This window comes from Acinetobacter sp. B-6, from assembly GCF_056930735.1.
In genome coordinates, this window is the sequence record NZ_JBXPBY010000003.1 from 115,343 (window position 1) to 173,013 (window position 57,671).

Consider the following 57,671-nt stretch of genomic DNA (forward strand, 5'->3'; position numbering starts at 1 on the left):
CCGTGCATGTGCCTGTGTTGAAGCGGGTGCTGACGCAATATTTGCTGAAGCCATGACGGACATCACTATGTATAAAACCGTATGTGATGCAGTAGGTGTACCTGTACTTGCCAATATTACCGAATTTGGTGATACCCCGTATTACACCACTGAAGAGTTAGGTGAGCAGGGCATTAGCATGGTGCTATATCCATTATCTGCAACACGTGCAATGCAAAAAGCTGCACTCGAAGTTTTTCGATCTATTCGTGAAAATGGTACTCAAGTCAATGTATTGGATACCATGCAACAACGTAAAGAGCTTTACGAATTCCTTGATTATCACACTTTTGAAAATACTCTAGACAAGCTGTTCACGCAGGAGAAATAATAAAATGGCTGAAGGAAAAGTACTCACAGGCGCAGGATTGCGCGGTCAAGTTGCTGGTAAAACAGCACTTTCTACTGTAGGTAAAAGTGGCGCAGGTTTAACCTATCGTGGTTACGATGTGCAAGACCTTGCAGAAAATTGCCAATTTGAAGAAGTTGCTTATCTGATTTTCTTTGGTGAATTACCGACTGCAGAACAATTGGCTGCATATAAGGCAAAATTAAAATCTTTGCGTCAATTACCACAAGCGTTAAAAGAAGTCTTGGAACGTATTCCTGCTGATTCACACCCAATGGATGTGATGCGCACAGGCGTTTCAATGTTAGGTAATCTTGAAACAGAAAAGTCATTTGAACAACAGCAAGATGTTGCAGATCGTATTCTAGCGACTTTGCCTGCAATCATTTGTTATTGGTATCGTTTTAGCCATGATGGCGTGCGTATTGAAGAAAATACCGATGATGATTCAATTGGCGCTCAATTCCTGCATTTACTTCGTGGTGAGAAACCGAATGAATTGCATGAACAAGTGATGAATGTTTCGTTAATTCTTTATGCTGAGCATGAGTTTAATGCATCTACATTCACTGCGCGTGTTTGTGCATCAACCTTGTCTGATATGCATTCATGTATTACAGGTGCAATTGGTTCACTTCGTGGTCCATTGCATGGTGGTGCAAATGAAGCGGCTATGGAAATGATTGAAAACTGGACCTCTCCTGAACAAGCTGAGCGTGAAATGCTGGGCAAGCTTGAGCGTAAAGAAAAAATCATGGGCTTTGGTCATGCGATCTATAAAGACAACGATCCTCGTAACGGCATTATCAAAATTTGGTCTGAGCGTTTAGCAAAAGATGTAGGTGATACAGTACTTTATCCAGTATCTGTTCGTTGTGAAGAAGTGATGTGGCGTGAGAAGAAATTGTTCTGTAATGCAGACTTCTTCCATGCATCTGCTTATCACTTTATGGATATTGCGACTAAATTGTTTACCCCAATTTTTGTGATGTCTCGTGTTACTGGTTGGGCTGCACATGTCATGGAACAACGTGCAGACAATCGTATTATTCGTCCAAGTGCGGATTATACAGGACCAGAACTTCGTAAAGTTGTTCCAATCGCTGAACGTTCAGCTACCTAATTTTCAATTATTAGCATGTTTATAGATAAAGCCTGAATTCAGGCTTTATCTATGTATTGTTCAACGAAAAAACGATAATCTTTTTATCACCTCATGTGTTGATGAAATTTCTGCAACACAGAGTGAAAGGCTTGTTAAAGTCGCTTTTTGAACCGCTTGTGCACTCATTGCTCCAGCACCTAGATCGGGATGATCCATAGTGGCTGTACCATCAGATACAAAAATCACTTTATAATTTCTAAAATGTGCATCACGGGCAGTCGATTCACAACACATATTTGTTACTGTTCCTGTAATAATAAGCGTCTCAATTCCTAATTTTTTTAGATACTGATCTAAATCGGTGTTGTAGAAAGCACTGTAACGATTTTTTTTAATAACAAGCTCATCTTTTTGCGGTGCAAGATCAGGGTAAATTTCAACACCTTCGGTGTCATCTACCAAAGCTGATTGTTGATCTATCGGAGACCAAAAATCTGACATCAGCCCCATATCGCTTCGGTCTTTTTGATGTACATGAGTTGTATAGATTATTGTTAACCCTTTTTCTCTGCTTATCGTAACTAAACTTTTTATATTGGGAACAATTTCTGTTGCCATTGGGACCCACATGGATGCATCAGGTTTAACAAAATCGTTTTCCATGTCTATGATCAACAGTGCAGTTTTTTTAGGATTGTCGATTTCAAATTTCATTACTTTTCCTTAATTTATAAAGTGATTACGTTTTTACATCATTGGATCGAGAACAAATAAAAAGCATATAAAACGTTTATTTTTTATTTAAACTTAATTATTAGATCATGATTTTTAGAGGTAAATGATACTTTGTTAGTATAATTTTATACTTGATAACGTCCATCTGGGGGGAGATGTAATGAGTTTTAAATATGAATTTTAGAAAATTAAAAGCATATTCCTTGAGGAATCATGAGGATTCAATCCTTAACAACTTACAGGAAAGTAAGATGGATATGGATTTATTGTATGTTAAGAATGTTTTAATGACGCCAAATAAAATTGATGGATGATGATATGTTTATTTTATAGTAGTGCCTCCTAGGAGGCTTTACTTATTGAGGAAGCTGACCATTAGGGAAAAGAATCACAACTTCTTCACGTGTATACCCCTCATCAAACGGTAAGCTGAGAGATTCAAAAGTAATCAGAGCACCTTTATTTTTTGGTAATTCAAATGCTTGTTTAAGTTTAATGTTCGGGCTGTAACTGGTTAAGTTCATTGCTTTACTTTGATTTTGGGTATTCTGTACTGTGAATACTGAACTATATACGCTACTCAATGGTATCGAATCTTGAGACGTTGATGCATTTTGTTCGAGTAGATTTAGCTTAAAATCATCTACACCCAATGTTTTAAGTGGTTTAAGTTGTGTTTGAATCTTGGCAAGCGTTTGATTAAATATGGCTTGATCTTTAATCGCCATGAATCTTTCGTCATATTTGGGTAAATCGTAATGTTTTTCGTTCAGTGAATAACGGTAAACTTTAGGAACGGAATAGCTTGTTGAATTTTCAGCAACAAGAAGATTATTGGTCTTAGAATCATAACCGAGAACTTGCACAGTAATATTGCCGTAATCATTGGCTAAAGCAACAGAACTGAACACCAATAAAATGCTCGATGTGATTATTTTTAACATTTTTGCCTCATCATTTTTTAGGTAATAATAAAACAGGATCTTCAATATCATAACCTGTTTCTTCAGGAATACCGTAATATTTGACAATAACTAACATCTTATTCTGATTGGGTATGACATAATTTTGTGTGATTTTTATTGTTTTAGCATAGTGAACAGCCTGTTGATTGTTGCTTTTTAAAACAGGGGTGTTAACGCTGTATATGCTTTTGTATTCAGGAATCTTTTCTGATTGATCATGCCAAGCAGGAACGTATTGTGTTTGACTTTTCATGATCTGAATCTTTGCCGTATTGGCATTGCCAGTGAGCAGAGGTATCAATCGCTTTTTTATTTTCGCGAGGTCTTTTTCAAATTGAGTACCATCTTGATCATAATCAATTTGGTGAGTTTTAGGATGAACATAGAGGGATTTAACTTCAATCAAACGATCTGGTGATTTGCTATTTAACTGGTAATAATATAATTGTGCTAGGCGTCCACTTTCATCTTCAAAATGTCTGAGCAAATAAAGTTTTTGTTCTTTTGTTTCATAGCCGAGTACTTCAATATGTTGACCACCTCCCACAGTAGCATAACAATGTAATGACATTGTAAGAGTCATGCCGATGAATAAGTATTTTAAAAAGTGCATGAGTTGATATTCTTTTGATACGTGATTGTTATTTTGCATAATTTTTATCCAATTAAACGTAGTCTTTAAGTAATTCATGTGTTGTATAACTACAGACTTTATTTGTTCACTTTTTTCAACACCTGATTAAATTTAAAATTCGTTCTTTCTCTGCTTTTTTATAGAGTGAGGAATATGTAAAAATGTCGATATTTTTTAACCATTTATCCTCCTGTTTGGATGATGGAATGTGATAGGTGAGCATTTACTTGTAGATGTAAAATGACCAGGTACTGATGTTTTAAACTTAAATGTAATATGTAGAAAAATGATGATTTAAAACTTTATTTTGTTATCAGTATCCATCAATATTTGGGTTATAATCAATTGCTGTTTTTAATATGAAAAAGATATGGTTAAACAATATCTTTAGATAGAATTTAAGCTTATAAGAAATGATGCATATAGATAATCTTGCTGAAGAAAGTGGAAATATTAGTTTTGTAGAATATACAGCAACAGGGATATTCATCTTAAAAATTGAAAAAAGAAAATATCGTGGGACGAAAATACAATCACAAGTTTTTGAATTACACGATGATGTCCAAGTAATTTTTAATTCTTTGGATAAGGATATATATGCGGTATTCAATAAAACCAAGCAAATACTTTATTTGAATGACCAGATTCAATCAGTTGATCACTTTGATGCAGTATTGAATTTGCGTAAATCATTCAGTTTTAGCATGGCTGTTTTGTTGTTTACTCTCGTTGTATATCCTTTTTATCAATATTTTATGGATGGAACTATTTATTATTTTGATACGTTTATGCATTTGGCAATACTGACTTTGGTCAGTTGCTTTGTTTACTTTATTTTTGAATGTCTAAAATTAAATCGACAAAAAACCAGCAATATTGAAGCTTTGTTTCATATGTTAAAGCTACCTGTCTTGAGTAAAAGAACTTTAGACAGTTTAAAACTCACGAATTCATATTTCTATGAGTTCGATCAATTGTATGATTTAAGCTTAATCAATCAGTTGAGGCATGGTCGAAATGATAGAGAATTAAAAACTCAATTAGAGCAGCACACTCAAAAATTGGTCAAGTTTGGTTTAACTCAACATGAACTTGCCAAATTTAAAGTGGAATCCATTTCTGGAAGATTGGATCAATATATAATAGAAAAGAGGGAATCAACCACTGCATATCCTGATGCATTAACTGAAGTGAGATTTAATCTACAAGGAACAAATTTCTATAGTTATTTAGATGATTTCCACTTTGTTCAAGATACTGATGTAAAGATGATCATTTCACAACAAGGTGATTCAATAGGTCAATATGCTTGGTTGATTTATGATTATCATCAGTATTTAACCATAGATGAGGAGTTGCTACAGGTATTACAAAGACCGCGATTCCCACAAAGTGACCACGAAAAATATATAGAAACTTTAAGATTAATATTAGGTTTTATTGTTTTAGTTAGCTTTATCTTATTTGATATTTTTGCAGCCTGTGTTGCATTTATTATCAGTATAGCAGGCTATTATTATTTTCAATTTTGTTATGCTGTTTTCTTAAAATTTTCATTCAGCAAAGATATTTATGCTTATTTGGGATATCAATGCGTTGAATTATTTCAAACGGCAAATCTTAAGCAATTGAGGCAGGGCAATTTTAAACCTGTTCGTCTAACTTCAATTGCACGACCAAGTCGTACAGGATTTAACATCGAAAAAAGGAGATCATGATGATCTCCTTAATCAGATGGTTAGTTCTAGTTGTTTAAAAGCGTTCAGCGCTTGCTAAATTCCACATTCTAAAATAGAAATTTTCTTCATCTTTGTCTTCACAACACAATAACTCACCATCTTTCATCCAAAAGTGCAATTGAGCATAATTCTTGATTTCACGGTCATTAATACGTTGCGCAAGATGATGTGCTTTGATTTCAGCTGGGTGTTGTAAGCCTGCTGCAGCAATCATTTCAGCCAGTGCTTTTAAGGTGTTTTTTTGAAAGTTGAATACACGATCTGCTTTTGATGGAACATCAAGTGCTTTTTGGCGTTCTTTATTTTGTGTTGCGACACCTACTGGGCATTGGTTGGTATGGCAGCTTTGAGCTTGGATACAGCCAACCGCAAACATAAAGCCTCGTGCTGAATTGACCCAATCTGCACCCATTGCCATCGTGCTTGCAATATCAAAGGCGCTGATAATCTTACCACTTGCCCCGATTTTAACTTGGGAGCGTAAACCTGCGCCGACGAGGGTATTGTGAACAAACAGTAGACCTTCACGCAAAGGTGTTCCCATATGATCAATTAATTCAATTGGAGCTGCACCTGTACCACCTTCTGAACCATCCACAACGATAAAGTCAGGTACAATTTTGGTTTGTAACATTGCTTTGACAATACTCATAAACTGCCAAGGCTGACCAATACATAGTTTAAATCCGACAGGCTTACCATTCGATAATTCACGTAATTGCTGAATAAAGTACATCATTTCAATCGGTGTACTAAATGCTGAATGCGACGCTGGTGAAACACAGTCAACATCCATTGAAACACCACGTATTTCAGCGATTTCTTTAGTAATTTTATCTTTTGGCAGGATTCCACCGTGACCAGGTTTTGCGCCTTGTGAAAGTTTAATTTCAATCATTTTGATTTGGGGCAAAGCAGCTTGTTGCTTAAATTTTTCAGGATCAAATTTACCATCAAGAGTACGGCAGCCAAAGTAACCACTGGCAATTTCCCAAACAATATCACCACCTGGTTTGAGGTGATAAGGGCTTAGACTTCCTTCACCAGTATCATGATAAAAGTTGCCTTTTTTTGCGCCTGTATTCAAAGCCAAAATAGCGTTAGCACTTAAACTACCAAAGCTCATTGCAGAGATATTCATGATCGATGCGCTATAGGGTTGAGTGCATTGATCATTGCCGATACTGATTCTGAATGTATTAAAGTCAGCGGGAGTTTTAGGTGTCATCGAGTGAGTTAAGAAACGATAATCTTCTTGATATACATCAATAATTGAGCCAAAGGGTTTGTCTGCATTTTCATTTTTGGCACGTTGATAAACAAGACTTCGTTGTGCACGTGAAAAGGGTAAAGCATCATTATCAGATTCAATAAAATATTGACGGATTTCAGGGCGTATATCTTCAAAGAAAAAGCGAAAATGTCCCATCAAAGGGTAATTTCTTAGAATAGAATGTTGTGTTTGAATAATGTCGGCAAAACCTATCGCAGCAAGGATCGAGAAAACAACCCATGCTAAATTCAGAACGGTGTCTGAAAAGAAATAATAGATATAATGACCTTCATTAAAAAAAATAATCCAAGTTAAAAATAACGAGAGAAAAATACAAATAAACCAAACGGAATAACGGGAGAAAAATGTATTTAAAAGTTGATGTCGAATTGCTTGCGCAGGGCTTGCCATGTTGGAATATCTCTTTCATTATCTGGTGTTAAGTTGCCTAAATTTACAAAAGAGCTCAAGTAACGATTTGTTAGGCTTGAGAATGGTTCTAGATTAATACAGGAATGATTTCTTTTTTTGAAGATTTGAGGTACTTTGCCTATATTGTGTGTCGAATAATGTATCGAAAATAAAAAGGAATCGAAAATGTTTGAAGAGTTTCTGACAAAATTGTTAAACCCTAGTATCAGTTTTTTAGCCATTTATGTTTCTGTGATTGTTGTTATTGCTTATATCGGGCTATTGTTCCAGTTTTTTAAAATAAAGAACCTAAAGCAGGAAAACGAGACATTAAAGCATCAGTTAAGTTCCCAAGCTCACTCAAAAATCAGCTTAAGCAAACATGAGGGAATTATTTCTTAAAATTATGTTGAAAGTAAATTGATAGAAATAAAGCCTGAATTTTCAGGCTTTATCTAAGCGTTGCATTGTTAGAGCTAGATTGCGAATTTTATTCGTCAGTGGGAACAAGCATCAAGATAGATTCATTTAATAAACCTGCAATATCTTCTAAAATTTCTTGTTCAGATAAATGCTGGTCTAAAGGTATAGCGAGTCCATCTGCAATCTGTTTTAAAAATGGTGTAAATACAGTAGAAATACAGATAGATTCACCATTTGCCCAGAACAATAGTTGATTGTTTTGTTCAAGATAGATCAATCTTGATGCAGGTTCGATTTGGAGTAAGTAACCTTGCTCAAGTACTTCTTCCAAATCACCCGTCCCAATTGCTTCCGCATCTGGAATATTTTCAGGATATTTAGGTTCAGCCATTAAACTCATAATCGCGTCTTCTAATACATCAGATTGATTTAATTGAGCCAATAATTCTGTTTTTAAATACTCGAGTTCAGCTTGAGTCACTTGCCCAATTGGGTTTTGCTTATGTCGTAATACATCTAGTAAGGGATTACGTAAGCGTTGGTCTTCTACAAACTTATCACTTACACGATCCATCATGTCGGCAATATTTGGCATACGGAAACCAAAAGAGTAGGTGAGGCATTCGTCCTCTGCAACACCATAATGTGCTAAGCCTGGAGGTACGTAAAGCAAATCTCCGGGTGCTAAAACTTCATCAAAATTGATCTCTATATTGGGTAGCAACTTTAAAGGTTGTCCTTCGACAAACTCAGACTCGGCATCACACATTTGCCCCAACTGCCAACGTCGATGTCCAAAGCCTTGTACGAGAAAAACATCATAAAAGTCAAAATGCTGACCGACTGAACCACCTTTAGGTGCGTAAGAGACCATGATGTCATCACGGCGCCATTGAGGAATAAAAGGAAATTTCTTCCAAAGTTCTGCCAAGTCGAAAGAGTAGTGATCAACTGCTTGAACCAATAAGGTCCAAAGTTTAGGCATTTTTTGAAAATCACCTTTGATGAGAGGGGAGATTTTTACTGACCATTGATTTGGGTCTTTGTCTTTTTGTTTGATTAGGCGTGCAGTGATGTTTTTATCAAGTGCAAGCTCCATCACGTCATCAGGTACTAAAATCTCAGCAATTTCAGGAAGTGCGTTGCGGACCAATAATGGTTTTTTTTGCCAATATTCTGTGAGAAATTGTTCAGCAGTAATTCCACCAAGAACATCTAAAGGAAGTGACATGAAAATAGCCTAAGCAAATTTGAATCTATAATGTGCTATTGTCTTATGAGATGAAAGTCGGTGCAAGTATTTGTAATTTTATTCAAAATATATTGATATAAAATGAGAGTTATCCATACTTTCCTAAAGTAAAAAGTCTGTTATCAGCTATGATTAAAAAAACTACAATATCTTTGAAAAGTCTTTCGATTTAAAAGAAAGTTTTCAATTGGATTGATGGATATGGATTTGTTCTGATTTCTTATTATTTTGATCCCAAAAAGTAATAGCGCACAAAACGCTTCCAGTATTATGCGCATATCGGCAACTTATTATCAAAGGCAAGCATGTGTCTTTGCCAGCTTGAGTAGTCGATGAAACACAAGTGAATGACCTAAGCGAAGCTGAATTAAATCAAAAGATAGTAATAATTTCATCACAGCATTAATTAAGGTAATGCTAGTCCCAACTTTCTTAAAATTCTACATAGCTGAATCATGGGCATACCCATCAAGGTTGTTTGGTCTTGCCCAATCATTTGTTCAAACAAACTGATGCCTAGACTTTCACATTTAAAACTACCAGCACAATGTAAAGGTTGGTCGATTTCAATATACCGCTCAATTTCTGCAAGCGTTAAATCACGAAATTTCACATGATAATGTTCGACCAAAGTATGTTCAAAGCCTGTAGCTAAGTGCTGAACACTTAAAGCAGTACTAAAAAAGACATTTTTACCAGAATTTGCTTTAAGTTGTTGAATTGCCTTATCTATGGCTAAGGGTTTTCCAATAAATTCTTGAGGGGCATTTTCACGCCATGCGACTTGATCTGACCCGATCACAATTGCATTGGGATGTGCCTTTGCAATGATTCTAGCTTTTTCAAAAGCCAAGCGTTTCGCCAGATCATCTGCATGAGATTCATTTTTTGGAGACTCGTCAATATCAGGTGAAATACAACGATACTCCAAGCCTAAACGATTCATTAAATCTTTACGGGTTTGACTGGAAGATGCCAAAATAATTTCAGAATGAGTCATGTTTCGTCTTATCAGCCCAGTTATACTGCGTATTCCATTAAAAGATCTAAAGGCACATACGCCAGAACAGCTTGATGGCATGCTTGTAGTTTCACTCGAGGCGCCATGTCATTTTGGTAAGCTTCAACCCAACGAGTCACACATAAGCACCAGAAATCTCCAGGCTGAAGTCCAGGAAAGCCGTGTTCAGGAAGAGGTGTAATTAAATCATTACCCACTTTTTGAGAAAAATTGAGAAATTCAGAGGTCATTTCAGCACATACGGTATGTTGACCTAAATCCGTTGTGGCTGTGTGACAAAAACCATTACGAAAATAACCAGTGATGGGTGAAAAGCAACAACTTGCTAAAGGCTCACCTAAAACATTTAAACCATTGATTTTAGGATCTGGATGAAAAGACATAAGCGTATAAAATTAAAAAGTTTGTCCTATAATAATCAAATCTCAACATTTCTACAGCTTTTCTACAAAAGTATCTAACCTTTTTTTGTGTAATCATTTAGAATCTACGCGATTTTTAATATCTATAAGAGAGCTATACATGAATTTTCAGCGTATGACTGACCTCGATTTAACAGGCAAGCGTGTACTTATTCGTGAAGACTTAAACGTACCTGTTAAAAATGGTGTGATTACCAGTGATGCACGTTTACGCGCTGCGTTACCAACTATTAAATTAGCCCTTGAGAAAGGGGCTGCGGTAATGGTTTATTCTCACCTTGGTCGTCCAGTTGAAGGTGAACCAAAAGAAGAACAATCATTGGCTCCTGTAGCAGCTTATTTGACTGAGGCATTGGGTCAGGAAGTTAAATTATTTACAGAATATTTAGATGGTGTTGAGGTTGCAGCTGGTCAAGTTGTTTTACTTGAAAACTGTCGTTTCAATGTCGGTGAAAAGAAAAATAATGCTGATCTTGCAGCAAAATATGCAGCACTTTGCGATGTATTTGTCATGGATGCATTTGGTACTGCGCACCGTGCGGAAGCTTCAACTGAAGGTGTTGCTCGTTTAGCAAAAGTTGCAGCAGCAGGTCCATTGCTTGCAGCAGAATTAGATGCTTTAGGTCGTGCGCTTCAAACACCTGAAAAGCCAATGGTTGCAATTGTTGCAGGTTCAAAAGTTTCAACCAAGCTTGATGTTTTAACATCACTTTCAGACATTTGCGATCAATTGATTGTGGGTGGTGGGATTGCCAATACTTTCTTAGCCGCAGCGGGTTTCAATGTCGGCAAATCATTATGCGAAAATGATTTAATTGATACCGCTAAAGCAATCGCTGCTAAAGTATCCGTTCCACTTCCTACAGATGTTGTGGTTGCGGATGCTGCAGAAATCGATTTTGCAGACTTCTTAGGTTCATTGGCAAAAGCGAAAGCAGTGGTTAAAAAGGTTGAAGATGTTGCTGACAATGACATGATTTTAGATGTTGGTCCAGAAACAGCGCAAATGTTTGCAGAGATTTTAAAGACGTCGAAAACAATTCTTTGGAATGGTCCAGTTGGCGTTTTTGAAGTTGATCAATTTGGTGAAGGTACAAAGACACTTTCATTGGCAATTGCTGAATCGGCAGGATTCTCGATTGCAGGTGGTGGTGATACTTTAGCTGCAATTGATAAATATGAAGTTGCTGACAAAATTGGTTATATTTCAACAGGTGGTGGTGCATTCCTTGAGTTTGTTGAAGGAAAAACCCTTCCAGCAGTTGCAGTTTTGCTTGAGCGTGCATAATTGATATTTAAGCAATGATGACGTTTTTATGAAGGGCTGACCATGTGTCAGCCTTTTTTCATAAAGTTGATTCACTTTAAAGTAATAAAAATGAAATATAACTGCAATAAACTAAGATAAATCCAATCACCAACACTGGGAAATGTGATGAAATTAAAATTTGCACTTGTCGCTCTTATTTTTGCTCCTTTGGCACTTACAGCATGTTCTAAAAAAGAACAAGCGCCAGCTTCGGAACAAACTTCTACTTCTGAAGCTGTTGCAACTGAATCAGCAAATACGACTCCAGAACAACAAGCTGCGATTGATGCAATTGATCAACCTGTTTTGGATGAAAAAAATACTGATGTTCCTGCTGAGAAAGCCAATGCACCTGCTGATGCAGCAACTCCAGCGACAGAAGAAGAAGCGTCTAAAGCTCAATAATCTTTTTAAATGTTGTTATTTGTTAAAAGTCCTCGCAAACGCGGGGATTTTTTATGAAATAGTCAATATTGTTGCTGAATTGAAATAAATCAGCATGTAGAATATGGGGCATTACTTGGGAGGATATTATGGCTCTTATTTCATTGCGCCAACTCTTGGATCATGCCGGTGAGCATAGCTACGGTGTTCCAGCGTTTAATGTAAACAACTTAGAACAAATGCGCGCAATTATGTTAGCCGCTGACGAAACAAATTCGCCTGTAATCGTGCAAGCTTCTGCTGGTGCACGTAAGTATGCAGGTGCACCTTTTTTACGTCATCTAATTCTAGCTGCGATCGAAGAGTGGCCGCATATTCCAGTGGTGATGCACCAAGATCATGGTACAAGCCCAGACGTTTGCCAACGCTCAATCCAACTAGGCTTTTCATCAGTGATGATGGATGGTTCATTGGGTGCTGATGGTAAAACACCAACCTCTTATGAATATAATGTCGATGTAACTCGCCGTACTGTTGAAATGGCACATGCTTGTGGTGTTTCGGTAGAAGGTGAAATTGGTTGTTTAGGCAGCCTTGAAACAGGTATGGCGGGCGAAGAAGATGGTGTGGGCGCTGAAGGCGTTCTTGATCATTCTCAATTGCTAACTTCTGTTGAAGAAGCTCGCCAATTTGTATCTGATACCAATGTTGATGCTTTAGCTATTGCTGTTGGTACTTCACATGGTGCGTACAAATTTACACGTCCACCTACAGGCGATATCTTAGCGATTGACCGTATTAAAGAAATTCATGCAGCACTTCCAAATACTCATCTTGTTATGCATGGCTCAAGCTCTGTACCACAAGAGTGGTTGGCTGTGATTAACCAATATGGCGGCGACATCAAAGAAACTTATGGTGTTCCGGTTGAGCAATTGGTTGAAGCCATCAAACATGGTGTACGTAAAATCAATATTGATACAGATTTGCGTTTAGCTTCTACTGGTGCAATGCGTCGTATGATGGCTGAAAAACCAAGTGAATTTGATCCACGTAAATTCTTTGGTGAAACTGTCGAAGCAATGAAACAAATTTGTGTAGATCGTTACACAGCATTTGGTACTGCAGGTAATGCAGACAAAATTCGCCCAATTTCTTTAGAAAAAATGGTTGATCGTTATAAATAATATTTAATGATGATTGAACATAGAAAGCCCACTCTAGTGTAGTGGGCTTTTTGCTGGCTAAATGTTAGACAACGTTATTCTGGGATAAATTTTTCGAAAATTTCTCCAACAAACTGATCGGATGAAACTCAATTATGGAACTCATATTTTCAGCAGCTTTATGTAGTGTGTTGGTCTCAATGCTTTTAAAATTTACCAAACAAAAAGGCTTTGATGCATTACAGATGATTGCTTGGAATTATGCGATTGCAAGTTTATTGAGTTATCTTTGGTTTAAGCCAGATTTGGTGCATATTTCAATTTCAAATACACCTTGGTGGTTGATTGTTGGGCTTGGGGTTGTGTTACCGAGTATTTTCTTTTGTTTGTCTAAATCATTACAAAGTGCAGGAATACTGAGAACTGAAATCGCTCAGCGTTTATCGGTTGTTTTATCACTTTTGGCTGCATATTTTTTATTTCAAGAACAGTTCAACCAATTAAAAATAATCGGTATTGGTTTAGGGATTTTTGCAGTTTTATGTATTGTACTTTCACATTCGGATGCATCAAATCAATCTATTAATAAAAAGGGCATGCTTTACTTACTCAGTGTATGGGGAGGCTATGCCTTAGTTGATATTTTATTGAAATATACAACCAGTTTGGGGCTTCAATTTCCAGTCACACTCACCCTGATGTTTATCTGTTCTTTTGTCTTATCAATAGGCTATTTAGTACTTCAAAAGACACAATGGAAAATCCAAAATTTATGTGCAGGACTGGTGTTAGGCGTTTTAAATTTTGCCAATATTGCATTGTATGTCAAAGCTCATCTTTTACTCAAAGATTCTCCTGCAGTTGTTTTTGCTGGAATGAATATTTTGGTGGTCTTAATGGGGGTGATGGCAGGTTTGGTAATTTTTAAAGAAAAACTCAAAGTTGTTACAGCTTTAGGTTTAGTTTTGGGTTTACTCGGTGTGATTTGCCTAGCGTTGGCGATTTAGATTCTAAAATTAACCTGTGGCTTTAGCCTTTTAAATTTTCAAATTTTTAACGAATTGCGTTGTGGAATCATGGTCTAAAAAATGATCTCTTGCCATCGTTTGAAAAGTTGTCATGATTACTTCATATTTTGATCATAAAAGATTCAAAAATATAGCGGACAATCGGGGAGCTTCTTCTACATCGGTGTAACTGGTATGAATCAAGATATTTTTTCACCGCTTTATGCAGCCTTGCAAACACCGCATGTACAGCTGTTGCCCATGCAGGCTGAGCACGAAAAGGCGCTAATCGAGGTATGTAAAGATGGAAAACTATGGCAGCTAGAATATACTTCGGTGCCACATTACACGCAGATTCAGACCTATATCGCTAAAGCGCTTGAGCAAAAGTCACAAGGTTTACGTGTTCCATTTGTAGTTTTAGATCAACATACACATCGTATCGTCGGTACAACCAGTTTTAGAGATTTTGTTTGGGATGTACGTCGGGTTGAGATTGGTTATACCTGGTATGCCCAATCTGCTCAACGTAGCCACATCAATACCAGTTGTAAATTTTTACTTCTTCAATATGCTTTTGAGACTTTACACGCCAATTCAGTTGCGTTACGTACGGATATACGCAATGTAAAGAGTCAAAAAGCAATTGAACGATTGGGTGCTCAACGGGATGGTATTCTACGTCAAGATGCCCTAAGAAAAGATGGCTCTGTTCGAGATACGGTGATGTATAGTATTTTGAAAGAAGAGTGGCTTGAGATTAAACAGCATTTGGCTCAATTATTATCTCGCTAGGCGATTGATAAAGTTACTATTTATTGAGCCACAAGTATACTGTTTTATTTCTCTTTTTAACTACAATCAATATGTAAGCGATGTTGTTGGCAATGAAGGCATTGAAACAGATAACCTGTTAAATCACCATCGATCCTGAGGTGATCCTGGATAAGCTCTACTGGATAACCATTTTCTTCGATATCGGCTTGGACTTCTTCCCAAATCGGTTTAAGCATTTCACTATCTGCATAAGCGATAAACTGGCATGGCTCATTGCAATGTACCAACCAAACTTCTTGTTGCCAACTATGATAACTTGGTGTTCGGGTACAGATTTCATTTAAAAATTCAGGATCGATTTTCGGGGATGCATCATCAGGGTTTGAAGAAACGCCTTCAATGCCACAGTAATCATTGTATTCACCATCATATTTTTGTGCTGCTGCACCATTGGCAATACACCACGGACAGATATAATCGGGTTCATCTACGCTATAGAAAGAACATACGTACTTTAAATCACGTTGTTCATTGCAAATCGAACAAATACCATTTTCTTTTTCAAACAGATTCAGTTTGTATGCATTGGGATGATATTTAAACTGGGGATAATTCATATTTTAATTCTTCTCGATCAATGTTTTAAGTAACGAGGCTAACAATAAAATTCTACACGAAAACTTTCGATAAGTTCAGGTGGGACACGTGTTGTTTGTCCATTGGTTCGCATAAATAACTCACCTTTATAGTATAAAGGGCGATCGGACTTATTACATTTGAACACCAAGATAGTTTTTCCTTGAATCTGTATTTCTTCCAAAGTCGTGTAAATATTTGAGATTTTATTGCTTTCATGAGCAAGTTTATCAATCAAACTTCTTTTCATTAAATCAAGTGAATCATTAAAATGTTCAGCAAGTTCCTGTTCAATACCCACGATTTTTAGATCATCAGCTACCCCAATAAACACATAACCATTTCTTGTATTCATAAAGGCAAAACAGGCTTTCACCCATTTGTCAGATTTACGATTGGTGAGTAAATCTGTAGTACGCTCTTTAAATTCGACCCTTTGATTTTCACCCAGTTGTATCAGATTCAAATAGAAGTCAGAGTGAGCAATCTGTTGATAATTTTTTAAAGTATTTTTAATTTTTTCTAATGATTTATAAGCCGTTACGGTTTCTAAATTATGAATATCTTGCCATTGATAAATCAGTTTAGTTTTTAGCTCATTTGCAACTTTGGGGTCTGCAATATATTCAAAGCTCGCGCTAAGTTGCTGCAAAATGTCTCTATAAATGTCATGGCTTAAAACAGGAATGGAAATTTTATTGAAGGTATCTCTGATTTTTTCTAATTTTTTATGAACCTCAAAAGGGTCCTGATAAAAACTCAAGTATTTTAATTCATTTAAAATGTGTTCATAAGGGCGATGAAATGAGCTTGGAAAAAGTTGCTTCGGCGGGGTATTAATATATTTTTCAATTTGTTGGAAATAATGTCTAAGTGTTGGATATTTTAAAGCTTGGTAAATGTTGATTTCAAATTTATCAGAAAATGGGGTGGTGGTGTAAGCTTGAAAAAAAAGTAAAGTTTGAATCTCTTTGTATTTATTGGGGTAGTCATGCCAATGAGTTTCTAGAAACTCATTGAAATTCTTAAACTTATTGGTGATATACATGTTCAAATCCATAGCAACACCTTTTATCCTCTATCATTTGGTGTTCGGTATTTACAACAAATATGTCATCAGACTATTTATATATACTTATATATAAGTGAAATGGGGCAGGAAATAAAGTGTAATGATTTAAATCGTATATTTAAAGTTGTTAGAAAATATAACAAATATTTCAATTTGATGAATAAACACTGAGTTTGAATTTAGAGATTCATTGGGTGATTTGCGGAATAGCCAAACTTGGGTCTTGAAGGAAAGCTTCTAAACGGGCTTTCAAGGATGTTGCACGCTCAGGGACAGAGGGAAGTGCAACTTCTGCTAAATCTTTTACCAGTTCCAAATCACCTGCTGCAGCAGAGACATAGCATAAAGTACACATTTCACTTGGATGTATAGGTTCTTTGATTGCCTGTGTTGCCTTTTTGATGAAATCTTCTGGCCATTGTGCCATTTCTCCAAAAAAAAGCTGACTTTGGCGATCCCATTCAGAAACTAAAAATTCAACCATTTGAATCGCATCTTGCTCTGATTGGGTATATGACCAATCACTATCATAGTCATTCACTAAACCAGAAATAATTGAACCACGCCATGCGCAGTCATAATCACGCATTTTTTCAAACTCTAAGCGTCTCCCCGTACAACCCATTACATATTCACCTAATGGAATAAGATGTATGCCTAGATTAATTTGAAAACAGTGTCTTTTTTTGAAATGCTGAATATCAACAATTCGAATCACTTCACCATCCACTTGCCAGAATACATCAGCTTTTTTAGTAAAGCCTTGTGCTTTTAAAAGTGGATAGAATTGATTACGTAATAGTAGCGAAATAAATTTTTTATCCATGTTAAATATCGCCCAAGTTTGGTTGAATATGTTAGAAAAAACTAAGTTTGGACAACATAACCAAACAACCCTATTAAGCTCCCATTGGCTGTTAAACCTAAGGCAAGCCTTGGTAATACACAACCCGTAATCACTGTTCCTTTGGGATAGTTTTTATCATCAATTTGCTCTAATAATGTTGCATCACCGATACGGATAAAGGCGGAGTCAATAAAATCTTGTTGTTGAGTAAACCAAGCTCGCATATTTTGCCAAGGTTCAAAATAACTTTCAGGTGATCCTTCACCATCTTGCTCAACTTCATTCCACCATATTGTATTCGTAGAGAATGGTTCTACCGTAATTGTTGCAAGCGGAAAAATCGTATTGGCAAATGCGTGTTGAATGAGCTCAGCGCTAATTGTCTTATTGCTTAAACCATTTGCATAGGCGATATAAAATGCTTGAAAATAATCACCAGAATTTGATCCCATGCCAACTTCTACATTTGCCATAATCTTGGTAATTTGAGTACTGAGCTTTTGGCACAACGCTAATTCGTTCTCATCAATTATGTGATTTAGACGTGTTGGATGTTTTGTAATCGTTCCATCATTATAGACTTGGGTAAAACGTGAAAGAATATTATTCGGCCATTCATCTTGGTCTGAACCCACATCATAGTTTTGTATGCATTCTGATAATATCGCTAATTTTTCTGGATCAAGCTCAAGTTTTATATTCATTATTTTCTCCTGATCGTGTTTTAATTGCTAATCATAAAGGCGATAGATACCACTAAAACGTTCACAACCTTTTTGTTGTGTGGAAACAGATAAAATCGCTTTTTGGAAGTTTAATGTGTATTTACAGTCGTGTTCGTTGTCTAAGATTTCATTCTTTTTTTCAGGGGTCGTATATGCCAGCAATGAAACGGTTTGAGCTTCTTTGCGATTATTAGGATTACGGTATGCAATCCCTTCAACTTTAATGCGATCCTTACTTAATTGGTGTATTTGCAAATGAATCGGTTGTTTTGCAATTTTTCCATGTTCATATTTAATAAAGTGCTGTGTAAGGCTTTGATTCATCGATGTGTAAAAGTTTAAATCTTCAAGGCGAATATCAAACTGTTGTTTGAGGCAATCTGAAGTTTTACATTGGCTTAAACGGTTAAGCCATAATTGATGGGTATCATTGACTAAGCGTACAGGCGCATCAGTAACCAGATAGGTAGTGAGGTAACTTTCATTAAGCTGACCACGAAGTTCTTTGTAGGGTGTACTACACAGTTTCTTTAATAAAGCAGAGTCTTCATGTTTGCAGTCAATCGGGAGTGCATAAACAGCAGACGTGCTGATACAGCTCAAAATGAGACCAGATAAAAGTGTTTTAATTTGATTAAATTCTGTATTCAACAGCATGATCGCTTATACTTTCACAATGTTTGCATACGTACTATAGCGAAAGAGAAAGTACGAATACAAGATTTTTACAACTTAAAAACTGCATAAAGGGAGTTGAAAATGAGCATACCGATTCGTATAGGGCAAGGAATGGATGTACACGCCTTTGAAGAGGGTGATTTTGTCACTTTGGCAGGTATTCAAATTCCTCATACTCATGGCTTAAAAGCCCACTCAGATGGTGATGTAGTACTTCATGCATTGTGTGATGCCTTGTTAGGCGCATTGGCACTTGGTGATATTGGGCAGCATTTTCCTGATACGGATGCAGAATTTAAAGGAGCAGATAGCCGAAAATTATTAAAACACGTTTATCAATTGGTTTTAGATCGTGGCTATGTGTTGAATAATGCCGATATTACGGTTGCTTGTGAGCGTCCAAAATTAGCCAAGCACAATTTGGAAATGCGTCAAAGTATCGCTGATGTGTTAGATGTTGAAGTAACTCAAATTAGTGTGAAAGCAACAACCACAGAAAAATTAGGTTTTACAGGGCGTCAGGAAGGAATATTGTCAACAGCAACAGTTTTGATTTCACATCATGTTAAGGCGTGAGTAGAAATAATAATTGCCTTTTTTTAAAGAGAATGTGATAGCTCTCAGAGATAGAAAAGCTAATAAGCTTTAATTTAGATAAATGGCTTAAAGGTGGGGGCTTGAGTTTTGCAGGAGGAAATATGTCAAAGTTCACTGCAAAGCAACAAGCATTTATTGAAGAACATTTAATTGACCTAAATGCTATATAAGCAGATAGTCAATACATGATCTCTAAAAAATAAAGTCCATTTGATTTATTCGAAAATATTGTAGATACCTTGTGTAAGTTATTGAGTTTTAGGTACAAAAAAAGCCCTGTAAAGGGCTTTTTTTACATGCATAAATTAGTTAGCTAAAGCTTTAACTTGTGCATTTAAACGGCTCTTATGACGAGCAGCTTTGTTTTTATGGATGATACCTTTATCAGCCATACGGTCAATTACTGGAACCGCAGCTTTATAAGCTTCAGTTGCAGCAGCATATTCACCAGTAGCGATTGCAGCGATTGTGCGTTTGATATAAGTACGTACCATAGAACGCAAGCTTGCGTTGTGTTTACGTGCTTTAACGTTTTGACGAGCACGTTTTTTTGCTTGAGCAGAGTTTGCCACTCGTGCACTCCTTGATTAGATTGGTCTGGGCGGGCTGAAATCACATCTGAAAACCAACATCAGAGGATTATCACCAGCCCGTAAACAAGTGCCATATTGTGATTAAAGAGGTCGGCAAAGTCAAGTCTTGACATGCTTTGACAACATTTTTGTTGAAGAAAAATTTGAAATAAAACGTTAGATTAGTAGTAAATCTAGGAGATTGTTTAAAAAATGACTAATTCGATAAAAAATGCGATTGTGATTGGAGCAACAGGTTTAGTCGGTCAATGTTTAATTGAGCAACTTAATTCGCTTGCAGAATGTGAAAAAATTACCGTAATTGTTCGTCGTCAAATTGCTGAATTTAACCCATACAAAAAAGTTGAGCAATTCGTCTTAGAGGATTTTCTGTTATTAAATGATCAAGATGTGAATGGCTATAGTCATGCCTTTAGTTGCTTAGGGTCTACCATCAAAAAAGCAGGCTCTAAAGAAGCTTTTTACAATATTGATTTTGAAATTAATGCGCACTTTGCAGATTTATTTGAAACAACAGAAACACATTTAATTTTAGTCAGTGCTATGGGCGCAAATGCGGGTTCACCAATTTTTTATAACAGGGTTAAGGGTGAACTTGAGACCTATATTCAGAAACTAGATTTATATCGCTTTTCAATTATTCGACCATCTTTATTGTTGGGTGAAAGAAATGAAAAAAGATTTTTTGAGGATGTGTCACAAAAGCTTTATAGACGATTTTCACACTGGGTACCTAATTCTTTTAAATATAAGCCAGTGACAGCACAGCAAGTGGCTCATACTATGGTCGAGGCTGCACAAACGCAAACTCAAAAAATTGAAATTTATGATAATTTACGCATACAAAATTCCAAATAAGGGAGAACTAAAGTGACAACATTACCTTTTGTAACTTGTGATTTACTCGATGACAATCCAGATAAAGAAATCCAAACGCTGATTCCATCATTGGATGGTAAGTTTTTTAAAAGCTATGGGGCACGCAAAACCTTTGGTGGTCAAATTGTGACAGTGAAATGTTTTGAAGATAATTCTCGTGTAAAAGAGTTATTAGCGACAGAGGGCGCTGGTAAAGTCTTGGTTGTGGATGGCGGTGCATCCATGCGTTGTGCATTAATGGGCGATATGATTGCTGAATCTGCGGTAAAACATCACTGGAATGGCGTCATTATTTATGGCTGTGTTCGTGATGTAGATGCGCTTGCTGAGCTTGATTTGGGAGTACATGCATTGGCTTCAATTCCGCAAAAAAGTCATCGTAAAGGCATAGGCGAAGTCGATCTTCCGCTATATTTTGGCAGTGTAAACTTTAATTCTGGTGATTATGTCTATGCGGACAATAACGGAATTGTGGTTTCAAAAGAAAAATTAGTGGATTTCTAGACACTTTATAAAAAGTATAGAGTGACTGCTCGAGGGTAGCAAAATGGTACATCATCAAATAAAAGTCGTACAAGCATTGGCTTCAACACTGACTGCAGGAGGGCGTGGGGTAACTGGAACTGCGTTTCCAAATCAGCCAGAACAAGCTTTAAAATTATATGAGTTTGAGGGTTCGCCATTTTGCCGCCGTGTACGTGAAGTGATGACTTTGCTGAATTTGGACTATGAAGTATATCCATGTCCTAAAGGTGGAAATAAATACCGTAAGATTGTCAAAGAAAATGGTGGCAAATTACGTTTTCCTTATTTTGTGGATGAAAATACTGGAACAGCCATGTATGAATCAGTGGCTATTATTGATTATTTATTCAAACATTATGGTAAAAGTGGTAAAACTCCAAAGAAATACGCACATTATCCGAAATATCCAGTGGTTGCTTTGGTGGGAACCGTTATTAATGGCGCACGTGGTGTATGGGTAAATCCAAAAATTATTGATCGTGCTGCGCCTGAAAAATTACTCGACTTGTGGGGTTTTGAAGCAAGCCCATACACGCGTATCGTGCGGGGTGTATTAACAGAACTGGAAATTCCATTTGTATTCCACAATGTTGCAAAAGAATGTTGGCAAGACCAAGGTCCAGCAGCTTTACGTTTAAAACCAGGTAAATATGTACCACTAAAGGGTGGAAAGCGTGAAAAAATTGTTCCTGTTATGGGCAGAGTTAAGCAGGACATTCAAGTACCATATTTGGAAGATCCAAATACAGGCGCAAAATTGTTTGAATCTGAGTCAATTGTGAATTATTTGCAAAAGCAATATGGCGAGTTAACATAACTAAAGCACCTGATTTAAGCTACTTTGTGTAAAGAGTGTAATGTGGGTATCCCTGAAAATTATATCGAATATCAGTATCATATAGATGCATTGAAAAATGATTCTAATTATAAAAAGCAGGTTTTGAAGATCCGAGAAATTGTACAGCAGCGACAGTTGGCATCCTATATGAGTGATTCAAAATGGATCAGACTTCTAGATGCCATCAATCGCTTGGATTTTCCACCTGCTTTTATGACGAAACTGCTCAAAGATCCAATTGATCAAAATACGGAAACACAATTCTTAAATACAGTCCCGTGGTACTTTGGGGATTGGCAACCATTTTATCAAGAAGGCATGCCTATTTTTAACAGTATTGAATATCTGATTGTAAAACCGATGTTAAGTGAACATCAAGGACGTTTAATTGCTGACAAAATTTTAGATCAGACTGATCAATTTCGAAATATTTTGAAAAGTTTGAATGTGATGTATCAGGAATACGAACACAACGGTAGTTTTAAGATTTATGCATACCGATAGCAAAAGGATTGAAAACACCATTCGTCAGCATCTTATGTGATTAGCGAGTTGATTTTGTTTTTTAAATATGTGAACTATGCTTTTTTGTTGTTGTCTAAACCATCAATTCCATAGAAAAATATCATGATTACACGGATAAAACTTAAGCTTAAAATCAGTCTATGATAGATTGTCACCAATAAAATATACTTGAGAACTGGAATGACTTTAACTCGAATTCAACCTGTGATAAATCGCCCAGGAGAAAATGCTTTATTTATTGTATTGGGTTTAAAACAAGGGGCTGAGGTTATCGATACGGTGATTGATTTCGCAGCTAACTTTTCTGCATTAACACGTAGTTTAAGCAACCGTTATCCTGATGAACAATTTAGTGCTGTATTAGGATTTGGTGCACGTGCTTGGGATTGTTTATTTCCAAATCACCCTAAGCCACAAGAATTAGAGACGTTTAAAGAAATACAAGGACCTAAATACACCGCTGTATCTACTGATGGAGACTTATTCTTTCATATCCGTGCAAATCGCCAAGCATTATGTTTTGAACTGGCGGATATCATCAATACGCAATTAAAAGAGGTGAGTTATCCGATTGATGAGGTGAATGGTTTTCGATATTTTGATGGTCGTGCGATTATTGGCTTTGTGGATGGTACTGAGAATCCTGAAACGGAAATTGCCGCAGAATACGCTTTAGTGGGTAATGAAGATCCATTATTTAAAGGTGGCAGTTATGCCTTCATTCAAAAATATATGCACGATATGGATAAGTGGCGAGAGCTAAGTGATGAAGAACAAGAAAAAGTGATTGGACGGAAAAAGTTTAACGATGTTGAGTTGGGGGATGATGTCAAACCCAAAACAGCACACAATGTGGTCAGTAAGGCGCATGATGAGCAAGGCAATGAATTAAAAATCATGCGTGCAAATATGCCTTTTTCCAATCCATCTAAGAACGAATATGGTACTTTCTTTATTGGTTATGCCCGAAAATTTAGTGTCACTCGACAAATGTTGGAGCATATGTTTCAAGGGGATGATGAAGGAAATTTAGATCGTTTGCTTGATTTTAGTACGGCTGTAACAGGAACACTTTTCTTTGTACCTACCGTAGATTTCTTAGATGACTTGGGCGATGAATAAATCATTAATTGGTATGAGCAAAGAAGGGCGTGAAAACGTCCTTCTTACAGCGATTTCTAGCTGAATTTGTTAAGATACTGGTTTGTATTGTTTATGGGTTGAGTTTTAAACATGTTAACGAAGATAGCAGCTTTATTTAAAAACAATAGAAACTCAGCGGAACAAGCTTTTTTACAACAACATCATATTCAAATTGATGCTGAAAATGGTTTTGTTGTTGATGGTATAGTTTTAAATACAGAATTGGCGGAACGACTTGAATACTTTTCTAATCGTAAACTGAATAATTTTGATGATTTGCAGGCACTGTTTTATAAAGCAATCTTGATCAATGAAAAGATTGATTTAGAAATTGCCTCAGGTCGTTATGTCGCTCGATTAGGCAATACTGAAGAAAATCTAAAGCAGTTTAAAGAAATTGTTCGGAAACTAAATGACTACTATAAAGAATTTAAAAGAGAAAAATAAATCATTATATAAATGTTAGGCTCCATGACGATTATTAACTTTTCGCAAAATGTATATTCATAGATATATATAAATGATTTGAAGCATGTGCGGAATTTTTTTAATGATGACAAGAACTGGAAAAGATTGATAGGGTCTGTGGACATTTCATAAATGGCTTGCGTTGTAGGTTAAAATTGAGCAGGTATGAGGAGTATACTCCGCAAGGAAATGAAGAGAATAGCGAGACTATTTTTAAGTTTCATAACGTAGCCTGAGATAATTTTAGCCACAACCCTGAGCAAGAACAAAGCACTGCTTTGTTTGCAGCGCAAGGCGCAGCGGGGACTAGCGTGTTTTTTGTCGCTTCGTCGTTACGAACTACTTATTTAGAATGACTAAATTTCGTATTTCGCGCCTAGAATCGTCTAAAAAACACACATAGTCGCAAACATAGACGAATTGTCCACAGACCCTAATGTTAATTGCAAATAATTGGGCTGAAGCTGTTGAGCTAGCTGGAGAATTTATTCAATTTATAGAGGGTGATAATTTTTTTAGTCAACCTTATACATCGAATAAAGATTATTTTATTACTTCAGACATCAGCTTAGCGATGGATTTTGCAACGGACAATAGTTGGGAGAAATTTACAGATTGGGAAACAGTCATTGACTCACAGTTTCCAGAAGATTTTGATTGGAAATTGAATTCAAGAATTGATTATCAATTACAGCAAAATAACTATTACGATTTGTTCACAAAAAATTTGAATGGATTACTTGAAAAGTGGACAACATTTGATGGAATAGGAATAGCTCACGAATTAATCATGCATGATATCGGTTATATTTTTAATTGTTATGCAAATGGCTATTTTCCACCGATTTGGCAAGAGATTTTACAGGTTTATTATGCAGGCGGTCTACCTTGTGGTTGGCATGGGTTTTATCCTGATGGGAAATTAGTCGTATTTAGTCATCAGCCAAATAAATTGAACAAATAAAATCACTGAACTCAACAAAGTCATCATGTTAAACTATGGCTTATGTCTTTTAGACCCGATACAAATATGTTTAAACAAGAAATCTCTGACCTTAATTTAAAACAACTGAAAGCAGGCGAAAAGCGCTGGATTGGTACAATGCTTGGTTCTTCTGCTGCCTTACTTTTTAAGGAAATAACGGAGAAGTCTGAGCAGCTGTTTGTGCTGGTCGCGCGTAATAATCAGCACTTAACACAACTTGAAAGTGAACTTGAATTTTATGGTGTTAAACCGACAATTTTTCCGGATTGGGAAATATTGCCATATGATCGTTTATCACCTCATCAAGATATTGTGTCTGAACGGCTGTCTATTCTTGCCAATATGCCCCAAAAAGGTATTTTGTTGGTATCGGCTACAACATTGGCACAGCGTGTTGCACCTACATCATGGATTTTAGGGGAACATTTTGATATTAAGGTTGGTCAGAAGTTTGATTTAGAACAACAAAAATTAAAACTAGTTCAAGCAGGTTACCATTTAGTCGATACGGTTTATGATCACGGTGAGTTTGCGGTACGCGGTAGCATCATGGATATCTATGCATCTGGGCAAAGTGCACCGATTCGTATAGATCTGTTTGATGATGAAATCGACAGTTTAAAATTTTTTGATCCTGAGACCCAAAGAACCACAACAAAACTTGAGCATTTCACTGTATTACCCGCAAAAGAATTTCCTTTAAAAGAAGCACGCTCTATATTTAGAGATCGCTATGCGGAAAGCTTTCCAACAGCAAATCCTAAGAAAAATCCAATTTATCAAGATGTATTAGAGGGAATTGCATCGCCAGGATTAGACTTTTATTTTCCATTATTTTTTACCCAAACTGCAATGCAGACACAAAGTTGTTTGACATCGTACTTACCAAGCAATGCAATTGTCATTACAGATAAGTATATTGAAGACGGTTTAATCCAGTTTTGGGCAGATGTCATGCGTCGTTATGAAGATAGACGGCACAATATTGATCAGCCATTACTGCCACCTGAAGAAATTTTTATACAGCCCAATCAGCTGTTTGAACAGTTGAATCAATTTGCAAGAATTATTGCATCTACAGAGCAGATTGAATTAAAAGCAGGCTGTATTAATTTATCTGTTCAAATACCGCCAAAATTACCTGTTGATCCGAAGCAAGAGCAACCTTTTAAGGTCGTCAAGCAATATGTCGATGATGCCAATCATCCTGTGTTATTGGTGGCTGAAAGTGCTGGACGTCGTGAAACCTTAAAAGATGCGTTAAGAGCAAGTTTAGGGGAAATTCCTGTTGTAGAGAATTTCCAAATTTTTCAGCAATCAAATTTTTCCGTTGCGATCACAAACGCGCCTTTAGACCGCGGTCTAGTGATTAGTGATGAGTTGTCGGTAATTTCTGAAAATCAGCTTTATGAACATCGCGTTGTACAGCGCCGTCGTAAGCGTCAACAGGAAGTTTCAGAAGAGTTTTTGATTCGAAGTTTGACTGAACTGAATATTGGTGCACCTGTGGTTCATATCGATCATGGTGTTGGTCGTTATGCGGGTTTGGTTACACTGAATATCGATGATCAGGATTATGAGTTTTTGCAACTCAACTATGCAGATGATGCAAAAGTTTATGTGCCTGTGACAAATCTACATCTTATTAGTCGTTTTAGTGGTGGTGATCCAGACTTAGCGCCTTTGCATAAGCTTGGAACTGATGCATGGAACAAAGCGAAACGAAAAGCCCTCGAACAAATTCACGATGTCGCTGCTGAATTATTACATATTCAAGCGCGACGCCAGTCAAAACCGGGTATCAGTTTTGAATTAGATCAAAGTGCATATATGCAGTTTTCCAGTGGCTTTGCCTATGAAGAAACGCTAGATCAAGCCAATGCAATCGAAGCAACATTATATGATATGCAACAAGCCAAACCGATGGATCGCTTGGTCTGTGGTGATGTGGGATTTGGTAAAACAGAAGTTGCGATGCGAGCAGCCTTTGTTGCCGTTCAGAACAATCGACAAGTGGCGGTTCTTGTTCCAACCACATTGTTGGCACAACAACATTATGAATCCTTTAAAGACCGATTTGCTGATTGGTCCATCCGTGTTGAAGTACTTTCACGTTTTGGTACCAGTAAAAGTCATGTCAAAACAATTGAGGATTTGGTCGAGGGAAAAGTTGATATTGTCATTGGAACCCACAAAATTCTTCAGGAAAATGTGCAATTCAAAAACTTAGGTTTGATGATTGTGGATGAAGAGCATCGTTTTGGTGTGCGAGATAAAGAGCGCATTAAAGCCATGCGTGCTGATGTCGATATGCTGACATTGACAGCTACACCGATTCCGCGGACGCTGAATATGGCATTTGGGGGAATGCGTGATCTTTCGATCATTGCAACGCCACCGGCACGCCGTTTAGCTGTGAAAACTTTTGTCAATGAGCAAACCAATGAAACCATGAAGGAAGCAATTTTGCGTGAATTGCTTCGTGGCGGTCAGGTCTACATCTTACATAATGAAGTAGATACCATTGAACGTGCTGCAGAGAATATTCGTCAATTGGTTCCTGAGGCACGTGTCGCTGTTGCACATGGTCAAATGCGTGAGCGTGAATTAGAACAAGTCATGCAGCAGTTTTATCATAAAGAATATAATGTCTTGGTGTGTTCGACCATTATTGAAACGGGAATTGATGTGCCGAATGCCAATACGATTATCATTGAACGTGCTGACAAGCTAGGGCTTGCGCAATTACATCAGCTGCGTGGTCGTGTAGGGCGCTCACATCATCAAGCGTATGCATATTTGATGGTACCTTCGCTTAAAGGTCTAAAAGGTGATGCAGAAAAACGTTTAGACGCAATTTCAAGAGCATCAAATCTTGGTGCTGGGTTTATGTTAGCGACAGAGGATTTAGAAATACGTGGCGCTGGTGAGTTACTGGGTGAACAACAAAGTGGTTCAATGAATGCTATCGGTTATAGTTTATATATGGAAATGTTGGCCAAAGCGACGAAAGCCATTCAACAAGGTAAAACGCCTAATTTTGATACACCACTTTCGCTCACCTCTGAAATTACTTTACACATGCCAGCATTAATACCTGATGAATACTTAGGTGATGTACATCAACGACTGATGTTCTACAAACGGATCAGTAATACAGATACAGCCGACAAATTAGACAATATTCGGATGGAGCTGATAGACCGTTTTGGTGTGCCGCCACAACCCGTCAAGCAGTTATTTAGTGTGCATCAAATCCGTATCAAGGCAGAGCAGTTAGAAATCACCAAAATTGATATTGGGGCACATGGTGGGGTGATTGAATTTTCACCTTATACACCCGTGCAAGCAATCAGTATCATTCAAATGATGCAAAAACATCCGACCTGGTTCCGTATGGAAGGTGGTCAACGTCTGAAAGTGATGGTGATGTTGGAAGAATATGAGAAGCGCATTCAGTTTGTACAAGATTTATTGAATAACTTGCTTGCTGAATTAAAGCGTTAATTTATCAATATGTTGAAGATGAATAATCTTTATTCAGAACTGAGAAAAAATCATGAAATTTTTTCAGAGATGATCTTGAAAAAAAACAATGATTCTATAAAGTGTAATTGTGATCAGGTTCAAAGCAAACTGTGTTTATTTGTACCGAAACACGAGATAACCAATATTCACACGAAAACCGATGTGTTAGTATTAGCCATCCTTTTAATTTTGCGTCATTTATAAAGATATGTTTAGTTTGCATCCACAACTTGCTCAAGATACTTTTTTTGTAGGCGACTTTCCGCTTTCAACATGTCGTTTAATGAATGATATGCAATTTCCGTGGTTAATTCTTATTCCACGTGTACCTGGTATCACTGAATTATATGAATTGAGTCAAGCTGATCAAGAACAGTTTTTGCGTGAGTCGAGCTGGTTATCTAGTCAACTGTCACGTGTTTTCCGCGCTGACAAGATGAATGTGGCTGCATTGGGTAATATGGTCCCACAATTGCATTTTCATCATGTCGTGCGTTATCAAAATGATGTAGCTTGGCCTAAGCCTGTATTTGGTTTACAAGCTGTTCCATATACCAATGAAGTGTTGGCACATATGCGTCAGACATTAATGTTGGCATTGCGTGGTCAAGGTGATATGCCGTTTGATTGGCGTATGGACTAAGTTTTTAAAACAGCACAAGGGAAGTGTTTAATAAAATGACATTCGAGGTAAAATATTTTGCCATTTGAACGTATGTTAGATAAAGAGCCTAAGCAATTTGAAATATTCCAGCGCTTTATGGGATATTTGATTATTGCACTGCTTGTTATCATTTATTATTTTACTTCTCCTGTTGCTAACTATCAGTTCTATGTTCCCTTTTTTATTGGTTTTATTTTCTTAGCCAGCCCCAAATTTTCTCGATGGCTGGAATATTCATACGGCTCAAAAATCCGTAAAAATATCTATTTTTTGGTGGATGTTATTGTTGTTTCGACAGCACTAGCAGCAGTACATTTAAGTCTAGTTGTTTCTTTTGTACTTTTATTTGCGCTGATCTATACCGCCATCAACAGTAAAATTTCTTTCATGATGGCTTCTTTGGCTATCTTGATTGCTTTTATTGTTTTCTATACCAATATTATTTTCATTTTTGGCTTTTACGATTATTTCCAGCAAACCAGCCCTGAACTTTCTGTGCTGTCTTTTATTGGAATTATTTTGTTTGTTAATATCGGTAATTATTATCAAAATCGTCGTATTAAAAGTGTAGAAATCAAAAAAAATACCTATTTTAATGAAATGAATCGCTATATTGAGTTGTCAAATCAACTCAGTCGATATGCTCCATTGCAGCTTTGGCAAGCCATCATGCGTGGTGATACTGAAGCGAAAATTGAATATAAACGTAAAAAGATCACTGTTTTCTTTTCAGATATTCAGGGCTTTACTGAGTTATCAGAAACATTAATTCCTGATGATTTGGCATTTGTACTCAATGATTATCTTAGTCATATGACTGAAATTGCCAAGCAATATGGTGCGACCATTGATAAATTCATGGGCGATGCGATTCTGATTTTCTTTGGTGATCCAGATTCGCAAGGTGTGGAACAGGATGCTAAAAACTGCATCGATATGGCAATTGCCATGCGACAGCAAATGAAGTTTCTACGTGAACGTTGGGTGAAAATGGGCTATGCGCCATTGCATATCCGTATGGGGGTAAGTACGGGCTATTGTCACGTTGGAAATTACGGTGCTGTACATCGTATGGCTTATACGATTGTTGGTCGCGATGCAAATTTGGCAGCGCGTTTACAGTACGCTGCGGATATTGATGAAATTCTTGTTTCAGATGAAACCTATAAATTGATTAAAAATGATTATCTCTGTGCGCCAAAATCACCAATTGAATTAAAAGGTATTCAAGGTAAAGTGAGAACTTGGCAGGTCATGGAGAAATACTCAGCCAGTAAAAATGAAAATCAGCAATGGTTTGACTATGAATATAAAGGTTTTCATTTGGTGCTTAATTTAGAAGAAGTGCAAAACTTTGAGTATCCAGAGCTGGTTGAAGTACTTGAAAAAATGGTCGATCGTATTAAAGTTCAGCAGCGACTGACCAATGCGCAAGGTGTTGCAAGACTAAATGCTGAAGATGAAATTCGCTAGGCAGGTTTAAAATTTTACATTGAACATTCAAGTCTGTTGTTATCACTTAAAGACTGAGCAATAAGTAAAAGTAAATAAAAACCACTCATGTTGAGTGGTTTTTATTTACTTTTTATTCAGCACTTTTAAAAATTATTTAGTGGTTTTCAGAAGCATGGTTAATGGTGTATTTAGGAATTTCAACTTCCATATCTTCATCCGTGATTTTAACTTGGCAAGAAAGTCGTGAGTCAGGTTCTAAGCCCCAAGCACGATCAAGTAAATCCGCTTCAATATCATCCATTTCTTCAAGTGCATCAAAACCTTTGCGTACAATGACATGACATGTTGTACATGCCTTAGACATATCGCAGGCATGTTCAATTTTAATACCATTGCTTAATAAGCTTTGGCAAAGATTGGCATTTGGTTCAACTTCAAACTCAGCACCATTCGGACAAATTGTTGCATGAGGTAGTACTTTAATACGTGGCATAGTCTTTACCTTATAAATTAGTTTGAGTTTGACCAGTCATCAAGTTTAGTGCCTTTGAGCGCTTGATCGATATGCTGATTCATTCGTTCTGCAGCAAAAGCATCACTATGAATTTTTAATTGCTCAACAGCATGTTCGATAGATTTGATATCGTCTGTTTCAAGCTGTACTTTTAAATGTTCGGCTGCAAGATTTAATCCTTGCAATTGTTCAGGATCGAGTAATTTGCTGTCCACTTTCAATGCTTGTTCTAATGCCTCGAGTTCACGACGAGCCTCAACCTTTGTTTCATTCAAGTGACGTAAATGCTTGTCTTCTTCAGCGAACTTATAACCATCAATTAAAAGGCGTTCGGTATCTGCTTCTGAAAGACCGTAAGAAGGTTTGATGTCAATCTTGGCATGAACACCAGAAGTGGTTTCTTTTGCAGACACGGAAAGTAAACCATCGGCATCAACTTGGAATGTCACTTCTATACGCGCTTGACCAGCGGTCATAGGTGGAATGCCGTGTAATACAAAGCGCCCTAAGCTACGACAGTGTTCGACCAAATCACGTTCACCTTGAACAACATGAATCAACATGGCAGTTTGACCATCTTGATAGGTCGTGAATTCTTGACGGCGTGCTACAGGGATTGCTGTATTGCGAGAAATTAGACGCTCAACCAGCCCACCCATGGTCTCAAGACCCAGTGAAAGAGGGGTTACATCGAGCAGTAATGAACCATCTTTTGAATTACCAATCAGTTGATTCGCCGTAATAGACGCTCCAATGGCAACGACTTCATCAGGATTAATTGTACAGAGTGGTTCTTGGTTAAATACTTCACGAACGGCTTTTTGAACAGCATAAGAGCGAGTAGAGCCACCTACAAGTACCACATTTTGAATATCATCAAGTGTAAGCTTTGCATCGCGCATTACGCGTTTACATACACTTATTGTTTTATCAAGTGCTACTTGGATAATTTGTTCAAAGGTTGCGCGATCTAGTGTAAGATGGTGTCCCAGTACTTTTATATCAACAGATTCTGCATCACTCAAGCCTTCTTTGGCTTTGCGTGCAGAAACTATGAAATGTGCATATTCTGCATCATCCAAAGTCTCAATATTAAGTTGTTTTTTTGCCCATTTCACAATCAAACGATCTAAATCATCGCCGCCGAGTGCGGTGTGACCACCTGTGGCTAAAACTTCAAAAACACCTTGCGAGAAACGTAAGATAGAAACGTCAAAAGTACCGCCACCTAAATCGTAGATGACGTAATTACGATCTGTTGCAAGGTTGGTGTCTTGATCTAAACCATAGGCTACGGCTGCCGCAGTAGGTTCGTTTAATAAGCGTAATACATTCAGCCCCGCCAATTCTGCTGCATCACGTGTAGCTTGGCGTTGAGCTTCATCGAAATATGCAGGAACTGTAATGACAGCACCATTTACAGGATTACTTAGACTCTTTTCAGCACGATCTTTTAATTGCTTTAAAATTTCAGCTGAGATTTCTACAGGTGTTTTTCGACCTTGTGTGGTTTCAAAAGTCGGCATTTCATTATCAGCGCCTGTTAAAGTATGCGGATGTTGAAATTTAATATCAGCTTTTGAACGCCCCATAAAGCGTTTTACAGAAACGATCGTATTTTTGGGATCAGTTGTGATGAATGGTTTTGCAGCATCACCATATTCTGTTGAGTTTTTAGAATAATGCACAATAGAGGGAAGTAACACACGACCTTGTTCATCATTCAGCACTTTGGCTTTGCCTGAAAGTACTGTAGCAACCAACGAATGCGTTGTACCCAAGTCTATTCCAATGGCAATACGGTGTTCGTGTGGCGCACTTGATTGTCCTGGTTCAGCAATTTGCAAGAGTGCCATTTGTTACATCCTTAAAATAAAAGCTAAAAAACAAAGTCATGTTCAACATGTAGTTAAAATTAAAATTTAGAAATCATCATCTAAGCTAAAATCTTCATCATCAAGAAGTTGATCTTCGGCTTTATCAATATCATTCATAACTTTTTGGAAAAAACGCAATTTTCGTACAGTATCACGTGCTTCAGCCCAGTCTTCTTCATTAAAATCAATTTTGAATTCACGAACTAAGCCATCGATCCATTGTTGCACTTCTTTTTTGAGAGAATGCAACTGTTCTGTATTGGTTGCTTCATCGAGTTGCTCACGAATTTCGAGGGCAGACTGCAAAAATTCAAAATCATTAATGGATTGATCTAAATGATGATCTTGCTTTTTAAGTGAAAGTAAATATGCTGCACGGCTATCTACATGAGATAGGGCTTTATACGCTTGATTAATCTCACTCGATTTAATTAAAGCTTTGTCTTTATCATCCGATTTATCAGGATGATATTGCTGTTGCAAGTTTAAGAAATTAGCTTTTAATGTTGCTAAATCAATATCGAGTGCTTCAGGGAGATCGAACAACTCAAAATGACTCATGGGAGATACTCATCCACGATGTTTTACAAGAAAACAGGGTAATTAAATATGATTAAAACAGTGCAAGACACTGTTTTAACATGAAAAAAGTGCAGGGTGATTATACAGTGAAAGATTCACCACAACCACATTCACCTTTTTTATTGGGGTTATTAAACTCGAAACCTTCATTTAGACCATTTTTTACATAGTCCATTTCCATGCCATCGAGATACACCAAGCTTTTAGGGTCTACAAAAACTTTAACACCAAACTGTTCAAAAATTTGATCGTGTTCATCGATATCATCAACAAACTCAAGTACATATGCCAAACCAGAACAGCCTGAAGTTTTCACACCAAGACGAATACCTTCACCCTTACCGCGATTCTTTAAGTAATTGCTGATATGAGTTGCAGCATTTTCAGTTAAATTGATCATGAAAACTCCATTAAAAAATTATCTGTAAAACTTAAACAACAGATATTAAGCTTTAGTTTTCTTGTTACGGTAATCTTCAACAGCAGCTTTGATTGCATCTTCTGCAAGTACAGAACAGTGCACTTTTACAGGAGGAAGAGCAAGTTCAGTTGCGATATCAATATTTTTAATCGCTTGTGCTTCGTCTAAAGTTTTACCTTTTAACCATTCGGTGACTAATGAGCTGGATGCAATTGCAGAGCCACAACCATAAGTCTTAAAGCGTGCTTCTTCGATCACACCATTGTCATTTACTTGGATCTGTAAACGCATCACATCGCCACATGCAGGTGCACCCACCATACCTGTACCAACATTTTCTGCATTTTTATCCAAAACACCAACATTACGAGGGTTTTCGTAATGATCAATTACTTTTTCACTATAAGCCATGATGCTTCTCCAAACCTCGGGGTCAGCGTTAATAATATGTATTGCTACAGTCTAATATGGTGGCATTTCACTGATTTTCAATAAAATGCCGTGTTTGATTTTAGAAACTTAGTGTTCAGCCCATTCAACTGAATTTAAGTCGATACCTTCTTTGTACATATCCCAAAGCGGAGAAAGTTCACGTAATTTCTCTACAGCAGCTTTAGAAATTTTAATCACATGGTCAATGTCTTCTTCAGTCGTATAATGACCGAAGCTGAAACGAATTGAGCTATGCGCCAACTCATCAGAAAGACCAAGTGCGCGAAGCACATAAGATGGTTCAAGTGTTGCAGATGTACATGCTGAACCTGATGAAACCGCAACATCTTTCAATGCCATCATCAATGATTCGCCTTCAACAAAGTTGAAACTTACATTTAAGTAGTTTGCAACGTTATATTCAGGGTGACCATTTAAGAACACTTGTTCTAAATCTTGTAAACCATTCCAAAGCTTGTCACGAAGTACACGTAAGCGCGCTTGTTCTGCATGTAAGTTTTTACCTGCAAGTTCAAATGCTTCACCCATACCTACAATCTGGTGAGTAGCAAGTGTGCCTGAACGCATACCACGTTCATGACCACCACCGTGAATTTGTGCTTTAAGACGTACGCGAGGGCTACGACGTACAAATAATGCGCCGATGCCTTTAGGTCCATAAACTTTATGACCAGAGAAGCTCATCAAGTCTACTTTCATGGTTGAAAGATCAATTTCAACTTTACCAGCAGCTTGCGCAGCATCTACATGGAAGTAAGTTTTGTTGGCGCGAGTAAGTTCACCAATCGCAGCAACATCAGTTACTGTACCGATTTCATTATTCACCATCATTAATGAAACAAGAATAGTGTCTGGACGAAGTGCAGCTTGAACCATTTCTGGCGTAATTAAACCTGTTCTAGGTTCTGGTTCAAGATAAGTAATCTCAAAACCTTCTTCTTCCAATTCACGACAGGTATCTAAAATTGCTTTATGTTCAATTTTACTGGTAATGATATGCTTGCCTTTCGAACCATAAAATTGAGCAATACCTTTTAGCGCAAGGTTATCAGATTCAGTAGCACCTGATGTCCATACGATTTCTCGTGGATCAGCTTTAACTAAATTTGCGACTTGTTCACGTGCATATTCAACTTTTTCTTCAGCTTGCCATCCATAAGCATGAGAGCGAGAAGCTGCATTTCCGAAGGTACCATCAAAGGTTAAACACTCCATCATGCGTTCTGCTACTTGAGGATCAACAGGCGTAGTTGCTGCATAGTCAAGATAAATCGGACGTTTCATGTCAAATACCTGTAACCGATAAAAGGGCTGAATCATGTGGTGCTGAATTTTGGCGAACTGCAACGGTTTGTACATTGTCGCGTGCGACTAAATCGGCAAGGGTGATTTTAGCTAAATAATCGGCAATATGGAGAGAGAGTTCTTGCCATAAATCGTGAGTTAAACACATCGCACCATTTTGGCAATTGCCTTTATGATCACAACGAGTTGCATCCACAGTTTCATTTACAGCTTCAATAATTTCTAAGACAGTAATTTCTTCAGCATGACGCGCTAAGTGATAGCCACCATTCGCGCCACGAACACTTGAAACTAAGCCATGACGCTTTAATTTAGCGAACAATTGTTCAAGATAAGCGACAGAGATCGTTTGGCGGGCTGCAATTTCTGCAAGCGTAATCGTTTGTTCAGTAGGCTGCAATGCTAGGTCGAGTAGTGCAGTCACTGCATAGCGACCGCGAGTAGTTAGGCGCATGATTCGATACACATGTTTTAGACTAGATGTATGAATTTTATGAATCCTGACTAAATTAGTCAAGTATTTTTAAGATTAATTCTGACTAAATTAGTCAGAATTAATTATTATTGTTATAAGGATGAAATCTAATAAAATATTTTACATGAATATTTGCCATAAATTATACATGATTAGTGCAACAAATAGAAAGCCTATTACACCTAAAGCCGTATATAAACGCTGTTGATTTTGCTGTAGGCGTCGAACTCGATTTTGATATTGCTTTACCTCAACCTGAAGGGTGTTGATCTTTGAGCGTTGCTGATCAATTTTTTCAAGTAAGGGTGCAATACGTTTTTTTGATGCACGTGTCTGACTGTCATCATCAGGATGAGTTAACCACTGTTTCCAATCGGACAAGAGTTTGGGTGCAGTTAAATGAATGACCAGATCTCGAAATTGATCTTTCACCATATCACTGCCTTCCAAACGCATTTTTTTCATACTACGGCGATTGGCAAAAACAAAAATCTGAATTAAATCAATTAATGTGCTACTCACAGAAAGATCGACAGGTTTTTCTGGCGCTTGCAAGTCAAACAAAATGCCACGGTCTGTAAATTGAATATAGAAATCAAAATAAGGAATGTAACTATTTATCTTGATGGTCATTTGCTGTTCGACAAATTTTTTAGCTTGTAAGCGAACAACACGATCATGTTTTAATACAAAAGAATAAATGGTTTCCAAGATAATCATGACAATGTTTAGCAACAAACGAGAGTGACCTTGCTTTTGTTGCGATTCATTCATAAAACATTCCTATAACAAATTGAGAATCCGATCTCTAAAATAACTTTGAAACAATTTCATCCGTGATATGAAACACATTATTTCAACAATCATATAAAAAAAATAATTGAATGACCATTGTTGAATTGGCAAGTGTTCCTTAACATTAAACAATTACTTTGCTTTTGTAGAACAGTTTAGCAAAAGGTTCAATAGTTTTATTTGATATTATAGATATATTTTCTACATAATTTGGTCATATAGGTCATTAAAAGCTGGAGTTTTGGGCAAATGGAGCAGGATATGAAAAAGAGCAATAAAGAACAATTCGGTCTTCAGGAAGACCAAAATGAACAGCATGTATCACATACAAAACCTAGACATCATAAAAAATCAGCATTGGATTTTAGAAAATATACAAAACAGATTTGGTTGGCCGGGTTGGGGGCTTTTTCGCGCGCAGAAGAAGAAGGCAATAAATTATTTGACTCTTTAGTCAAAGTCGGAGAAGAGCTTGAATCAAAAACGGTTGAAGTTACTGATCAAACAGTGAACAAAGTGTCGGAAAAAACTAAAGAGTCTGTCACGGAAACTAAGGACAAGGTAGAAAAGCTTCTCGATCATGGCGTAAATCATTCGCTTAATCGAATTGGTTTGGTCACTGCAAAGGATCTTCAGCACCTAGAGAACTTAATAATGCAATTACATCACAAGGTGGATGCCTTAGTAGAAGAGAACCAAAACTTACGCGAGCAGTTGCTCAAAAAATGAAATAATTGGGGTGAATCAAAAAAAAAACTCATTTTTAGTCGTAATTTTTGAGAAAAGCGTGTTTGGAGTCTTGCGTTTCCCCCCAAAGCATTGCTATAAAGTCGTCATGGCCTTTGATCTACAGCCTTGGAACTTAAACAAACGAAATAAGAGGACGTAATCTTCATGAATAAATCAGAATTAATCGATGCGATTGCAGAAAAAGGGGGATTGTCAAAGTCTGATGCAGGTAAAGCATTAGATGCGACTATTGCTTCAATTGGTGAAGCGCTTAAAAAAGGCGACACAGTGACTTTAGTAGGCTTTGGTACTTTTAGTGTTAAAGACCGCGCTGCACGTACTGGTCGTAACCCTAAAACTGGTGAAGAGCTTCAGATTAAAGCAAGCAAAGTACCTAGCTTTAAAGCTGGTAAAGGCTTAAAAGACTCAGTAGCTTAATCTGAGCTTATCGAAAGCGCGCCCTCGTGGCGCGTTTTTTATGAAATAAAATTAAATTATCAGTGATTGCTCGTTCATTCATTTCACAATTTCAGTTAGAATCCTTACGAAATATAATATTGGAATACTCATGGAATCGTTTCGCACTCTCATAAGGGGCTGGTTTGGTAAAGTTCTCCTTGTGTTATTTTTAGCGCCATTTGCTGTGGTCGGTATTGAAGGTTATTTCAGTGGTGGGCAAAAAGCAGATGTCGCTAAAACTGTTAATGGTCAAGATATTTCTAAAAAAGAGTTAGAAACGGTCACCAAAAGCTATACGGATCAATTATTGGCAAATCCTAGTGTGCATGGGGACGAGTCACTGTTGAATAAAGAATTTATTGCAAATAAAGCACTTGATTATCTGATCAGTCAAAGTCTTCTAAGACAACAGGCAGATAAATTAGGTGTGACTTTAAGCGATACTCAGATTGAACAGAAAATTGCACAGATTCCTGCGTTTCAGGAAAATGGTAAATTTTCGAATAATCTATATGCAAATTATTTACGTTCACAAGGCTTAACCAGTCAGGCATTTATTCAAAATATTCGTCAAGATTTTGCATTGAGTATTCTGAGTTCAACGATTTCAGATAATGCTTTGATTAGTAAATCTGATATTCAACAAATTGCTAATCTTCAATCTGAACAACGTGAATTATTTTTATCGAGTGTGAAGCTGGATGATTATAAAGCTAACGTTAAAGTGACGAATCAAGAAATTGCGGATTATTACAACAAACATCTCAATAAATTTAAACAGGTTGCGGCTGTAGATGTTGATTATGTTGTGCTTAGTCCTGCGACATTGACTCAACCAAATGCTGCGGTGTCTGATGCGGAGTTAAATCAAGCCTATGCGCAATTTGTAGAAAAATATAAGCAAAATTTAAAGCATGATGTAAAACACATCCTGATTACAACGGATTCACGTAGTCCTGAGCAAGCTGCAACTTTGGCGAATGAGGTTTATGCAAAAATTCAGACAGGTATGACTTTTGCTCAAGCGGCTGCACAATATTCTGAAGATCCAGATTCTAAAGCAAAAGGTGGTGCACTTGCAGCCTATGCTCCAGGTGTGTTTGGTGCTGATTTTGATAAAGCTGTGGCTTCAACAGCGAATGGTCAAGTGGCGAAACCTGTAAAAACAGAGTTCGGCTATCATATTATTGAAGTCAATACACCCGCTGGAACAATTCCATCATTGGAAAGCAAAAAAGCAGAATTAACAGCCGAAGTGCTGAAAAACAAATCTGCAAATTACTTCTCAGATACTGTAAATAGTTTAAATGACCAGGTTGTGAATAGCGATTCGCTTGATGTTGTGGCACAAGCAGTGAAAACAGTACAGGTCCAATCAGCGAAGAATGTGAATTTAGCGACAACTAATCCAGTTTTAGCAGATCCTGCGGTTAAAACGAAATTATTTGCTGAAGATATTAAAAACGGCAATACAACAGCTTCAGGTAATATACAAACTGCCAATGGTGATGTGGTATGGATAAAAGTTCGTAAATACTACCCAGCGGGCACTCAACCTCTGGCTCAGGCAACAGCGCGTGTAAAAGCACAGTTGATTGAACAAAAAGCATTTGATGCAGCACATGCAAAATTAAATGCAATGATTGAAGATTTTAAAAAGTTACCTGCACAAGCAGTGACAGCGAAATACCAATCTAATTTTGTACATGCAGGAACATTTACGCGTTCACAGGGACTTAAACGCGAAATTGAGCGTGCTGCATTTAGTCAGCCTGTACCCAAAGCAGGTATGTGGTCTGTGACTACTGCGAAGTTACCTGATGAATTGGTTGTTGTAGCGGTTGCCAATGTGAAAAAAGTAGACATTGCCCAAATGAATCCTGCTGAAGTTCAGCAGTTGACTCAAATGTACCAAAAATTCCGTGGGGAACAATTGCTTGATGATTATTCTCGTTATTTAAAATCTCAAGCTAAGATTAAATAATTGAGAAAATATCCAATAAAAAAAGCGCTTCGGCGCTTTTTTTATTGGATTATGTATTCTTGAACTGTCTCGTAAAGTTTTAGAGTTGATTGCGGTATTGACTCGGGCTAAGCTCAAATTGTTTTTTGAATGCTTGACTGAATGCGGTTTCAGAAGAATAGCCCACTTGATGGGCAATTTGTTGAATAGAGAGTTGACCTTGTTTGAGCAGTTGACTGGCAAGACGTAAACGATGTTGTTGTAAATAAGCCAATGGTGTTTCGCCAATAATTTGGTTAAACAGGCTGGCAAATTTTGAGCGGGACATACAACAGGTTTCAGCTAAACTTTCAACAGTCCAGTTATGTTGGGGTTGGCTATGGATGGCTGCCAAGGCATTTGATAGTTCAGGATGAATCAAAGCATTCAACCAGTTATTATGATCTTGCATTTGCTCAATGTAATCTCGTACAGACTCAATCATTAAAATGCTGACCACATGATCCATGATCTTATTTTTGCCTGCGACAGTTCTACGCGTTTCAGCGGATACAAAATAAAGTCCAATTTTAAGCCACTCAGGTGCTTCATCACTCAGCGCATTTTGAATGTGTAGAAAGGGAGGGAGTGCATTAATTAATGGGCGTGCCATAATGGCATTCATATGGCATCGGACAGTAAGTATTAAAGTTTTTTCTGAGCTTCCCTGACCAAATTCAATGGCATCCTGTCTAAGTCCATCAAACAGAGATTCAATATTTAAGTTTTCGACCAGTTGTGTATTGGGCTGATTTTTTACGGTGTGGGCTAAACCTGCAGGAATTAAAAACATATCACCTGTGTGTAAGGTGACATGCATCGATGGGGAAAACTCTAAATAAGCGTGACCATATAAGACAATATGTGCAATGACAGCTTCTTGTTTAGGGCTTTGAAATGACCAATCCCCTTGCGCTTGAAGATAAATATATTCAGAATGGTTGAGATGAATATCATCAAAAATTTTACTTAAAGCATCCATAAGTATGGTTTAAATTTCCTATTTTCAAATAATAAAAAGGTTTGATGTCATTAAAACATGTGCGTAAAGGACAATCTCTATGTTGAAGATGCCAAAGACTTTTTCATAGGTTTTATGGACGCTTACAACTGTCTTTCAAGTGATCTTTATTTAAATATATAGATAAGTAGAAAGATAGGGAAGATACAGCCATGAATGCACCAGTTCAACTGACTGAACAGCAATTGCTGGACATAAAACCAAAGTCAGGTTTGGCACTTGATAAGAAGCGTTACCTTTGGATGATTAGTCCATCTTTGCCAGTGATTGGTTTAGGGATTTTAGCGGGCTATCATGTTGCACCTAAGCCACTTAAAAAAGTGTTTGCGCTGGGTGGTCCGATTGTCTTGCATGTGATTATTCCAGCCATCGACTCCTTGATTGGTAAAGATCAAAACAATCCAACTGCTGAAGATGTAAAATTACTTGAACAAGACCCTTATTATTCTCGACTAGTTAAATCTTTTATTCCGATTCAATATGCAGCAAATGTGTATGCGTGCTATTTGGTTGGTCGTAAGCAGACTTCATTGCTTGATAAGATACTCTTGGGTATTTCGATGGGGGCGATTAATGGTATCGCCATCAATACAGCGCATGAACTCAGTCATAAGCATGATCGTATAGATCATATTTTGTCACACTTGGCATTAGTTCCATCTGGTTATAATCATTTCCGGATTGAGCATCCATATGGACACCATAAGCGTGCAGCAACTCCAGAAGACCCTGCATCTTCACAAATGGGTGAAACTTTTTATGAGTTTTTACCACGAACAGTCATTGGATCATTTAAGTCTGCAATTGAAATCGAAACCAACCGCCTTAAACGAAAAGGGCTTGGATTTTGGTGTAAAGACAATGAGTTGTTGCAAGGTTGGGGCATGACTGCGGCATTCCATTCGTCAATGGTGGGGTTATTTGGTAAAGGAATTTTGCCATACTTGGCTACGCAATCTGCATATAGTATTGGTCTGTTTGAGATTATTAACTACATCGAACACTATGGTTTATTGCGTCAAAAGGATGAAAAAGGTAAATACGAACGTACCATGCCTGAACACAGTTGGAATAATAATAATATTGTGACGAATTTGTTCCTGTATCAGTTGCAGCGTCATTCAGATCATCATGCTTATCCTACACGTCCATTTCAGGCATTACGTCATTTTGATGAAGCACCTGAGTTACCAAGTGGTTATGCAAGTATGTTATTGCCAGCCTTGATCCCTGCTTGGTGGTTCAAGATCATGGATAAACGTGTATTTGACCACTATAAAGGTGATTTGAATAAAGCCAATATTTATCCAAAACGTCGTGCCAGTATTTTTAAGAAATTTGGTGTAATCGACAAATTGCTCAATAACTAAGCATGAAACATGCAATAAAAGCCCAATATTGGGCTTTTATTGCATTTAACTCTTTGAGGTATCCTGCGATTTTAATATTGAATAATATGTATTGTTTTTATTCAATCATCATTGAGCTGCATCATCATCGATAGGCAATTGATCATTTAATTATAGTGTATGCTTTATAACGTAATGGGGGAGGATAAAAATTTTGCTCATTAAAATTAACTCAAAGAAAAAAATTCTCTTTAAATATACTATCTTTATTGTCATGTTTCTTTCATAGTATACATAAAGTAATTTTAGATGCTAATAGCTTATCTGGACGTTTGTATGAAGTGGGAAGAAATAGGCAATCAACCATGTTCAATTGCGCGCACATTGTCAGTTTTGGGCGATCGTTGGACGATGCTTATTCTTCGTAATGCATTTATGGGAATGCGTCGTTTTGATGATTTTCAAGCAAATTTAGGTGTAACCCGACATGTGCTTGCTGAACGTTTAAAGCGTTTGGTTGAGCATGGCATACTTACCAAAGTTCCATATGTTGAACGACAAGAGCGTTTTGAATATCGTTTAACTGAGAAAGGCTTAGAGCTTTATCCAATTTTATTAACGATGGTGACATGGGCAGATAAGTGGATGGATGAAGGCTTAGGTGCACCAATGGCATTTGAACATACAACATGTGGGCATCAATTTACTGCGGTTTTGGTCTGTTCCGAATGTCAGCAAGCGATTACTGCACGTCAAGTAAAGCCAATCGTTACACCTGCATTTTTTAAATATTTGGAGAAAAGTAAACAGGCATGATTTTTTATAGAAATAATTGAGGGCGCCTATAAAGTATTTTTAGCCCCTTATTTAATAATTGATTGACGTGTGGACAAGCAAATAAGCTTATAACAATCAAATGTACAGCATGCATCGCTTGGTGGTAAGTGACGTAGTATTTTTTGATACGAATTAAATAATTCTAAAATTTATATGAATTTCATGTGTTTATATTTTATATAAATCAAGGTAACAGCATAAACTACAAAAATAAACGCAAAGACATCAATGATTCTTTTATATTTCTTAAAGTAAGCTTAAAAATTTTTATTTGTATATTTAGAAGAATATTATGAGTTACACAAAAAAGATGGAACAACTTGTTGCTTCAATTCAGCAACAAAACAGAATGTTAAAACTAAGTTTTCCTGATAATAATGTGCCTTTCGCAAATCAAATGGTTGCCAACCATATTGTTGCGACAGAAAATTTTAATCAAGATTTTGAGTTCAAAATAGAAATTCTTGCGGATAGTATAGACATCCCACTCAAAGAAATGATCGGAAAAATGGCAACTGTCGAAATGAAGCGTTTCGATGGTTCTTCACGTTTTTTTAATGGTTATATCTTTAGCTTTAAATTTTTAAAGAATGACGGCGCATATGTCAGATATGAAATGGTGCTTAAACCGTGGTTAGCATTTTTAAAGTATCGTCAAGATTGTCAGATATTCCAAGAAAAAACATTAAAGGATAGAAGTTCTAGGCTTTTTGAAAAATGTATTAATCACGATGTTGCTTGGAATATTCGTGGTGAAGATCCTGAAACAACTTTTTCTGTTCAGTTTAATGAAAGTGATTACAACTATTTGCAACGTCAATGGGAAGCGGCTGGGTGGATTTATTGGTATGAACACCGTAAAGATGGTCATACGTTGCATATTATTGATCAATCCACAACTACAAACTCGATTCAAAATCAAAACCAAAAACTCATTTGGAGAGGTAATGAAGCACATAATACTGGTGTAGGCGTCATTTCAATTGCTGATCAATCACAAATGAGTTTTAGCAAATATACAACGAGCAGCTTTGATTTTAAATCACCCGATCCTTTACAGGCTGAATTTAGTTCGTCTCATGCACCAGACCAACTCACGGATTTAGAAAACTATACATACTCAGGCGCATATGGGTTTAAAGACTTTGATCAAGGTAAAAACGATTTGGTGTCAAGAAGCCAAGCTGATTTTGCGTTGAATAATCAGAAGTTTATGGTTGCCAATGATGCTTATGCCGAGATTGGTCATTGGTTTAAGCTATCTCGGACCGGAGGTGAAGAAAAAGAATATTTGGTGACAGGTATTCAGCACAGCGCAGGAAATAATTATTTATTCGAAACAGAGCGTGAAACTGCGCAATATCGCTGTGAAATGACATGCATTCAACGAGATGTTCCTTGGAAGCCTATACTTTATTTAAATAGTCAAATGACTCGAATTTATGGATTACAAACAGCGATTGTAGTAGGACCATTAGGTGAAGAGATTTATACCGACAAGTATGGTCGTGTTAAAGTCCAATTCCATTGGGATCGTTTAGGCAAAAAGAATGAAGAATCATCTGCTTGGGTGCGTGTAGCTACGGCTTGGGCGGGCAGTAATTTTGGTATGGTTTCTATTCCTCGGATAGGACAAGAGGTTATTGTGCAATTCTTAGAGGGTAACCCTGACCGACCGATTATTACGGGAAGTGTTTATAACGAAGATAATTTACCACCTTGGGATCTTCCGAATAATGCAACACAGTCTGGTATTCTTTCACGTTCGTCCACAGGTGCGACGATTGATAATGCTAATGCGATTCGCTTTGAAGATAAAAAAGGTGCTGAGGAAGTCTGGATTCACGCAGAAAAAGACCAACGAATTGAGGTTGAAAATAACGAATCTCACTCTGTCGGTGTGGATCGCTCCAAAACTGTCGGTAGCAATGAAACGGTTAGCATTGGCGCTGATCGTACAGAAACGGTTGGAAATAATGAAACGATTAGCATTGGTGTAAATCGTACGGAAACCGTTGGAAGCAATGAGACTATTAATATTGGAGCAAATCGTACAGAAACCGTAACAGGTAACGAAACCATCACCATCCAGCAAAACCGTACCAAAACTGTTATTGCAAATGAAAATGCCAATATTTCACAAAATCAGTCAGTTTCAGTGGCTCAGAATCAATCGACTTCAGTAGGACAAAATCAAACAGTCAATGTGGGTTTAAATAAAGTTGAAAGTGTTGCCGTTGCTAAAGCTTTGAATGTTGGTGCTGCTTATGCTGTGACAGTAGGTGCAGGGCACGCTTTAACTGTTGCTGGTGCGATGAATACAGCTGTTGGCTTAGCACAATTTGAACAAGTGGGTTTGGCAAAAAATGTCAGTGTAGGAAATAGTTATAATATTGATGTTGCAGATAAATTTGAATTGCAGGTGGGCTCCGCAAGTTTAGTATTGAAGTCTGATGGAACGATCACAATTTCAGGCGTTAAGATTTTAATTGAAGGTGAAACTTTGGTACAAATTAATGGCAATGATGTTGATATTAATTGATCTATATAGTTTCTAATATTTGATTTGATAAATCAGAAAGTAGATATTTTAAATATTTATATTTTTATATTGAGAATTTAAAGTGGAATTAGAAAATCAAACACCATTTCCTGCATTACTTTATAGTGCAGCAGATCCAAATAAAGAAGAACATCAAATTGTGGTCATGAAAGTGAGTTACAAGATTGTTCGAAATGGCAATGATCAGTGGAGTTTAGAGTTAATCACAGATGGTTCTGTACCATTATGTCTTGCTGATGAGTTTTGGGGGGAAGTTGGACACAGTAGTGTAAAAGTCGAGAGTGATTTAGCCCCTTATAAACCTTTTTGTGATGTTATTTTAAATGGCAATGCATATACGCCTGAAGCGAAGGAAATGACAGCAATTGCAGTGCGCTTAAAAATCAGCTACCCAGAACCGCTGTCGGAAATTGACAAACCTCAAGAACCTATACCTTTAAATCCTTTAATGTCTTTGACTGAATCACAAAAAAGACAATGGCAAAAAGATCAGGAAATTTATCAACGCGCGTTAAAGCAACAACAACATCGGAAATATATTACTCAACTTGAAAAAACCTTAAGTGTGCTGGGTGAAAGTGAGTTTAAACAAAACACTTTGATGCCTGGATGGAAGCGAACATCAATAAAACCATTTACACAACTGCCTATACGTTGGGATTATGCTTTTGGAGGGCATCATCATTTAAATAAAAGCAGTGATGGCACAGGTATCACTTTATATAATGAGATGTGTTTTACCAATCCACTTGGGCGAGGTTGGGTTGAAGATGGTTATTTCGATGCGTGTGAAAAGGTAAATTCTTATCGTAAAAAAGATGAAAAAATCGAAAACTTTAAAACAATTGCAGCCCCACGTATTGAGTATCACATGCAACGTCAGCCGAAGCCTGCAATTGTTAAGCATCCTAAAAAGACCACACTTACAGCAAAGATCATGGACAAGGTGAGTGAACAATATCCTTATCAACCTGCAGGTTTTGGATTTTTGGGACGATCATGGTCTCCTCGAATTGCACTAGCAGGCACTTATGATGAAAAATGGTTAGAAGAGCAACATCCTTACCCACCTCAGGATACAGACTATGCGTATTGGAATGGTGCACCTAAAGATCAGCAAATTGAATTTTTTTACCCCAATGCCCGTTTAGAACTTTGGAATTTAACCAAACCAGAAGATTCAAATAAAGGTTATTTAAAAGTTGATTTTTTAGGGCACCGTCCCTTTATTGTGATGTTTTTTGAAAGTGGTGGAGTAGTTCCGTTTCCAATGATCACTGAAACGGTATTCATTGATACAGACAATATGACCATCAGTTTAACCCATAAAGCATGGATTCGTTCTGATACAGCCCCAATCACCAAAGTTGAAGCACGTTTTAGTGACCAAGCTGAAGGTGTGTTATTTGAAATGGCATCTTAAAAATAATAGAAAATAATAAGGAAAAAATATGGCTGATAATTTAATGCTTCGAAAAGAGTCGGGTTGGATGGTGGTATTTACATGCCCAGATGTATGTAAGACACCACCCAATATCCCTGTGCCTTATCCAGTTGTGGCATTTTTAAAAGATTCAGCTAAAGTTCAAGATAATGTTAGAGCGAATAGCCATCCTTTTGTTTTACATGATAAAAGTTGTGTATCACGTACCATTGGTGATCAACTCGGTATTTTAAAAGGAATTAAAAGCCAAACGGTGGGTGGCGAGTGTTATCCACTTGATAAAAGTAATACTTTTAAAGTTCATGGAAAGTGGACGGTTCGAGTCGATGATGGCTTTTGGATGAATGGCTCTGACGGTAAGACAGGTAATACACGGGGTAAAGTGGTCAAAATGCCATCTCTTAATGAGATGTTAAATACTGCTTTGGATGGCTTGCAACTCGCGTTAGATGTGGTCGGATTGATTCCAGGGCTAGGAGAAATTGCTGACGGTTTAAATTGTGTTATATGTCTTGCACGTGGAGATTATGCTGGTGCGGCACTTTCGGCTGCTGCTATGATTCCCTTCGCAGGTTGGGCTGCGACAGGTGCAAAAGTCGGACGTAAAGTTGTTAAAGCTGCTGATAAGGCAGCCGATGCAGCAAAATTAGCGAAAAAGGCAAAAAAAGCTAAAAATGGAGCAAGTTTTAAGGGCAAAGGTAAAAAACCGAAAAAGTGTAAGCCTTGTAAGAAAGCAGCAAAAAAAGCTTTAAAAGGGAAGCCTGTAAATCCTATGCAAGGTTGTAAGATTTTAATGGGAGATATGGATACTGATTTCTCATTAAACTCAGCATTTCCTTTAGTTTGGCAGCGTAGCTACGCGAGTAATAGTGAAATAGGCACTGTACAGAATCCATATACATGGTTTGGTCAGGGATGGGATTGTCCATATGCGATCCAAATAAAAGTTCTACCTGCACATGATCGAATTGATGTGCTATTGCCTTTTGGCAGAGTGATTGAATTTCCTTTTTTAGAGGTGGAGGATAGTTTTTATTCAATTCATGAGGATTTCACACTCATTCGTGAAGTTGAAAATGAAACAAATGAATCTAAATCTTATAAATTTCGCATTGCCATTGGTACACTAGAGTCAGCATCCACTTATTATGAATTTCACCATCAAGTCGAAAACCTAAGCAAAAAGCCTGAACATTTACTATTGTGCACAGGCACTTACGACCTTTATGGTAACCGAATCGGGCTGGAGTACTTACATAAAGATGAAGTCAGGAAAAATTATCCAAGTCATATTGTAGATAGTATAGGACGTGTACTGGCATTTGATTTTATTGAAGTTCAAGATCACATACGACTGAAACAGATAAAGCTCTTACAAGGTTTGGGAACACGAGATCCTTTAGACATCGCAGCTACAGCGCATGCAGTTTCATTACAAGAAAGATTGTTTCAAGCTGAACATGAAGCCCATCGAAACTTTGAAAATTTAGAAGATGTTTTAAATGTCAAAGTTTTGGTGCGTTATGAATATTCCAAAGATGCTGACTTAATCAATGTTTACATTGATGATAGTCCTGTTGAAGCTAATGAACCTTCACAATACCAATTGCGTCTAAGCCGCAAATACGAATGGAAAAATCATATTCTTACTGCACATCACGAGATTGGTGGTGTGAGTAGTTTTTATGAATATAATGAATATTCGCCTCTAGGGAAGGTTACTCGACATTGGATCAATACGGGTGAAGAGTTTATATTTGATTATCAGGCAGGATTTACCAATGTTATTTCAGCACCCAATACAGTAATCGAAAAAGTAGAAAAATTTTACTACAATGATACTTTCGATTTAATCCAATATGTGGATCCAAAAGGTTATTCCGAATATTATACTTACAATAATTCAGGTCAGCTTCTTAAAAAGACCGATGCTGATGGCGGTATTACAGAATACCAATATAGTGGTGCAGAACTGACAAAAATTAGAAGCCTAATTGACTATCATCCAGTCACAAAACTTCCTATTTGGCGTGAAATTTCATTATCTTGGACAAATGGTCATTTAACTCAAGTGACAGATCCTTTAGGGCATAATCAAACAACAGCTTATGACTTTGCTGGACAACCTCTAGTCGTTACTGATGCTTTGGGGCAAAAAACTCAAATTAAATATACGCCTACAGGCATGGCTTATGCCGTTGTTGATGCCAAAGGGGGTCATAAGCATATGTTATGGGACAGATATGCAAATTTGCAAAAATACAAAGACTGTAGCGATAAAATTACCCAATATGATTATGACCATTATGGACGTTTGATTGCTGTCAAAAATGCTTTAGGTTATGAAACTAGATTCAAATACTATGCTCGTCAGGAGCAACCGTGTGAAATTATTTATCCGGATCAAAGTATTGAGCATTTTAAATATGATGTTTTAGAACGTTTAGTAGAGTATCGAGATGCTTTAGGACGAACGACTGGCTATCAATATAGCCATGACAGTTTACCTATACGTCGTATAGATCCTGCCCATGGTGTTGTCACCTATCATTATGATCAATTGCGCCGTTTTGTTGGATTAACCAATGAAAATGGTCAAATGTGGACTTTGGAGTACGATAGCAATGATCAAGTCATTGCTGAAACCACGTTTGACAATATACGAACTGAATATGAATATAGCCCAGCAGGGAAATTGGTTAAACATCGACAGTACACTGAAAACAAGCAAGTACGATATGGCACAGTCTTCAAACGGGATATGCTTGGACAGTTATTAGAACAATATATTGTCGATCATCAAGATTTGACAGAGAAAAAGCGTATACGTTACGACTATGATTTAGCTGGGCAATTGCTACAAGCTCGAAATATGGATAGCCATGTTAAACTGAGTTATGACGAGATTGGGCAACTTACAAAAGAGCAGTTAATTGCACACTGGTATAATGAAATTTCCCAAGAACATGTACAACGTTCACATAATCTGACACATTTATATGATGAACTGGGTAATCGCATAGAAACAATATTGCCCGATGGTCGAAAATTGAAAACCATGTACTATGGTTCTGGTCATGCTTGGCATTATGCATTGCAAGACAGCGAAGGTATACATGAAATCAGCAGTTTAAAACGCGATAACTTACATCAGGAAAGTGAACGGACACAGGGACAACTCCATACTACCTTTAAACTTGATCCAATGGGACGACTGACTGAGCAGCAAGTAGCTTGGGAGAATGCTCCAGCTCGTAAACGTTTAGAGCGCTTGTATGATTATGATAAAGCGGGTCAGTTGAAAGAGATTTTAGATAAGCGTTATCTTTATCAAACCGCTTCTCAACAAAATGCTCTGGCAATTGGAACGACTAATAGTCATGGTTGGCAACGTAAACAGATCTATCAATATGATGTATTGTCACGTTTAACAAGTAGTGAATTGATAACACAAGGTCAGAGTGAAAACTTTATACAAATTCGTGAACGTTTTGCATTTGATCCTGCAAGTAATATTTTACCAATTACATCGAGTGGTGAAAATAATGCTTCAATATCTAATCATCAAATAAAAGACAATCGTGTCAAACATTTAGAGCAATCACATCAAACTGTTGATTTTGAATATGATGACCTAGGACGGGTAATTCAAAAACGGATTCAGATGAAAGATCAACAAGCATTTGGTTATATTCAGCAACATTTGAGCAATAACCATGTCTTACATCAGTTGAGCACTCGACAGATTGATTTAGATTGGGATGAGCAGAACCAGTTAAAAGCATCGACATCGATAAAGCCTGATGGTTGTGGTGGACAAGAAATTATTCAAACACAATATTGTTATGATCCATTTGGTCGCCGTATTGCTAAACAAAGCCAAATCTATAAAAAGGCATTAATTACGCATCAAGTAAAGCTCAAAACGAAAGCTATCGAAAATCAAGATATCCAACCCAATCTTGAAAGTTCGAATCGGCTTGGCTCTTCAATTAATCTCAGTTTAGGTGGTAGGAATTCAAGTCAGCCGAGTGTACTGAGCCGCTCTGTTACCCAACCTACTTCAAAAACAGTACAAACAGAACAATTAACATTGATTCAAAAACAAGCCGTCTGGAATGTTTGGGATGGGAATAGAATTTTACAAGATTATAATGGTCAGCATGTTTTTACGACTGTATATGAAGCAGATAGCTTTGTACCTCTTGCCCGTCTAGTCTGGCTTGATGATAAATTATCTGAGGCAGCCAATGATGATCTATTACCTCATGTGGACACGGAAAAGATCAATCAGCTGAAGCACATTGCTTTACAGAATATTGGTGAACTTGAAGGGCTAGGTAGTCTCCAAACAATACCTGAAGTTGCAAATGATGAACAGCGACGACACTCAGCATATCATATCTATTGGTATCAAAATGATCATTTGGGCACACCACGAGAACTGACAACTCACTCTGGTGACATTGCATGGGAAGCAGTATATCAGGCATGGGGTAATACAGTTGCAGTTGAGTGGCAAGCTGTTGAAGCCCAGCCAATTGAATTGAATGCCATCGAAAAATCTTATCTTTTACAACCGCATCGTTTTCAAGGTCAGACTTATGATATAGAAACAGGTTTGCACTACAACCGTTTTAGGTATTATGATCCTGATGCTGGAAGATTTGTGAGTCATGATCCGATTGGTTTATTGGGTGGTGAAAATCAATTTCAATATGCGCCGAATCCAGTTGAGTGGGTGGATCCATATGGACTTTCAACTGTATATTTAAGAAATAATGAAGTTTATGTCGGCAAAGCTAAGGTTAATGCAGTAAGCAGATATGGACGGAAGAATTTCGCTACAGATATTTTTAAAAACATACCGAATACAAATACAGCTCAAGGTGTTGAGCAAGTTGTTTATGACAGATTAAAAAGAAGTCAGTATGCGAATCAAATTACCAATGCTCAAAGACCTGTAAATATGGATTTAAAGTCTAAAAGATGGAGATATAATGATGGTATTAAGTGGCTAAAAGACACCTATGGCGATATATACAAAGATATAATCGATGAAAAAATTGAAGAACACGCAAAAAAACTTGGATGGTGCTCAGATGTTATTTGATTTACATAAAATGAACTTGGATGATATTAAAAAATTATCTATTGAAAATCATAAGATTATTACTGTTAGAATTGAAGAGAAAGTAAAGATTGAAAACTTAACAGCTTTAAATGAAGTTTTAAGCGAAAAAAATTTTTTAGTTTCTGTTATTATAGAATCAGAGAATTATAATTTAGGTGGTATGGTCTCTGGAATTAATGTTTTTCAATACATCTGTAATGTTAAAAAGTTAAAAATATATGTTAGTGATTATGATGCAAGATTAGAGGATTTATTTTTTTTAAAAGATATTAAAAGTTTAAATTATCTTGATATTTCAACTAACGCAAAAAAAAATCTTAAATTTGATGAACTAAAACGTTTTTCTAAAATTACTTATTTTAGTTATTTGTGTGAGGGTTTAAATAAAGAACAACACTCTTTTGTAAATGATTTTATGGATCTAAGTTATTTCTCAATTTATGATTTAAATTTAGAATTATTTGACACAAAAGAATCATTGATTGAATTAAGAGTTCATAGAAAACTTACTAATGCAATGCTTATTTATGATAAATTTCCGAATCTTGAAAATTTAATTTTAGAAAAATGTAAGAGTTTAGATTTTAAGAATAGTATTTCAAATCTACCAAACATAATAAATATTTCTTTAAGATATATGAGTGACGTTTATGAATTACCAAAATTTAAAAATCCAGAAAAGATAAAGAAAATTTCACTTTTGGGTTTAAATAATCTTAGATCTCTAAATGGAATTGAAGAAATGCAAAATTTGGAAGAACTAGAAATTACAAATATTAAAAATATAAATATTGAAAGCTTTTTAATTTTAAAAAAATTAAAAAGCTTAAAAAAAATATATATTCTATTTGAAAATTCTAAATTAAATATTGAATTTGAAGATTTTGCAAGAAAAAATAAAATTCATTTGATTTAAACTTTCTTACTTATAGGCTTAGTTGATTTAAAAATAATTAAACATATTTTTGTATAAGTTTGAAATATGGTAGGTGTTTTTATGTTTATTGGTAGTACTGATAAAGAAAGATTAGATAATTTTTTAATTATTGAAGAGAATGATAGTGCATCAGAAGTTTTTAAATTTATGGAAGAAAAAAATGTAAATAATTTAATTGTTGATGCTAACTTATGTAATATATCAATACTAGATAATGTGGATTTTTATCAGATTTTTGAAAAAGCAAAAATAGTGCACTTAGCTAATATTGATCTAAAGAAAAGTAGTTATTTATATCAATTTAAAAATGCGAATAGATTTGAGATAAAAAACTGTAAATTTAGTGGAAAAGAGCCAATTAATTTTCATGAATTTAGTAACCTTGAAGAAATTTTTACAATATATAGCAAGCGGTTTGAAAACTTATTTAATCATCCGAAATTGAAGACATTATTTATTGAAGGATTTAATATTTTAGATTTCAATTTCCCATTAAACAATGTGTTGGAATCGTTATCTCTTGAAAAAAGTGCTGAGTGTAAATGGTCAACTCTATCAAATTTTAAAAAACTAAAAGCTCTATATTTAGTTAGTATATCAAGTATTACAGATATTTCTTGGCTTTCAAATCTTTCTTACTTAGAAGATATTGAGCTAACTTATTGTAAGAAAATAGAAAATTGTATTGAGGGAATATCAAATATTTCCTCTTTAAAATCTGTTTGGTTAGCATATATGGGAAATTTTGATTCTTTGAAACCATTAACTAAGCTTACAAAGCTAAAAGAGCTTACGATTGAGTCAGGAGGGAAATTAGTAGATAAGGACATCAGTTTTCTTAAAAATATTCAAGGATTAGAATATAGTATTGAAATGTCAAATTGTGTAACTAGCAATGAATAAATTTTATCTAAATATTGATTTTTATTTGCATTGATTTTTAATGTCGAGCTTGAATTATTATTTAAGCTCAATTTTTTTTATTATTTAATATTTTTAAACCTAGATAAAATGGTTGTTTAATAAAAAATTAAATACCTATACTTTAATTATAAGAAACTTGAGCCATGAGAGAATTGGTTTATTGCGTGGTGAAAATCAATTTCAATATGCGCCGAATCCTGTTGAGTGGGTGGATCCATTAGGCTTGTCACCAACATCACTTGGTAAGTGGGGAGAAAGTTTTGTCAGAACACAACTCTTGAATTCTGGTAAATACAGTAATGTTATTTCAATACAAAATTCTCAAAATCATGGTATTGATTTAGTTGGCATCAGAAAGGATGGAAAATTTGACTTTTTTGAAGTCAAAACAAATGTTTTAATTGAAAGGCATAAGTGTTAAGCATTTGATAATTATTTAAATTTAAAAAATTCATAACTTAGAAATATGTACCCAATCCCACTTTTTCGTTGAGCTATTTTTTCAAATACCAATGGGATTTACTTAGAAAAAGAGTGAAATAATCTATTTATCTAAGCCATAATCTACAGGGATTCGTTCACGTTAATAGATATGTGAACGAATCAATTTATATAAATAGGTCATAAACAATTTGCGGGTTTAGGAATACCTGCCAAACGACTCAAATGTCGAGCAACCAGTCCAGTATTAAATTTTTGTTGCAACACTGCATTATCAATCTCAGGGCTTACGCTTTTCATTAAAAATTTAATCAATGGGCGAGTCGCAGGAGAGTGTCCAAATTGAGTATAGAATTGACGAACTGCATATAAAACTTCGAAATGCCAAGGTGTAAGCTCGAGTTCTAAACTCTGTGCCAGCTCTTGAGCAACCTGTTCATTCCAAACCGTATAATCAACTAAGTGACCGTCTTGGTCTAATTCTAAACTCATAAAACAACCTAAATGATGTAACTCGATTGAAAAAGCAATTAAATTACTTGGGAGATAACAAAGGGTAAAATAGCGGTTTATTTTAAACTGATACAACGTGTGAAGTCTAAAATCAGTTCTGCGAATTGCGCATAATTGATCAATTTAAAATGCTCAGGAACTTTTTCGGCAAGTATTTCTGTATCATTTTCCAAGATGTACAGATTTTTTTTCTTTTCTAAACGGTGATCATATACATATAGCACTGCATCTCCCATTAAAAGAATATGATCATCTACTGAGTATATTTGATCCAGTTGGGTTAAAACTTGATCTGTATGAGAAAAACATGATTGAATTAAGTAAAGTGTTTTATCTGACATTTAAATCTACCTTGCCCATCTTACCAATATAAAACACGGTCAAAAGATTGAATAAATTCACTATTCAAATCGATGAACTCAATCTCTTGTTGTGATTGAGTAACAAAAGCAGAGCTTTTATTCATATTCTCTACTAAAACTGGTGTTAAATCATAAAATTCAAAGCTATCCACCATGTTTGACGCGAGTTTAAACGCTTGTTTTAAACCATCAAACGCCAGTTCGGATTTTAACAAACTTAGTCCAGCATCTTTAAGTAACACTTTGACTTTACAACCAAAAGTGGCTAAAACCATAGTGGCAGACAAGCTTTCATAAACTTGTAGATTGGTTAAGTTTGCTTGGGTTATCACCACGAGTACAGTATTCACACAAATCACCTTTTAAATGCAACACTCTAATGGGAAGATCAACTTAGAATTGAATGAGACGATCTGTAGATTGGACTGCATCTGCAAGTTCTCCAAGTCCAACGAGATTAAAACCTTTTGCAAGATTATGTGTTTGAATTTGATGGCGTTTAGCATTTTCTTGATCTGTTATTCCACGCGCTAAAGCGGCACTCACACAGACAGGAAGTCGAATTGCGAGTTTTTGCCACTCTACAGATAAATTACGTTGATCATCAGGAATCCATTGCAAGTTGTTGGCAACTTGTACACCATCTTGATAGAAGAACACACGAAATTCTTGATCTTTTGCTTTTAAAGCCTGAGCTAACCCCAATGCATGCCATGCATGAATTGAACTTGGAGCAGCAGTGATTAGTAATAAAGTACTCATTTGATGGCGATTCACTTGGAGAATGGACAGTTTGCAACATTCAAACTTGATAATGATAGGTAGTATACAATGATTTTAGGTGACATTTTTATGATATTCTTAATTTTAAAAAAAATAAATCATTAAAATATATTAATAAACAGATACTTAGTTAAATTTTTCAAATCACAAAGTCACTATAGATCTTATTTAATCTGCACGAAATTCCCTATATTTTCTTCCTTTTTTCCATAAAATAGCTAAAATAAATCTAAATCTACACCAAATCTGCACCAAGAATGAAGCTTCCAAAACCAATACAACGTGGATCAAGTTGGCGTATTACTGTAACTTTTGATAATAAGAGATATTCAGCGACCAGAGATACTGCAAAAGAATGTGAACAATGGGCATCACTTAAGCTACTTGAACTTAAAACTGGTAAAGCTGATCTTGAACAAGGTATTAAACCTGCTTATCCATTTCGACAATTATGTAATAAATATTATGAAGAACATGGTCGACACATGCGATCGGCTCGTACCATCAACTTTAAAATAAAAAACTTAGACCGTATCGCCCCGAACCTGGCTGAGAAGTCAATTTATGATTTTAAGCCTGCAG

57 protein-coding genes and 1 pseudogene (2 of these 58 running past the window's edge) are annotated in these 57,671 nt (G+C 36.5%); 32 read left to right on the forward strand and 26 right to left on the reverse strand.

Going from position 1 to position 57,671, the window contains the following annotated elements; all coding sequences use genetic code 11:
• Together prpB and prpC are read left to right on the forward strand one after the other, a co-directional pair.
• Positions 1–370, forward strand: partial view of a methylisocitrate lyase gene (gene prpB / locus AC1Z3T_RS04875; protein ID WP_004830929.1) — the 3' end only. Its footprint begins 515 nt before the window's first position; the window shows 370 of its 885 coding nt (coding positions 516–885); its start codon lies off the left edge, out of view; it ends in the stop codon at positions 368–370.
• A 4-nt stretch (positions 371–374) separates the two neighbouring features.
• Positions 375–1,511, forward strand: a complete 1,137-nt coding sequence (gene prpC / locus AC1Z3T_RS04880; RefSeq protein WP_100885107.1) for a bifunctional 2-methylcitrate synthase/citrate synthase — start codon at positions 375–377, stop codon at positions 1,509–1,511.
• Between the two features lie 60 nt (positions 1,512–1,571).
• On the opposite strand, the gene AC1Z3T_RS04885 is transcribed toward prpC, so the two are convergent.
• The 3 genes from AC1Z3T_RS04885 to AC1Z3T_RS04895 form a co-directional block, all read right to left on the reverse strand.
• Positions 1,572–2,207: an isochorismatase family protein gene (locus AC1Z3T_RS04885; protein WP_100885108.1), complete on the reverse strand. Its 636-nt coding sequence runs from the start codon at positions 2,205–2,207 to the stop codon at positions 1,572–1,574.
• Between the two features lie 377 nt (positions 2,208–2,584).
• Positions 2,585–3,172, reverse strand: a complete 588-nt coding sequence (locus AC1Z3T_RS04890; protein ID WP_100885109.1) for a hypothetical protein — start codon at positions 3,170–3,172, stop codon at positions 2,585–2,587.
• Between the two features lie 10 nt (positions 3,173–3,182).
• Positions 3,183–3,806 carry a hypothetical protein gene (locus AC1Z3T_RS04895; RefSeq protein ID WP_167387388.1) on the reverse strand — a complete coding sequence of 208 codons (624 nt, stop codon included), beginning with the start codon at positions 3,804–3,806 and terminating at the stop codon, positions 3,183–3,185.
• 434 nt (positions 3,807–4,240) lie between these two features.
• Here AC1Z3T_RS04895 and AC1Z3T_RS04900 point away from each other — a divergent pair, with 434 nt between their 5' ends.
• Positions 4,241–5,545: a hypothetical protein gene (locus AC1Z3T_RS04900; RefSeq protein WP_100885111.1), complete on the forward strand. Its 1,305-nt coding sequence runs from the start codon at positions 4,241–4,243 to the stop codon at positions 5,543–5,545.
• Between the two features lie 34 nt (positions 5,546–5,579).
• On the opposite strand, the gene AC1Z3T_RS04905 is transcribed toward AC1Z3T_RS04900, so the two are convergent.
• Positions 5,580–7,250 carry an FMN-binding glutamate synthase family protein gene (locus AC1Z3T_RS04905; RefSeq protein ID WP_004830921.1) on the reverse strand — a complete coding sequence of 557 codons (1,671 nt, stop codon included), beginning with the start codon at positions 7,248–7,250 and terminating at the stop codon, positions 5,580–5,582.
• A 186-nt stretch (positions 7,251–7,436) separates the two neighbouring features.
• Here AC1Z3T_RS04905 and AC1Z3T_RS04910 point away from each other — a divergent pair, with 186 nt between their 5' ends.
• Positions 7,437–7,652: a hypothetical protein gene (locus tag AC1Z3T_RS04910; RefSeq protein WP_042087111.1), complete on the forward strand. Its 216-nt coding sequence runs from the start codon at positions 7,437–7,439 to the stop codon at positions 7,650–7,652.
• An 88-nt stretch (positions 7,653–7,740) separates the two neighbouring features.
• Here AC1Z3T_RS04910 and AC1Z3T_RS04915 read toward each other — a convergent pair whose 3' ends face one another.
• From AC1Z3T_RS04915 to AC1Z3T_RS04925, 3 genes are all read right to left on the reverse strand, one after another.
• Positions 7,741–8,904 carry a ribosomal protein uL16 3-hydroxylase gene (locus tag AC1Z3T_RS04915; RefSeq protein ID WP_100885112.1) on the reverse strand — a complete coding sequence of 388 codons (1,164 nt, stop codon included), beginning with the start codon at positions 8,902–8,904 and terminating at the stop codon, positions 7,741–7,743.
• 427 nt (positions 8,905–9,331) lie between these two features.
• The gene (locus tag AC1Z3T_RS04920; protein ID WP_100885113.1) at positions 9,332–9,925 is read right to left on the reverse strand and encodes a Maf family protein; all 594 of its coding nucleotides are present in this window, start codon (positions 9,923–9,925) and stop codon (positions 9,332–9,334) included.
• 20 nt (positions 9,926–9,945) lie between these two features.
• Positions 9,946–10,329 (reverse strand): DUF2237 family protein, encoded by a 384-nt coding sequence (locus tag AC1Z3T_RS04925; RefSeq protein WP_004720680.1) that lies wholly within the window; start codon positions 10,327–10,329, stop codon positions 9,946–9,948.
• A 139-nt stretch (positions 10,330–10,468) separates the two neighbouring features.
• Here AC1Z3T_RS04925 and AC1Z3T_RS04930 point away from each other — a divergent pair, with 139 nt between their 5' ends.
• The 5 genes from AC1Z3T_RS04930 to AC1Z3T_RS04950 all read left to right on the forward strand — a co-directional run bounded on the left by AC1Z3T_RS04930 (position 10,469) and on the right by AC1Z3T_RS04950 (position 15,029).
• Complete coding sequence (locus tag AC1Z3T_RS04930; protein ID WP_004830913.1) at positions 10,469–11,656, forward strand: phosphoglycerate kinase; 1,188 nt, start codon at positions 10,469–10,471, stop codon at positions 11,654–11,656.
• A gap of 147 nt (positions 11,657–11,803) precedes the next feature.
• Positions 11,804–12,082: a hypothetical protein gene (locus tag AC1Z3T_RS04935; RefSeq protein WP_483396493.1), complete on the forward strand. Its 279-nt coding sequence runs from the start codon at positions 11,804–11,806 to the stop codon at positions 12,080–12,082.
• Between the two features lie 128 nt (positions 12,083–12,210).
• Positions 12,211–13,248, forward strand: a complete 1,038-nt coding sequence (gene fba / locus AC1Z3T_RS04940) for a class II fructose-bisphosphate aldolase (RefSeq protein WP_004830911.1) — start codon at positions 12,211–12,213, stop codon at positions 13,246–13,248.
• A 134-nt stretch (positions 13,249–13,382) separates the two neighbouring features.
• Entirely contained in the window at positions 13,383–14,234 is an 852-nt protein-coding gene (locus AC1Z3T_RS04945) for a DMT family transporter (RefSeq protein WP_009585004.1), read from the forward strand.
• A gap of 195 nt (positions 14,235–14,429) precedes the next feature.
• Complete coding sequence (locus tag AC1Z3T_RS04950) at positions 14,430–15,029, forward strand: GNAT family N-acetyltransferase (protein ID WP_100885115.1); 600 nt, start codon at positions 14,430–14,432, stop codon at positions 15,027–15,029.
• 56 nt (positions 15,030–15,085) lie between these two features.
• On the opposite strand, the gene AC1Z3T_RS04955 is transcribed toward AC1Z3T_RS04950, so the two are convergent.
• From AC1Z3T_RS04955 to AC1Z3T_RS04975, 5 genes are all read right to left on the reverse strand, one after another.
• Complete coding sequence (locus AC1Z3T_RS04955; RefSeq protein ID WP_009584983.1) at positions 15,086–15,628, reverse strand: CbrC family protein; 543 nt, start codon at positions 15,626–15,628, stop codon at positions 15,086–15,088.
• Between the two features lie 38 nt (positions 15,629–15,666).
• The gene (locus AC1Z3T_RS04960; RefSeq protein ID WP_004830907.1) at positions 15,667–16,707 is read right to left on the reverse strand and encodes an AlbA family DNA-binding domain-containing protein; all 1,041 of its coding nucleotides are present in this window, start codon (positions 16,705–16,707) and stop codon (positions 15,667–15,669) included.
• 199 nt (positions 16,708–16,906) lie between these two features.
• Positions 16,907–17,545, reverse strand: coding sequence for a DUF4304 domain-containing protein (locus tag AC1Z3T_RS04965; RefSeq protein ID WP_042087091.1), 639 nt, complete (start codon positions 17,543–17,545; stop codon positions 16,907–16,909).
• Between the two features lie 41 nt (positions 17,546–17,586).
• On the reverse strand, positions 17,587–18,270 hold the full coding sequence (locus AC1Z3T_RS04970; protein ID WP_005029133.1) for a hypothetical protein: 684 nt from the start codon (positions 18,268–18,270) through the stop codon (positions 17,587–17,589).
• A gap of 27 nt (positions 18,271–18,297) precedes the next feature.
• Positions 18,298–18,948: an A1S_1983 family putative colistin resistance protein gene (locus AC1Z3T_RS04975; protein ID WP_005029131.1), complete on the reverse strand. Its 651-nt coding sequence runs from the start codon at positions 18,946–18,948 to the stop codon at positions 18,298–18,300.
• A gap of 102 nt (positions 18,949–19,050) precedes the next feature.
• Between AC1Z3T_RS04975 and ispF the strand changes: the two genes are divergently transcribed.
• Positions 19,051–19,545, forward strand: coding sequence for a 2-C-methyl-D-erythritol 2,4-cyclodiphosphate synthase (gene ispF / locus AC1Z3T_RS04980; protein ID WP_005029128.1), 495 nt, complete (start codon positions 19,051–19,053; stop codon positions 19,543–19,545).
• Between the two features lie 326 nt (positions 19,546–19,871).
• Here ispF and rpsT read toward each other — a convergent pair whose 3' ends face one another.
• Positions 19,872–20,138, reverse strand: coding sequence for a 30S ribosomal protein S20 (gene rpsT, locus AC1Z3T_RS04985; RefSeq protein ID WP_004720657.1), 267 nt, complete (start codon positions 20,136–20,138; stop codon positions 19,872–19,874).
• Between the two features lie 213 nt (positions 20,139–20,351).
• Between rpsT and AC1Z3T_RS04990 the strand changes: the two genes are divergently transcribed.
• The 10 genes from AC1Z3T_RS04990 (at position 20,352) to AC1Z3T_RS05035 (ending at position 31,187) form a co-directional block, all read left to right on the forward strand.
• Positions 20,352–21,017 (forward strand): Rossmann-fold NAD(P)-binding domain-containing protein, encoded by a 666-nt coding sequence (locus AC1Z3T_RS04990; RefSeq protein WP_100885116.1) that lies wholly within the window; start codon positions 20,352–20,354, stop codon positions 21,015–21,017.
• Between the two features lie 12 nt (positions 21,018–21,029).
• Positions 21,030–21,542: a ribonuclease E activity regulator RraA gene (rraA, locus tag AC1Z3T_RS04995; protein WP_100885117.1), complete on the forward strand. Its 513-nt coding sequence runs from the start codon at positions 21,030–21,032 to the stop codon at positions 21,540–21,542.
• A gap of 43 nt (positions 21,543–21,585) precedes the next feature.
• Positions 21,586–22,380 (forward strand): glutathione S-transferase N-terminal domain-containing protein, encoded by a 795-nt coding sequence (locus AC1Z3T_RS05000; RefSeq protein WP_100885118.1) that lies wholly within the window; start codon positions 21,586–21,588, stop codon positions 22,378–22,380.
• A gap of 42 nt (positions 22,381–22,422) precedes the next feature.
• The gene (locus AC1Z3T_RS05005) at positions 22,423–22,905 is read left to right on the forward strand and encodes a DUF6678 family protein (protein WP_100885119.1); all 483 of its coding nucleotides are present in this window, start codon (positions 22,423–22,425) and stop codon (positions 22,903–22,905) included.
• Positions 22,906–23,106: 201 nt separating this feature from the next.
• Positions 23,107–24,048, forward strand: a complete 942-nt coding sequence (locus tag AC1Z3T_RS05010) for a Dyp-type peroxidase (RefSeq protein ID WP_100885120.1) — start codon at positions 23,107–23,109, stop codon at positions 24,046–24,048.
• A gap of 111 nt (positions 24,049–24,159) precedes the next feature.
• Positions 24,160–24,516, forward strand: a complete 357-nt coding sequence (locus tag AC1Z3T_RS05015; protein ID WP_004830897.1) for a hypothetical protein — start codon at positions 24,160–24,162, stop codon at positions 24,514–24,516.
• 457 nt (positions 24,517–24,973) lie between these two features.
• Entirely contained in the window at positions 24,974–25,501 is a 528-nt protein-coding gene (locus AC1Z3T_RS05020; protein WP_100885121.1) for a hypothetical protein, read from the forward strand.
• 66 nt (positions 25,502–25,567) lie between these two features.
• The gene (gene mfd, locus AC1Z3T_RS05025) at positions 25,568–29,029 is read left to right on the forward strand and encodes a transcription-repair coupling factor (RefSeq protein WP_100885122.1); all 3,462 of its coding nucleotides are present in this window, start codon (positions 25,568–25,570) and stop codon (positions 29,027–29,029) included.
• A 229-nt stretch (positions 29,030–29,258) separates the two neighbouring features.
• Entirely contained in the window at positions 29,259–29,693 is a 435-nt protein-coding gene (locus AC1Z3T_RS05030; RefSeq protein WP_004830893.1) for an HIT domain-containing protein, read from the forward strand.
• A gap of 57 nt (positions 29,694–29,750) precedes the next feature.
• Positions 29,751–31,187 (forward strand): adenylate/guanylate cyclase domain-containing protein, encoded by a 1,437-nt coding sequence (locus AC1Z3T_RS05035; RefSeq protein ID WP_004830892.1) that lies wholly within the window; start codon positions 29,751–29,753, stop codon positions 31,185–31,187.
• A gap of 136 nt (positions 31,188–31,323) precedes the next feature.
• On the opposite strand, the gene fdx is transcribed toward AC1Z3T_RS05035, so the two are convergent.
• The 8 genes from fdx to AC1Z3T_RS05075 all read right to left on the reverse strand — a co-directional run bounded on the left by fdx (position 31,324) and on the right by AC1Z3T_RS05075 (position 37,570).
• Positions 31,324–31,662, reverse strand: coding sequence for an ISC system 2Fe-2S type ferredoxin (fdx, locus tag AC1Z3T_RS05040; protein ID WP_004830890.1), 339 nt, complete (start codon positions 31,660–31,662; stop codon positions 31,324–31,326).
• A 17-nt stretch (positions 31,663–31,679) separates the two neighbouring features.
• Positions 31,680–33,539: a Fe-S protein assembly chaperone HscA gene (hscA, locus tag AC1Z3T_RS05045; protein WP_100885123.1), complete on the reverse strand. Its 1,860-nt coding sequence runs from the start codon at positions 33,537–33,539 to the stop codon at positions 31,680–31,682.
• A 66-nt stretch (positions 33,540–33,605) separates the two neighbouring features.
• Positions 33,606–34,121 carry a Fe-S protein assembly co-chaperone HscB gene (hscB, locus tag AC1Z3T_RS05050; protein WP_100885124.1) on the reverse strand — a complete coding sequence of 172 codons (516 nt, stop codon included), beginning with the start codon at positions 34,119–34,121 and terminating at the stop codon, positions 33,606–33,608.
• A gap of 100 nt (positions 34,122–34,221) precedes the next feature.
• On the reverse strand, positions 34,222–34,542 hold the full coding sequence (iscA, locus tag AC1Z3T_RS05055; RefSeq protein WP_004830887.1) for an iron-sulfur cluster assembly protein IscA: 321 nt from the start codon (positions 34,540–34,542) through the stop codon (positions 34,222–34,224).
• A 45-nt stretch (positions 34,543–34,587) separates the two neighbouring features.
• The gene (gene iscU / locus AC1Z3T_RS05060) at positions 34,588–34,974 is read right to left on the reverse strand and encodes a Fe-S cluster assembly scaffold IscU (RefSeq protein ID WP_004830886.1); all 387 of its coding nucleotides are present in this window, start codon (positions 34,972–34,974) and stop codon (positions 34,588–34,590) included.
• 108 nt (positions 34,975–35,082) lie between these two features.
• Positions 35,083–36,300, reverse strand: a complete 1,218-nt coding sequence (locus AC1Z3T_RS05065; protein ID WP_004830885.1) for an IscS subfamily cysteine desulfurase — start codon at positions 36,298–36,300, stop codon at positions 35,083–35,085.
• 1 nt (position 36,301) lies between these two features.
• Positions 36,302–36,775 (reverse strand): Rrf2 family transcriptional regulator, encoded by a 474-nt coding sequence (locus tag AC1Z3T_RS05070; RefSeq protein ID WP_004830884.1) that lies wholly within the window; start codon positions 36,773–36,775, stop codon positions 36,302–36,304.
• 141 nt (positions 36,776–36,916) lie between these two features.
• Positions 36,917–37,570, reverse strand: coding sequence for a hypothetical protein (locus AC1Z3T_RS05075; protein WP_004830883.1), 654 nt, complete (start codon positions 37,568–37,570; stop codon positions 36,917–36,919).
• Between the two features lie 366 nt (positions 37,571–37,936).
• Between AC1Z3T_RS05075 and AC1Z3T_RS05080 the strand changes: the two are divergent.
• The 3 genes and pseudogenes from AC1Z3T_RS05080 to AC1Z3T_RS05090 all read left to right on the forward strand — a co-directional run.
• A pseudogene (locus AC1Z3T_RS05080) lies at positions 37,937–38,320 on the forward strand (phasin family protein); the annotation flags it as partial.
• 165 nt (positions 38,321–38,485) lie between these two features.
• Entirely contained in the window at positions 38,486–38,758 is a 273-nt protein-coding gene (locus AC1Z3T_RS05085) for an HU family DNA-binding protein (RefSeq protein ID WP_004720620.1), read from the forward strand.
• 130 nt (positions 38,759–38,888) lie between these two features.
• The gene (locus AC1Z3T_RS05090) at positions 38,889–40,763 is read left to right on the forward strand and encodes a SurA N-terminal domain-containing protein (RefSeq protein WP_100885125.1); all 1,875 of its coding nucleotides are present in this window, start codon (positions 38,889–38,891) and stop codon (positions 40,761–40,763) included.
• Positions 40,764–40,842: 79 nt separating this feature from the next.
• Here the strand turns inward: AC1Z3T_RS05090 and AC1Z3T_RS05095 are convergent, their stop codons facing one another.
• The gene (locus tag AC1Z3T_RS05095; protein WP_004830880.1) at positions 40,843–41,763 is read right to left on the reverse strand and encodes an AraC family transcriptional regulator; all 921 of its coding nucleotides are present in this window, start codon (positions 41,761–41,763) and stop codon (positions 40,843–40,845) included.
• A 191-nt stretch (positions 41,764–41,954) separates the two neighbouring features.
• On the opposite strand from AC1Z3T_RS05095, the gene AC1Z3T_RS05100 reads away from it, so the two are divergent.
• The 8 genes from AC1Z3T_RS05100 (at position 41,955) to AC1Z3T_RS05135 (ending at position 55,411) form a co-directional block, all read left to right on the forward strand.
• Complete coding sequence (locus AC1Z3T_RS05100) at positions 41,955–43,172, forward strand: alkane 1-monooxygenase (protein ID WP_151752001.1); 1,218 nt, start codon at positions 41,955–41,957, stop codon at positions 43,170–43,172.
• Positions 43,173–43,487: 315 nt separating this feature from the next.
• Positions 43,488–43,967 carry a winged helix-turn-helix transcriptional regulator gene (locus AC1Z3T_RS05105; RefSeq protein WP_100885127.1) on the forward strand — a complete coding sequence of 160 codons (480 nt, stop codon included), beginning with the start codon at positions 43,488–43,490 and terminating at the stop codon, positions 43,965–43,967.
• Between the two features lie 313 nt (positions 43,968–44,280).
• Positions 44,281–46,530, forward strand: a complete 2,250-nt coding sequence (locus AC1Z3T_RS05110) for a type VI secretion system Vgr family protein (protein WP_483396495.1) — start codon at positions 44,281–44,283, stop codon at positions 46,528–46,530.
• Between the two features lie 82 nt (positions 46,531–46,612).
• Positions 46,613–47,974 carry a DUF2169 family type VI secretion system accessory protein gene (locus AC1Z3T_RS05115; protein WP_151806412.1) on the forward strand — a complete coding sequence of 454 codons (1,362 nt, stop codon included), beginning with the start codon at positions 46,613–46,615 and terminating at the stop codon, positions 47,972–47,974.
• Positions 47,975–48,002: 28 nt separating this feature from the next.
• Positions 48,003–53,108, forward strand: a complete 5,106-nt coding sequence (locus AC1Z3T_RS05120) for a PAAR-like domain-containing protein (protein ID WP_483396496.1) — start codon at positions 48,003–48,005, stop codon at positions 53,106–53,108.
• A complete protein-coding gene (locus tag AC1Z3T_RS05125; protein WP_198260353.1) occupies positions 53,053–54,045 on the forward strand; it encodes a hypothetical protein in 993 nt (330 codons plus the stop codon). The genes AC1Z3T_RS05120 and AC1Z3T_RS05125 overlap by 56 nt, the downstream gene beginning before the upstream one ends.
• 81 nt (positions 54,046–54,126) lie before the next feature.
• Positions 54,127–54,969 (forward strand): hypothetical protein, encoded by an 843-nt coding sequence (locus AC1Z3T_RS05130; protein ID WP_483396497.1) that lies wholly within the window; start codon positions 54,127–54,129, stop codon positions 54,967–54,969.
• Between the two features lie 112 nt (positions 54,970–55,081).
• Positions 55,082–55,411: a hypothetical protein gene (locus tag AC1Z3T_RS05135; protein ID WP_227510911.1), complete on the forward strand. Its 330-nt coding sequence runs from the start codon at positions 55,082–55,084 to the stop codon at positions 55,409–55,411.
• Between the two features lie 200 nt (positions 55,412–55,611).
• Here the strand turns inward: AC1Z3T_RS05135 and AC1Z3T_RS05140 are convergent, their stop codons facing one another.
• The 4 genes from AC1Z3T_RS05140 to tusD all read right to left on the reverse strand — a co-directional run bounded on the left by AC1Z3T_RS05140 (position 55,612) and on the right by tusD (position 57,068).
• Complete coding sequence (locus tag AC1Z3T_RS05140) at positions 55,612–55,923, reverse strand: TusE/DsrC/DsvC family sulfur relay protein (RefSeq protein ID WP_004830870.1); 312 nt, start codon at positions 55,921–55,923, stop codon at positions 55,612–55,614.
• A gap of 77 nt (positions 55,924–56,000) precedes the next feature.
• Positions 56,001–56,285 (reverse strand): DsrH/TusB family sulfur metabolism protein, encoded by a 285-nt coding sequence (locus tag AC1Z3T_RS05145; RefSeq protein WP_483396498.1) that lies wholly within the window; start codon positions 56,283–56,285, stop codon positions 56,001–56,003.
• A 20-nt stretch (positions 56,286–56,305) separates the two neighbouring features.
• The gene (locus tag AC1Z3T_RS05150) at positions 56,306–56,656 is read right to left on the reverse strand and encodes a hypothetical protein (protein WP_100885134.1); all 351 of its coding nucleotides are present in this window, start codon (positions 56,654–56,656) and stop codon (positions 56,306–56,308) included.
• 43 nt (positions 56,657–56,699) lie between these two features.
• Positions 56,700–57,068: a sulfurtransferase complex subunit TusD gene (tusD, locus tag AC1Z3T_RS05155; protein WP_004830867.1), complete on the reverse strand. Its 369-nt coding sequence runs from the start codon at positions 57,066–57,068 to the stop codon at positions 56,700–56,702.
• A gap of 278 nt (positions 57,069–57,346) precedes the next feature.
• Between tusD and AC1Z3T_RS05160 the strand changes: the two genes are divergently transcribed.
• Positions 57,347–57,671, forward strand: the 5' end (the start) of a protein-coding gene (locus AC1Z3T_RS05160; RefSeq protein ID WP_058972094.1) for a site-specific integrase. It continues 695 nt past the right edge of the window; 325 of the gene's 1,020 nt are visible here — the first part of the coding sequence; it begins with the start codon at positions 57,347–57,349; its stop codon lies beyond the right edge, outside the window.

Excerpts from the sequence above, each read along its gene's own strand:
- prpC (WP_100885107.1), top strand. The coding sequence starts at position 375 with ATGGCTGAAGGAAAAGTACTCACAGGCGCAGGATTGCGCGGTCAAGTT.
- AC1Z3T_RS04885 (WP_100885108.1), bottom strand. The coding sequence starts at position 2,207 with ATGAAATTTGAAATCGACAATCCTAAAAAAACTGCACTGTTGATCATA.
- AC1Z3T_RS04890 (WP_100885109.1), bottom strand. The coding sequence starts at position 3,172 with ATGTTAAAAATAATCACATCGAGCATTTTATTGGTGTTCAGTTCTGTT.
- AC1Z3T_RS04895 (WP_167387388.1), bottom strand. The coding sequence starts at position 3,806 with ATGCACTTTTTAAAATACTTATTCATCGGCATGACTCTTACAATGTCA.
- AC1Z3T_RS04900 (WP_100885111.1), top strand. The coding sequence starts at position 4,241 with ATGATGCATATAGATAATCTTGCTGAAGAAAGTGGAAATATTAGTTTT.
- AC1Z3T_RS04905 (WP_004830921.1), bottom strand. The coding sequence starts at position 7,250 with ATGGCAAGCCCTGCGCAAGCAATTCGACATCAACTTTTAAATACATTT.
- AC1Z3T_RS04910 (WP_042087111.1), top strand. The coding sequence starts at position 7,437 with ATGTTTGAAGAGTTTCTGACAAAATTGTTAAACCCTAGTATCAGTTTT.
- AC1Z3T_RS04915 (WP_100885112.1), bottom strand. The coding sequence starts at position 8,904 with ATGTCACTTCCTTTAGATGTTCTTGGTGGAATTACTGCTGAACAATTT.
- AC1Z3T_RS04920 (WP_100885113.1), bottom strand. The coding sequence starts at position 9,925 with ATGACTCATTCTGAAATTATTTTGGCATCTTCCAGTCAAACCCGTAAA.
- AC1Z3T_RS04925 (WP_004720680.1), bottom strand. The coding sequence starts at position 10,329 with ATGTCTTTTCATCCAGATCCTAAAATCAATGGTTTAAATGTTTTAGGT.
- AC1Z3T_RS04930 (WP_004830913.1), top strand. The coding sequence starts at position 10,469 with ATGAATTTTCAGCGTATGACTGACCTCGATTTAACAGGCAAGCGTGTA.
- AC1Z3T_RS04935 (WP_483396493.1), top strand. The coding sequence starts at position 11,804 with ATGAAATTAAAATTTGCACTTGTCGCTCTTATTTTTGCTCCTTTGGCA.
- fba (WP_004830911.1), top strand. The coding sequence starts at position 12,211 with ATGGCTCTTATTTCATTGCGCCAACTCTTGGATCATGCCGGTGAGCAT.
- AC1Z3T_RS04945 (WP_009585004.1), top strand. The coding sequence starts at position 13,383 with ATGGAACTCATATTTTCAGCAGCTTTATGTAGTGTGTTGGTCTCAATG.
- AC1Z3T_RS04950 (WP_100885115.1), top strand. The coding sequence starts at position 14,430 with ATGAATCAAGATATTTTTTCACCGCTTTATGCAGCCTTGCAAACACCG.
- AC1Z3T_RS04955 (WP_009584983.1), bottom strand. The coding sequence starts at position 15,628 with ATGAATTATCCCCAGTTTAAATATCATCCCAATGCATACAAACTGAAT.
- AC1Z3T_RS04960 (WP_004830907.1), bottom strand. The coding sequence starts at position 16,707 with ATGGATTTGAACATGTATATCACCAATAAGTTTAAGAATTTCAATGAG.
- AC1Z3T_RS04965 (WP_042087091.1), bottom strand. The coding sequence starts at position 17,545 with ATGGATAAAAAATTTATTTCGCTACTATTACGTAATCAATTCTATCCA.
- AC1Z3T_RS04970 (WP_005029133.1), bottom strand. The coding sequence starts at position 18,270 with ATGAATATAAAACTTGAGCTTGATCCAGAAAAATTAGCGATATTATCA.
- AC1Z3T_RS04975 (WP_005029131.1), bottom strand. The coding sequence starts at position 18,948 with ATGCTGTTGAATACAGAATTTAATCAAATTAAAACACTTTTATCTGGT.
- ispF (WP_005029128.1), top strand. The coding sequence starts at position 19,051 with ATGAGCATACCGATTCGTATAGGGCAAGGAATGGATGTACACGCCTTT.
- AC1Z3T_RS04990 (WP_100885116.1), top strand. The coding sequence starts at position 20,352 with ATGACTAATTCGATAAAAAATGCGATTGTGATTGGAGCAACAGGTTTA.
- AC1Z3T_RS05000 (WP_100885118.1), top strand. The coding sequence starts at position 21,586 with ATGGTACATCATCAAATAAAAGTCGTACAAGCATTGGCTTCAACACTG.
- AC1Z3T_RS05010 (WP_100885120.1), top strand. The coding sequence starts at position 23,107 with ATGACTTTAACTCGAATTCAACCTGTGATAAATCGCCCAGGAGAAAAT.
- AC1Z3T_RS05015 (WP_004830897.1), top strand. The coding sequence starts at position 24,160 with ATGTTAACGAAGATAGCAGCTTTATTTAAAAACAATAGAAACTCAGCG.
- AC1Z3T_RS05020 (WP_100885121.1), top strand. The coding sequence starts at position 24,974 with ATGTTAATTGCAAATAATTGGGCTGAAGCTGTTGAGCTAGCTGGAGAA.
- mfd (WP_100885122.1), top strand. The coding sequence starts at position 25,568 with ATGTTTAAACAAGAAATCTCTGACCTTAATTTAAAACAACTGAAAGCA.
- AC1Z3T_RS05030 (WP_004830893.1), top strand. The coding sequence starts at position 29,259 with ATGTTTAGTTTGCATCCACAACTTGCTCAAGATACTTTTTTTGTAGGC.
- fdx (WP_004830890.1), bottom strand. The coding sequence starts at position 31,662 with ATGCCACGTATTAAAGTACTACCTCATGCAACAATTTGTCCGAATGGT.
- hscA (WP_100885123.1), bottom strand. The coding sequence starts at position 33,539 with ATGGCACTCTTGCAAATTGCTGAACCAGGACAATCAAGTGCGCCACAC.
- hscB (WP_100885124.1), bottom strand. The coding sequence starts at position 34,121 with ATGAGTCATTTTGAGTTGTTCGATCTCCCTGAAGCACTCGATATTGAT.
- iscA (WP_004830887.1), bottom strand. The coding sequence starts at position 34,542 with ATGATCAATTTAACTGAAAATGCTGCAACTCATATCAGCAATTACTTA.
- iscU (WP_004830886.1), bottom strand. The coding sequence starts at position 34,974 with ATGGCTTATAGTGAAAAAGTAATTGATCATTACGAAAACCCTCGTAAT.
- AC1Z3T_RS05065 (WP_004830885.1), bottom strand. The coding sequence starts at position 36,300 with ATGAAACGTCCGATTTATCTTGACTATGCAGCAACTACGCCTGTTGAT.
- AC1Z3T_RS05070 (WP_004830884.1), bottom strand. The coding sequence starts at position 36,775 with ATGCGCCTAACTACTCGCGGTCGCTATGCAGTGACTGCACTACTCGAC.
- AC1Z3T_RS05075 (WP_004830883.1), bottom strand. The coding sequence starts at position 37,570 with ATGAATGAATCGCAACAAAAGCAAGGTCACTCTCGTTTGTTGCTAAAC.
- AC1Z3T_RS05085 (WP_004720620.1), top strand. The coding sequence starts at position 38,486 with ATGAATAAATCAGAATTAATCGATGCGATTGCAGAAAAAGGGGGATTG.
- AC1Z3T_RS05090 (WP_100885125.1), top strand. The coding sequence starts at position 38,889 with ATGGAATCGTTTCGCACTCTCATAAGGGGCTGGTTTGGTAAAGTTCTC.
- AC1Z3T_RS05095 (WP_004830880.1), bottom strand. The coding sequence starts at position 41,763 with ATGGATGCTTTAAGTAAAATTTTTGATGATATTCATCTCAACCATTCT.
- AC1Z3T_RS05100 (WP_151752001.1), top strand. The coding sequence starts at position 41,955 with ATGAATGCACCAGTTCAACTGACTGAACAGCAATTGCTGGACATAAAA.
- AC1Z3T_RS05105 (WP_100885127.1), top strand. The coding sequence starts at position 43,488 with ATGAAGTGGGAAGAAATAGGCAATCAACCATGTTCAATTGCGCGCACA.
- AC1Z3T_RS05110 (WP_483396495.1), top strand. The coding sequence starts at position 44,281 with ATGAGTTACACAAAAAAGATGGAACAACTTGTTGCTTCAATTCAGCAA.
- AC1Z3T_RS05120 (WP_483396496.1), top strand. The coding sequence starts at position 48,003 with ATGGCTGATAATTTAATGCTTCGAAAAGAGTCGGGTTGGATGGTGGTA.
- AC1Z3T_RS05125 (WP_198260353.1), top strand. The coding sequence starts at position 53,053 with ATGAAAAAATTGAAGAACACGCAAAAAAACTTGGATGGTGCTCAGATG.
- AC1Z3T_RS05130 (WP_483396497.1), top strand. The coding sequence starts at position 54,127 with ATGTTTATTGGTAGTACTGATAAAGAAAGATTAGATAATTTTTTAATT.
- AC1Z3T_RS05140 (WP_004830870.1), bottom strand. The coding sequence starts at position 55,923 with ATGAGTTTAGAATTAGACCAAGACGGTCACTTAGTTGATTATACGGTT.
- AC1Z3T_RS05145 (WP_483396498.1), bottom strand. The coding sequence starts at position 56,285 with ATGTCAGATAAAACACTTTACTTAATTCAATCATGTTTTTCTCATACA.
- tusD (WP_004830867.1), bottom strand. The coding sequence starts at position 57,068 with ATGAGTACTTTATTACTAATCACTGCTGCTCCAAGTTCAATTCATGCA.